The sequence below is a fragment of the Pseudacidovorax sp. DMC4 genome (assembly GCF_056314265.1).
Genome location: NZ_JBQUYR010000006.1, coordinates 338,448 through 389,225, shown reverse-complemented (window position 1 = coordinate 389,225; position 50,778 = coordinate 338,448). Strand labels below are relative to the sequence as shown.

Annotated in this window: 49 protein-coding genes (1 of these 49 cut by a window edge); 22 read left to right on the top strand and 27 right to left on the bottom strand. The window is 69.3% G+C overall.

The window, feature by feature from the left end; translation table 11 throughout:
* Window positions 1-278 precede the first annotated feature (278 nt).
* Together ACT54X_RS13995 and ACT54X_RS13990 are read right to left on the bottom strand one after the other, a co-directional pair.
* Window positions 279-1,796, bottom strand: coding sequence for a tripartite tricarboxylate transporter permease (locus ACT54X_RS13995; protein WP_076507225.1), 1,518 nt, complete (start codon window positions 1,794-1,796; stop codon window positions 279-281).
* A gap of 19 nt (window positions 1,797-1,815) precedes the next feature.
* Window positions 1,816-2,304, bottom strand: coding sequence for a tripartite tricarboxylate transporter TctB family protein (locus ACT54X_RS13990; protein ID WP_294367641.1), 489 nt, complete (start codon window positions 2,302-2,304; stop codon window positions 1,816-1,818).
* Window positions 2,305-2,539: 235 nt separating this feature from the next.
* Between ACT54X_RS13990 and ACT54X_RS13985 the strand changes: the two genes are divergently transcribed.
* Window positions 2,540-3,529, top strand: coding sequence for a Bug family tripartite tricarboxylate transporter substrate binding protein (locus ACT54X_RS13985; RefSeq protein WP_294367642.1), 990 nt, complete (start codon window positions 2,540-2,542; stop codon window positions 3,527-3,529).
* A gap of 121 nt (window positions 3,530-3,650) precedes the next feature.
* On the opposite strand, the gene ACT54X_RS13980 is transcribed toward ACT54X_RS13985, so the two are convergent.
* Together ACT54X_RS13980 and bamA are read right to left on the bottom strand one after the other, a co-directional pair.
* Window positions 3,651-4,121, bottom strand: a complete 471-nt coding sequence (locus tag ACT54X_RS13980; protein WP_476347098.1) for a hypothetical protein — start codon at window positions 4,119-4,121, stop codon at window positions 3,651-3,653.
* Between the two features lie 13 nt (window positions 4,122-4,134).
* Window positions 4,135-6,549 carry an outer membrane protein assembly factor BamA gene (gene bamA, locus ACT54X_RS13975; RefSeq protein ID WP_476347096.1) on the bottom strand — a complete coding sequence of 805 codons (2,415 nt, stop codon included), beginning with the start codon at window positions 6,547-6,549 and terminating at the stop codon, window positions 4,135-4,137.
* A 257-nt stretch (window positions 6,550-6,806) separates the two neighbouring features.
* On the opposite strand from bamA, the gene ACT54X_RS13970 reads away from it, so the two are divergent.
* Genes ACT54X_RS13970 through ACT54X_RS13960 form a run of 3 tightly spaced genes read left to right on the top strand, consistent with a single transcriptional unit; the run spans window position 6,807 to window position 9,507 of the window.
* On the top strand, window positions 6,807-8,876 hold the full coding sequence (locus ACT54X_RS13970; protein ID WP_476347094.1) for an NAD(+) synthase: 2,070 nt from the start codon (window positions 6,807-6,809) through the stop codon (window positions 8,874-8,876).
* Between the two features lie 51 nt (window positions 8,877-8,927).
* The gene (locus ACT54X_RS13965; RefSeq protein ID WP_476347092.1) at window positions 8,928-9,218 is read left to right on the top strand and encodes a type II toxin-antitoxin system RelE/ParE family toxin; all 291 of its coding nucleotides are present in this window, start codon (window positions 8,928-8,930) and stop codon (window positions 9,216-9,218) included.
* Between the two features lies 1 nt (window position 9,219).
* The gene (locus ACT54X_RS13960) at window positions 9,220-9,507 is read left to right on the top strand and encodes an addiction module antidote protein (protein WP_017759720.1); all 288 of its coding nucleotides are present in this window, start codon (window positions 9,220-9,222) and stop codon (window positions 9,505-9,507) included.
* Between the two features lie 11 nt (window positions 9,508-9,518).
* On the opposite strand, the gene ACT54X_RS13955 is transcribed toward ACT54X_RS13960, so the two are convergent.
* The 3 genes from ACT54X_RS13955 to ACT54X_RS13945 form a co-directional block, all read right to left on the bottom strand.
* On the bottom strand, window positions 9,519-9,755 hold the full coding sequence (locus ACT54X_RS13955) for a DUF3820 family protein (RefSeq protein ID WP_294367650.1): 237 nt from the start codon (window positions 9,753-9,755) through the stop codon (window positions 9,519-9,521).
* Window positions 9,752-10,168 carry a hypothetical protein gene (locus ACT54X_RS13950; protein ID WP_476347090.1) on the bottom strand — a complete coding sequence of 139 codons (417 nt, stop codon included), beginning with the start codon at window positions 10,166-10,168 and terminating at the stop codon, window positions 9,752-9,754. Before ACT54X_RS13950 ends, ACT54X_RS13955 begins: the two co-directional genes overlap by 4 nt.
* A 185-nt stretch (window positions 10,169-10,353) precedes the next feature.
* Entirely contained in the window at window positions 10,354-11,511 is a 1,158-nt protein-coding gene (locus ACT54X_RS13945; RefSeq protein ID WP_476347088.1) for an acyl-CoA dehydrogenase family protein, read from the bottom strand.
* A 173-nt stretch (window positions 11,512-11,684) separates the two neighbouring features.
* On the opposite strand from ACT54X_RS13945, the gene purT reads away from it, so the two are divergent.
* Window positions 11,685-12,905: a formate-dependent phosphoribosylglycinamide formyltransferase gene (gene purT / locus ACT54X_RS13940; RefSeq protein WP_476347086.1), complete on the top strand. Its 1,221-nt coding sequence runs from the start codon at window positions 11,685-11,687 to the stop codon at window positions 12,903-12,905.
* A gap of 105 nt (window positions 12,906-13,010) precedes the next feature.
* On the opposite strand, the gene ACT54X_RS13935 is transcribed toward purT, so the two are convergent.
* Both ACT54X_RS13935 and ACT54X_RS13930 read right to left on the bottom strand, forming a co-directional pair.
* The gene (locus ACT54X_RS13935; protein ID WP_476347084.1) at window positions 13,011-13,766 is read right to left on the bottom strand and encodes a 2-keto-4-pentenoate hydratase; all 756 of its coding nucleotides are present in this window, start codon (window positions 13,764-13,766) and stop codon (window positions 13,011-13,013) included.
* 112 nt (window positions 13,767-13,878) lie between these two features.
* On the bottom strand, window positions 13,879-14,778 hold the full coding sequence (locus tag ACT54X_RS13930) for a helix-turn-helix domain-containing protein (RefSeq protein WP_476347082.1): 900 nt from the start codon (window positions 14,776-14,778) through the stop codon (window positions 13,879-13,881).
* Window positions 14,779-14,876: 98 nt separating this feature from the next.
* On the opposite strand from ACT54X_RS13930, the gene ACT54X_RS13925 reads away from it, so the two are divergent.
* The 3 genes from ACT54X_RS13925 to ACT54X_RS13915 are packed head-to-tail and all read left to right on the top strand — an operon-like array spanning window position 14,877 to window position 17,919.
* A complete protein-coding gene (locus ACT54X_RS13925) occupies window positions 14,877-15,737 on the top strand; it encodes an SDR family NAD(P)-dependent oxidoreductase (protein ID WP_476347080.1) in 861 nt (286 codons plus the stop codon).
* 11 nt (window positions 15,738-15,748) lie between these two features.
* Window positions 15,749-17,494: an FAD-dependent oxidoreductase gene (locus ACT54X_RS13920; RefSeq protein ID WP_476347078.1), complete on the top strand. Its 1,746-nt coding sequence runs from the start codon at window positions 15,749-15,751 to the stop codon at window positions 17,492-17,494.
* Entirely contained in the window at window positions 17,491-17,919 is a 429-nt protein-coding gene (locus ACT54X_RS13915; RefSeq protein WP_476347076.1) for an NIPSNAP family protein, read from the top strand. The genes ACT54X_RS13920 and ACT54X_RS13915 overlap by 4 nt, the downstream gene beginning before the upstream one ends.
* A 4-nt stretch (window positions 17,920-17,923) precedes the next feature.
* Here ACT54X_RS13915 and ACT54X_RS13910 read toward each other — a convergent pair whose 3' ends face one another.
* The 9 genes from ACT54X_RS13910 to ACT54X_RS13870 form a co-directional block, all read right to left on the bottom strand.
* On the bottom strand, window positions 17,924-18,238 hold the full coding sequence (locus ACT54X_RS13910) for a BrnA antitoxin family protein (RefSeq protein ID WP_476347074.1): 315 nt from the start codon (window positions 18,236-18,238) through the stop codon (window positions 17,924-17,926).
* A complete protein-coding gene (locus tag ACT54X_RS13905) occupies window positions 18,216-18,503 on the bottom strand; it encodes a BrnT family toxin (RefSeq protein ID WP_294367666.1) in 288 nt (95 codons plus the stop codon). The genes ACT54X_RS13910 and ACT54X_RS13905 overlap by 23 nt, the downstream gene beginning before the upstream one ends.
* 4 nt (window positions 18,504-18,507) lie before the next feature.
* Window positions 18,508-20,112 carry an acyl CoA:acetate/3-ketoacid CoA transferase gene (locus tag ACT54X_RS13900; protein ID WP_476347072.1) on the bottom strand — a complete coding sequence of 535 codons (1,605 nt, stop codon included), beginning with the start codon at window positions 20,110-20,112 and terminating at the stop codon, window positions 18,508-18,510.
* Window positions 20,113-20,120: 8 nt separating this feature from the next.
* Window positions 20,121-21,281 (bottom strand): acyl-CoA dehydrogenase family protein, encoded by a 1,161-nt coding sequence (locus ACT54X_RS13895; RefSeq protein WP_476347070.1) that lies wholly within the window; start codon window positions 21,279-21,281, stop codon window positions 20,121-20,123.
* A gap of 299 nt (window positions 21,282-21,580) precedes the next feature.
* Window positions 21,581-22,387, bottom strand: coding sequence for a sugar phosphate isomerase/epimerase family protein (locus ACT54X_RS13890; RefSeq protein WP_476347066.1), 807 nt, complete (start codon window positions 22,385-22,387; stop codon window positions 21,581-21,583).
* Between the two features lie 10 nt (window positions 22,388-22,397).
* A complete protein-coding gene (locus ACT54X_RS13885; protein WP_295525179.1) occupies window positions 22,398-23,027 on the bottom strand; it encodes an NIPSNAP family protein in 630 nt (209 codons plus the stop codon).
* Window positions 23,000-24,832: an FAD-dependent oxidoreductase gene (locus tag ACT54X_RS13880; protein WP_476347064.1), complete on the bottom strand. Its 1,833-nt coding sequence runs from the start codon at window positions 24,830-24,832 to the stop codon at window positions 23,000-23,002. Before ACT54X_RS13880 ends, ACT54X_RS13885 begins: the two co-directional genes overlap by 28 nt.
* Before the next feature lie 14 nt (window positions 24,833-24,846).
* On the bottom strand, window positions 24,847-25,668 hold the full coding sequence (locus tag ACT54X_RS13875) for an IclR family transcriptional regulator (RefSeq protein WP_294367677.1): 822 nt from the start codon (window positions 25,666-25,668) through the stop codon (window positions 24,847-24,849).
* A 69-nt stretch (window positions 25,669-25,737) separates the two neighbouring features.
* Complete coding sequence (locus ACT54X_RS13870) at window positions 25,738-26,778, bottom strand: Gfo/Idh/MocA family protein (RefSeq protein WP_476347062.1); 1,041 nt, start codon at window positions 26,776-26,778, stop codon at window positions 25,738-25,740.
* Between the two features lie 141 nt (window positions 26,779-26,919).
* On the opposite strand from ACT54X_RS13870, the gene ACT54X_RS13865 reads away from it, so the two are divergent.
* The 10 genes from ACT54X_RS13865 (at window position 26,920) to ACT54X_RS13820 (ending at window position 38,094) form a co-directional block, all read left to right on the top strand.
* On the top strand, window positions 26,920-27,723 hold the full coding sequence (locus ACT54X_RS13865; protein WP_476347060.1) for a shikimate dehydrogenase family protein: 804 nt from the start codon (window positions 26,920-26,922) through the stop codon (window positions 27,721-27,723).
* Window positions 27,720-29,462, top strand: a complete 1,743-nt coding sequence (locus ACT54X_RS13860) for an FAD-dependent oxidoreductase (RefSeq protein WP_476347058.1) — start codon at window positions 27,720-27,722, stop codon at window positions 29,460-29,462. The genes ACT54X_RS13865 and ACT54X_RS13860 overlap by 4 nt, the downstream gene beginning before the upstream one ends.
* A gap of 214 nt (window positions 29,463-29,676) precedes the next feature.
* Window positions 29,677-30,489 (top strand): SDR family NAD(P)-dependent oxidoreductase, encoded by an 813-nt coding sequence (locus ACT54X_RS13855; RefSeq protein WP_476347056.1) that lies wholly within the window; start codon window positions 29,677-29,679, stop codon window positions 30,487-30,489.
* A 58-nt stretch (window positions 30,490-30,547) separates the two neighbouring features.
* Window positions 30,548-31,399: a branched-chain amino acid ABC transporter permease gene (locus tag ACT54X_RS13850; RefSeq protein ID WP_017759334.1), complete on the top strand. Its 852-nt coding sequence runs from the start codon at window positions 30,548-30,550 to the stop codon at window positions 31,397-31,399.
* Between the two features lie 41 nt (window positions 31,400-31,440).
* The gene (locus ACT54X_RS13845; protein WP_476347053.1) at window positions 31,441-32,478 is read left to right on the top strand and encodes a branched-chain amino acid ABC transporter permease; all 1,038 of its coding nucleotides are present in this window, start codon (window positions 31,441-31,443) and stop codon (window positions 32,476-32,478) included.
* Window positions 32,479-32,506: 28 nt separating this feature from the next.
* Window positions 32,507-33,226 (top strand): ABC transporter ATP-binding protein, encoded by a 720-nt coding sequence (locus tag ACT54X_RS13840; protein ID WP_114801515.1) that lies wholly within the window; start codon window positions 32,507-32,509, stop codon window positions 33,224-33,226.
* The gene (locus ACT54X_RS13835; protein WP_476347051.1) at window positions 33,223-33,960 is read left to right on the top strand and encodes an ABC transporter ATP-binding protein; all 738 of its coding nucleotides are present in this window, start codon (window positions 33,223-33,225) and stop codon (window positions 33,958-33,960) included. The genes ACT54X_RS13840 and ACT54X_RS13835 overlap by 4 nt, the downstream gene beginning before the upstream one ends.
* A gap of 153 nt (window positions 33,961-34,113) precedes the next feature.
* Window positions 34,114-35,325, top strand: a complete 1,212-nt coding sequence (locus tag ACT54X_RS13830; protein WP_476347049.1) for an ABC transporter substrate-binding protein — start codon at window positions 34,114-34,116, stop codon at window positions 35,323-35,325.
* Window positions 35,326-35,336: 11 nt separating this feature from the next.
* A complete protein-coding gene (locus tag ACT54X_RS13825) occupies window positions 35,337-36,194 on the top strand; it encodes an SDR family NAD(P)-dependent oxidoreductase (protein ID WP_476347047.1) in 858 nt (285 codons plus the stop codon).
* 214 nt (window positions 36,195-36,408) lie between these two features.
* The gene (locus ACT54X_RS13820) at window positions 36,409-38,094 is read left to right on the top strand and encodes an AIPR family protein (RefSeq protein WP_476347045.1); all 1,686 of its coding nucleotides are present in this window, start codon (window positions 36,409-36,411) and stop codon (window positions 38,092-38,094) included.
* A gap of 136 nt (window positions 38,095-38,230) precedes the next feature.
* On the opposite strand, the gene htpG is transcribed toward ACT54X_RS13820, so the two are convergent.
* The 4 genes from htpG to ACT54X_RS13800 form a co-directional block, all read right to left on the bottom strand.
* Window positions 38,231-40,225 carry a molecular chaperone HtpG gene (gene htpG, locus ACT54X_RS13815; protein ID WP_476347043.1) on the bottom strand — a complete coding sequence of 665 codons (1,995 nt, stop codon included), beginning with the start codon at window positions 40,223-40,225 and terminating at the stop codon, window positions 38,231-38,233.
* Window positions 40,226-40,386: 161 nt separating this feature from the next.
* Complete coding sequence (locus tag ACT54X_RS13810) at window positions 40,387-40,740, bottom strand: hypothetical protein (protein WP_294367717.1); 354 nt, start codon at window positions 40,738-40,740, stop codon at window positions 40,387-40,389.
* An 81-nt stretch (window positions 40,741-40,821) separates the two neighbouring features.
* Window positions 40,822-42,240, bottom strand: a complete 1,419-nt coding sequence (locus ACT54X_RS13805; RefSeq protein WP_476347041.1) for an ATP-binding protein — start codon at window positions 42,238-42,240, stop codon at window positions 40,822-40,824.
* Window positions 42,227-42,955, bottom strand: coding sequence for a response regulator (locus ACT54X_RS13800; protein ID WP_476347039.1), 729 nt, complete (start codon window positions 42,953-42,955; stop codon window positions 42,227-42,229). Before ACT54X_RS13800 ends, ACT54X_RS13805 begins: the two co-directional genes overlap by 14 nt.
* A 161-nt stretch (window positions 42,956-43,116) precedes the next feature.
* On the opposite strand from ACT54X_RS13800, the gene ACT54X_RS13795 reads away from it, so the two are divergent.
* Window positions 43,117-43,431, top strand: a complete 315-nt coding sequence (locus ACT54X_RS13795) for a helix-turn-helix domain-containing protein (protein WP_476347038.1) — start codon at window positions 43,117-43,119, stop codon at window positions 43,429-43,431.
* On the top strand, window positions 43,424-44,686 hold the full coding sequence (locus tag ACT54X_RS13790; protein ID WP_476347036.1) for a type II toxin-antitoxin system HipA family toxin: 1,263 nt from the start codon (window positions 43,424-43,426) through the stop codon (window positions 44,684-44,686). Before ACT54X_RS13795 ends, ACT54X_RS13790 begins: the two co-directional genes overlap by 8 nt.
* Window positions 44,687-44,759: 73 nt before the next feature.
* Here ACT54X_RS13790 and ACT54X_RS13785 read toward each other — a convergent pair whose 3' ends face one another.
* The 3 genes from ACT54X_RS13785 to ACT54X_RS13775 are packed head-to-tail and all read right to left on the bottom strand — an operon-like array spanning window position 44,760 to window position 46,804.
* Entirely contained in the window at window positions 44,760-45,539 is a 780-nt protein-coding gene (locus ACT54X_RS13785) for a pseudouridine synthase (protein ID WP_294367724.1), read from the bottom strand.
* A gap of 49 nt (window positions 45,540-45,588) precedes the next feature.
* A complete protein-coding gene (locus tag ACT54X_RS13780) occupies window positions 45,589-46,188 on the bottom strand; it encodes a chromate transporter (RefSeq protein ID WP_294367725.1) in 600 nt (199 codons plus the stop codon).
* 13 nt (window positions 46,189-46,201) lie between these two features.
* Entirely contained in the window at window positions 46,202-46,804 is a 603-nt protein-coding gene (locus ACT54X_RS13775; RefSeq protein WP_294367726.1) for a chromate transporter, read from the bottom strand.
* Window positions 46,805-46,988: 184 nt separating this feature from the next.
* On the opposite strand from ACT54X_RS13775, the gene ACT54X_RS13770 reads away from it, so the two are divergent.
* Both ACT54X_RS13770 and ACT54X_RS13765 read left to right on the top strand, forming a co-directional pair.
* Window positions 46,989-48,224 (top strand): branched-chain amino acid ABC transporter substrate-binding protein, encoded by a 1,236-nt coding sequence (locus ACT54X_RS13770; protein WP_294367727.1) that lies wholly within the window; start codon window positions 46,989-46,991, stop codon window positions 48,222-48,224.
* A gap of 4 nt (window positions 48,225-48,228) precedes the next feature.
* Complete coding sequence (locus tag ACT54X_RS13765) at window positions 48,229-49,878, top strand: long-chain-fatty-acid--CoA ligase (protein ID WP_476347032.1); 1,650 nt, start codon at window positions 48,229-48,231, stop codon at window positions 49,876-49,878.
* A gap of 56 nt (window positions 49,879-49,934) precedes the next feature.
* Here the strand turns inward: ACT54X_RS13765 and ACT54X_RS13760 are convergent, their stop codons facing one another.
* Window positions 49,935-50,513: a hypothetical protein gene (locus tag ACT54X_RS13760; protein WP_476347031.1), complete on the bottom strand. Its 579-nt coding sequence runs from the start codon at window positions 50,511-50,513 to the stop codon at window positions 49,935-49,937.
* On the bottom strand, window positions 50,510-50,778 hold the 3' end of the coding sequence (locus tag ACT54X_RS13755; RefSeq protein ID WP_476347029.1) for an MGDG synthase family glycosyltransferase. Its footprint extends 880 nt past the window's final position; 269 of the gene's 1,149 nt are visible here — the last part of the coding sequence; its start codon lies beyond the right edge, outside the window; it ends in the stop codon at window positions 50,510-50,512. Before ACT54X_RS13755 ends, ACT54X_RS13760 begins: the two co-directional genes overlap by 4 nt.

Below are 50,778 nucleotides of genomic sequence, written 5' to 3'. Positions count from 1 at the left end.
CCCAACCAGCCCAACCAGCCCAACCAGCACAACCAGCCCAACCAGCCCAACCAGCCCAACCAGCCCAACCAGCCCAACCAGCCCAACCAGCCCAACCAGCCCAACCAGCCCAACCAGCCCAACCAGCCCAACCAGCCCAACCAGCCCAACCAGCCCAACCAGCCCAACCAGCCCAACCAGCCCAACCAGCCCAAGGGCCGAAAACGAAAAGGGGCCCATCAAGGGCCCCGGAAGGAAGCTGGCATGGCGACCCATGCCCGCTCCAAAGAAGCAGCGCGTCACTCCTCCACGAAGGCCTCTTCGCGCTTGGACTTCACCGCTGGCAGCAGCACGATGGTCAGCAGTGCCAGGGCGGCGACCAGCAGGCCGGCCGAGATCGGACGCGTCACCAGCACGCTCCAGCTGCCGCGCGACAGCAGCAGCGCACGGCGCAGGTTCTCTTCCATCATCGGCCCCAGGATGAAGCCCAGCAGCAGCGGCGCCGGTTCCACCCGCAGCTTGATGAACACATAGCCGATGAAGCCGAAGATCGCCACCATCCACACGTCGAAGGTGTTGTTGTTGGTCGAGTACACGCCGATGGCGCAGAACAGCACGATGGCCGGGAACAGCAGGCGGTACGGCACCTTCAGCAGCTTGATCCACATGCCGATCAGCGGCAGGTTCAGGATGATCAGCATCAGGTTGCCCAGCCACATCGAGGCGATCAGGCCCCAGAACAGCTCGGGGTTGCTGGTCATCACCTGCGGGCCGGGCTGGATGTTGTGGATGGTCATCGCGCCCACCATCAGCGCCATCACCGGGTTGGGCGGAATGCCCAGCGTCAGCAGCGGGATGAAGGAGGTCTGTGCACCGGCGTTGTTGGCCGACTCGGGGCCCGCCACGCCGCGGATGTTGCCGCGGCCGAAGGCCACTTCGCCGGGCGACATCTTCAGCTTCTTCTCCAGCGCATAGGAGGCGAAGGACGCCAGCAGCGCACCGCCGCCCGGCAGGATGCCCAGGGCCGAGCCCAGCGTCGTGCCGCGCAGCACGGCCGGGGCCATGCGTTTGAAGTCGTCGCCGGTGGGCCACAGGCCGGTCACCTTGCTGGTGAAGACCTCGCGCTCCTCTTCGCCCTGCGACAGGTTGCCGATGATCTCGCCGTAGCCGAACACGCCCATCGACACCACGATGAAGCCGATGCCGTCCGTCAGCTCGGGAATGTCGAAGCTGAAGCGCGCCACGCCGGAGTTCACGTCCGTGCCCACCAGGCCCAGCAGCAGGCCCAGCACCACCATGGCGATGGCCTTGAGCAGCGAGCCCGAGGCCAGCACCACGGCACCGATCAGGCCCAGCACCATCAGGCTGAAGTACTCGGCCGGGCCGAACTTGAAGGCCAGCTCGGTCAGCGGCGGCGCAAAGGCGGCCAGGATGATCGTGCCCACGCAACCGGCGAAGAACGAGCCCAGGCCGGCCGCCGCCAGCGCGGGGCCCGCCCGGCCCTGCCGCGCCATCTGGTAGCCGTCGATACAGGTGACCACCGACGACGATTCGCCCGGCAGGTTCACCAGGATGGCGGTGGTCGAGCCGCCGTACTGCGCGCCGTAGTAGATGCCCGCCAGCATGATCAGCGCCGACACCGGTGGCAGCGCATAGGTGGCCGGCAGCAGCATGGCGATGGTCGCGACCGGGCCGATGCCCGGCAGCACGCCGATCAGCGTGCCCAGGATGCAGCCGATCAGGCAGTACAGAAGGTTGGTCCAGGTGACGGCGACGCCGAAGCCCGTGGCCAGGTTGGAGATCAGGTTGAAGTCCATGGTTGTCGTTCTTTCCCGATCAGCCCGAAATGAAGGTGGGCCACACCTGGATCTGCAGTTTGAGGGCCACGATGAAGGCCAGGTAGCTGCCCACGGCCAGCACCACCGCCAGGATCAGCGAGTCGCGCAGATTGAACTGGTTGCCCGCCATGCTGGCGATGATGGTCAGCGCGAAGATGGCGATGATCAGCCCCATGGCCGGCAGCCCGATGCTGGGCAGGCCGCCCAGCAGCACGCCGAAGGCGAGGTTGGCGCCGAGCACGAAAGCCAGTGGCTTCCAGGCCCAGCGGCCGATCTTGCCGCCGTCGGTGGTCTCGACCACCATGGCCTGCAGCGAGATCACCGCACCGATGAGCGCGAGCAGCACCCCCAGCATGAGCGGAAAATAACCCGGGCCCATGCGGGCCCCGTCACCGATGGTGTAGTTGGTGGAGCCGACCGCGAACGTTGCGCCCACGGCCATGAACATCACACCGGAAAAAAAGTCAGCCTGGCTTTTGATGGCCATTTCGTTGCTTCTCCACGAGTCCTTGTTGAAACGGGGGCGAGGGTCGTCGCCCGAGGCTGACCATGGGCTGACTTGATGTGTAGGGATAAGCGCGTAAGCAGTCTCCACATCGAGGGGAATCGAACGGAAGACGAGGCATTGTTGAGATTGATTCTTTCGCTATGAAAGTCGTAGCGTTTTTTCGTGCGCCGAGCCGTCAGGTCGGCGCTTTTTTCCTGACTGGAGACAGACTGAGATGACTGCCACCCGCCGCGACTTCGTCGCTTCCTCCCTTGCCGCAGCCGGCTTTGCGCTGGCCGGCGCCCCGGCCTTCGCCCAGTCCGACTGGCCGGCCAAGCCGATCCGGCTGATCGTGCCCTTCCCGCCCGGCGGCGGCACCGACATCCTGTCGCGCCTCGTCGCCAACAAGCTCACCGAGGTCAGCAAGTGGACGGTGGTGCCCGACAACCGCGGCGGCGCGGGCGGCACCATCGGCATCGCCGAGGCGGCGCGGGCCCAGCCCACGGGCTACGACCTGGTGATGGGGCAGAAGGACAACATGGTCGTCGCGCCCTGGCTCTACAAGAACCTGAGCTACGACCCGGTGAAGGACCTCACGGCCGTGGCCCATGTGGCCTACACGCCGGTGGTGATCGTGGTGCGCAGCGAATCGCGCTTCAAGACGCTCAAGGATGTGGTCGAGGCCGCCCGCGCCCAGCCCGATGCCGTCACCTTCGGCTCGCCCGGCAATGGCACCACCATCCACCTGGCCGGCGAGATCTTCAAGACCGCCGCCAAGATCCAGATCCGCCACGTGCCCTACAAGGGCAGCAACGCCGCCATGATGGACGTGCTGGCCGGCAACGTGGACCTGCTGGTCTCGTCGCTGCCTTCGGCCATCGCGCAGATCAAGGCCGGCAAGCTGCGCCCGCTGGCCGTGACCTCGGCCAAGCGCAGCACCTCGCTGCCCGACATCCCGACCGTGGCCGAACTCGGCTATGGCAAGGACTTCGACGTCAGCACCTGGTATGGCATCTTTGCGCCGGCCGGCACGCCCAGGCCGGTGGTCGACAAGGTCAATGCCGAGGTCAACAAGCTGCTGGCCCGTCCCGACGTGCAGGCGGCCATCCACGAGCAGGGCGCCGAGTACCAGGCCATGTCCACCACCGAGTTCGCCACGCTGGTGAAGGACGACGTGGCCAAGTGGAAGGGCATCGTCCAGGCCTCGGGCGCGCGCATCGAGTAAGCCCGGCGGGCCGGGACGGACGCCCGCGCTCCGGCCGCCAGTCGGCCAGGCAGAAGCAAAAGGGGCCGCACTCGTGCGGCCCCTTCTCTTTCGTCGGCCGGGCCGGCGAAGGGCTCGGCCTTCAGCGGCCGGGGCCGTGCATGAAGAAGGGGCCGCGCGGGCCGGGATGGGGGCCGTGCCAGCCGCCGCCGAGCACCAGCCCGACGCTCAGGGCGGTCAGGCCCACCCACCATGGGTCCACGGCATAGCCGCTGGCCACCACGACCGGTGCCGGCGCGGCGACCAGGACCGGGGCTCCGCTCACCACCACGCCCGGCTCCACTGGGACCGTGGATGGGACAGCGTCGGCCGTGGCCGCAGGCGCTGCCATCACCGGCACGCCGGTCGGCGGCTGGGCCATCCAGGTGCTGTAGTCGTGGCCGCCCAGGCGGTAGCTCACGCTGTAGCCCCCTTCGGCCAGGGCCACGCAGGCAGTCACCTGTGCCTGTGGCGGCAGGGCTTGCGCTTGCGCCTGGGTGCTTGCCGCCATGAGCGCGGCCAGGGTGGCGCCTGCGGCCAGGCGCCGCAAAGCAAGAAGTCGTGAACGGGTCATCGGATTGCTCCTTTCAGAACGATGTGCCGATCTGGAACTGGAAGCGCTGGGTGCGATCGGCCGTGATGCCTGCGGCGGTGTCTTCCTTCTGGTAGAGCACGGGCACCGCATAGGCCAGGCTCAGCGGCCCCAGCGGCGAGAGCCAGCTCACGCCCAGGCCGACCGAGGCGCGCAGCTTCTGCTGCGCCTTCCACTGCGCATCCGTCAGCGACGAGGTGCGGTCGGCGAACACGTTGCCCGCGTCGAAGAAGCCGAACAGCCGCAGGGTGCGGTCGTTGCCCGCACCCGGGAAGGGCGTGCTCAGCTCCGCATTGACGATGGCCTTGCGCAGGCCACCCAGCGCGCCCGCCGTCACGCTGTCGCGCGGGCCGAGCGAGTTGCTCTCGAAGCCGCGCACCGAGCCCAGGCCGCCGGCATAGAAGTTCTTGAACACCGGGTAGGTGTCGCCACCCAGCGCGCGCGCCCAGCCCAGCTCGCCGTTGAGGGCGAAGGTGTACTGCTTGCTGATGGGGAGGTAGCGCTGGTACTGGTAGCTGGTCTTGAGGTAGCGGGCGCCCGAGGCCAGGCCCCATTCGGCGTTGGCGTTCTGCAGGGTGCCGCGCGTGGGCACCAGGGCGCTGTCGCGCGTGTCGCGCGACCAGCCGATGGTCAGCGGCACGCCGGTGATGGCGTCGCGCGCGCACACCACGCTGGGCGCGGTGCCTGAGCATTCGAAGTAGTCCAGGTAGGCCTGCGGCGTCGCCGTGTAGACGTAGCTGCCGTCGACCAGCGTATAGGCACCGTTGGTGCCGGGCTTGAAGGAGTAGCGCTCCAGGCCCAGGCCGAAGTACACCCGGTTGAGTTCGTCGAAGGGCACACCGAACTTCAGCGACACGCCCTGCGTGGTGAGCTTGTAGTTGCCGTCCGCAGCGTACGACGGGCGCGTAGTGTTCTGGTAGACGCTGATGATGCGCGAGATGCCGTCGGCGGTGAAGTAAGGGTCGATGGCCGAGACCGACACCGAGGTGCTGTACGAGCCGATGCTGGCGTTCAGCCCCAGGTAGTTGCCCGAGCCGAAGACGTTCTCCTGCGTGATGCCGAAGGTCAGCGTCACCTTGTCGGTGCTGGAGTAGCCTGCGCCCAGGTTCAGCGAGCCGGTGGGCTTTTCCTTCACGTCCACCATCAGGTCCACCGTGTCGGGCGAGCCGGGCACCTCCTGCGTCTGGATGTCCACGTCGCTGAAGTAGCCCAGCCGGTCCAGCCGGTCGCGCGAGAGCTTGATCTTGTCGCCCTCGTACCAGGCCGATTCGTACTGCCGCATCTCGCGCCGGATCACCTCGTCGCGGGTGCGCGCGTTGCCGCCCACCAGGATGCGACGCACGAACACACGCTGGCGCGGCAGGCCCTTGAACACCATCGTCACGCGGCCGGTGGTGCGGTCGGCGTCCGGCACGGCCTCCACCTTGGCGAAGGCGAAGCCGAAGCGCGCGTAATGCTCGGTGAAGGCCCGCGTGGTCGCGGTGACGTCGTCGCCGTTGTAGTAGTCGCCCGGCCGCACCGTCACCAGCGACTTGAAGTCGTCCTCGCGGCCGAGGTAGTCGCCCTCCAGCCGGACGCCGGCCACCACGAATCGCTCGCCCTCGGTGATGTTGACCGTCACCGTCACCGACTGGCGGTCCGCCGACAGCCCCACCTGCGTGGAGTCGATGCGGAAGTCCATGTAGCCGCGCGTCAGGTAGTACTGGCGCAGCGTCTCCAGGTCGGCGTCGAGCTTGGCGCGCGAATACTGGTTGGACTTGGTGTACCAGCTCATCCAGTTGCCGGCATCCAGGTCGAACAGGCCCAGCAGCGTCTTCTCGCTGAAGGCCTTGGCGCCCACCACCCGCACCTCGGTGATGCGGGCGGATTCGCCCTCGGTCACCGTGAAGCTGATGTTGACGCGGTTGTTCTCCAGCGGCGTGGCGGTGGTCTGCACGCTGGCGCTGTAGTAGCCCTTGCCGATGTACTGGCGCTTGAGCTCCTGCTCGGCTCGGTCGGTCAGCGCCTTGTCGTAGGGCCGGCCCTCGGCGAGGCCCACCTCGCGCAGCGCCTTGGTCATGGCCTGCTTGTCGAATTCCTTGGCGCCCTCGAAGTCCACGCCCGCGATGGTCGGGCGCTCCTCCACGATCACCACCAGCACGTTGCCGGAGATGTCGAGCCGCACGTCCTTGAACATGCCCAGCTCGTACAGCGCCCGGATGGCCGCCGAGCCAAGGTCGTCGGTGTAGGTGTCGCCCACATGCAGGGGCAGGGCATGGAAGATGGTGCCGGGTTCCACCCGCTGCAGGCCTTCCACCCGCAGGTCGCGGATGGTGAAGGGCTCGGCAGCCCACGCGGCATGGCTGCCGGCGAAGAGGGCGAAGGCGCCGAGGGCGGCGTGCAGCGGTCGGCCGCGGAACAGGAAGCGCATGGATCGGGTCGGGGCGCCGGCGCCGGGAGCGCAGGTCGCCAGAGTGGCTTGGCGCGGATCATGGGCGGCCACTTGGGAGGAATCGTGGATGACGCGCCGCCGCGCTCCCGCCTTTGTCCGACAAGGGCGGCGCGACCGCCGCCACGCTCGGCCGCAGCCGTTGTCGTAGAGTGCTTGGCGATGCGGCCCCTGCGCCGCCCACCGCATGGCTGTGCGCCCCGCCGCGCATGCCGACCGCCCGCCCTGCCGTCCCGACCATGAAGCACGACCTGCCCTTCCTCAACCCCTACCGCCACGGCTTCGCCCGCGTGGCCGTGGCCATGCCGCGCAACCGCGTGGCCGACCCGCTCTCCAACGCTGCCGAGACCATCCGCCTCTACCGGGAGGCCGAGGCCCAGGGCGCGGCGGTGGTCGCCTTTCCGGAGCTGGGCCTGTCGGCCTACACCTGCGACGACCTGTTCCATCAGTCTGCACTGCTCGATGGCTGCGAAGCGGCGCTGGCCCAGGTGGTCGAGGCCTCGCGCGACCTGAATGCCGTGGCCGTGGTCGGCCTGCCGCTGCGGGTGGAGCATCGGCTCTTCAACTGTGCCGCGGTGGTGGCCCGGGGCAAGGTGCTGGCCGTGCTGCCCAAGACCTACCTGCCCAACTACGGCGAGTTCTACGAAGCGCGGCAGTTCAATGCCGCCGGCAGCGCTGTGACCGACCATGTGCAGCTCTTCGGCCACCGCGTGCCCTTCGGCACCGACATCGTGGTGCGGGCGCGCGAGCTGCCGCTGCTGGCATTGCACGTCGAGATCTGCGAGGACCTGTGGACGCCCATTCCGCCGTCGAGCTTCGCGGCGCTGGCAGGCGCGACGGTGCTGGTCAACCTGTCGGCCTCCAACATCATCATCGGCAAGGCGGCTTTCCGGCACCAACTGGTGGGCCAGCAGTCGGCGCGCTGCATCGCGGCCTACCTCTACACCTCGGCCGGCATCGGCGAATCGACCACCGACCTGGCCTGGGATGGCCAGTCGCTGATCTACGAATGCGGCGATCTGGTGGCCGAAGGCGCGCGCTTCGCCAACCAGGCGCAGATCGTGATGGCCGACGTGGACCTGGAGCGCCTGGCCCACGAGCGCATGCGCCTGACCAGCTTCGGCGAGACCGCCCGCCGCCACAAGGCCGAGCTCGCGACTTGGCGCACGGTGGAGTTCGACCTGGCCCCGCCCGCGCAGGTGCCCGGCGGCCTGATGCGCACCGTGGAGCGCTTTCCATACGTGCCGGCCGATGCGCGCTCCCTGGACGAGCGCTGCTATGAGGTCTTCAACATCCAGGTGCAGTCGCTGGTGCAGCGGCTGGAGGCCGCGCGCATCGGCAAGGTGGTGATCGGCATCTCGGGCGGACTCGACTCCACCCATGCGCTGCTGGTGGTGGCGCAGGCCATGGACCGGCTGGGCCGGCCGCGCAGCGACATCCTGGCCTACACCATGCCCGGCTTTGCGACCAGCACGCGCACGCTGCAGCAGGCCCATGCGCTGATGCGCGTGGTGGGCTGCACCGCGCAGGAGATCGACATCCGCCCTAGCTGCCGCCAGATGCTGGCCGACCTGGGCCACCCCTTCGGCCGCGGCGAGCCGGTGTACGACGTCACCTTCGAGAACGTGCAGGCCGGCGAGCGCACCAGCCACCTGTTTCGCCTGGCCAACCATCATGGCGGCATCGTGGCCGGCACGGGCGACCTGAGCGAGCTGGCGCTGGGCTGGTGCACCTATGGCGTGGGCGACCACATGTCGCACTACAACGTCAACGCCAGCGTGCCCAAGACGCTCATCAAGCATCTGGTCAACTGGGTGGCGGGCAAGGGCCTGCTGGGCGCAGAGGGCAGCCAAGTATTGCAGGCCATCCTCTCGACCGAGATCAGCCCCGAGCTGGTGCCGGCGGATGCCGAAAGCCAGGGCGCCGAGCCGGCGCAGAGCACCGAGAGCGTGGTCGGCCCCTACGAGCTGCAGGACTTCCACCTGTACCACACGGTGCGTCACGGCATGCGCCCGTCCAAGGTGGCCTACCTGGCCTGGTGCGCCTGGCACGACCGCGAGAAGGGGCCGTGGCCCGACACGCTGCACGGCGAGCGCAACCAGTACACCCTGGCCGAGATCAAGAAGCACCTGGGCACCTTCCTGTTCCGCTTCTTCCAGATCAGCCAGTTCAAGCGCAGCTGCGTGCCGAACGCCCCCAAGGTGGGCTCCGGCGGCTCGCTCTCGCCCCGCGGCGACTGGCGCGCGCCCAGCGATTCGGAATCGCGGGTGTGGCTGGACGAGCTGAAGACGGTGCCGGACGAGGTGTGAGGGCGCCAGGCTCTCTTTGGTCGACCGTATTCGATTGGATACAATTCCGCGATGCTGGACGTCCAGCTCACCACCACCTTTCAACGCTGGCTTGGCGGCCCCACCGACCTGCGCGCCCGCATTGCCATTGCGCGCCGGCTGGAGCGCTTGGCCGCGGGCAACGCGGGCGACAGCAAGTCCGTCGGCGAGGGTGTGACAGAGATGCGCGTCGACGTCGGGCCCGGCTATCGCGTGTACTACACGCGGCGCGGGCAGCAGATCGTGATCGTGCTCGCGGGCGGCGACAAGTCATCGCAGCAGCGCGACATCCAGCGCGCACAGACCATGGCCAAGGAGTATTGAGATGCCCGACACCCTTCACGCTTTCGACATGTCCGAGATGCTCGACAGCGACGAGGCCATTGCCGAGTACCTGTCGCAGGTGATGGCGGACGGCGATGCCGATGAGCTGGTGGCGGCGCTCGGTCACATCGCACGCGCCCGCGGCATGGCGCAGATCGCGCGCGACGCCGGCCTGGGCCGCGAGTCGCTCTACAAGGCGCTTGCGCCCGGGGCCAAGCCCCGCTTCGACACCGTGCTGCGTGTGGTCAGGGCGCTGGGCGTGCGGCTGGAGGCCCGTCCTGCCGGTTGAGCTGGCGCGGGTCAACCGCCTGGCGTGCGCCGGCCGGGCACCCGCTTGAGCGGCGCCAGCAGCGGCCGCAGGCCGTTGTGGTCGATCTCTAGCATCAGCGCGAGCAGCCGGCCGATCTCGCCCTTGGGGAAGCCTTCGCGCGCGAACCACGCCAGGTAATTGCCGGGCAGGTCGGCGATGAGGGTGCCCTTGTGCTTGCCGAAGGGCATGGGCAGTGTGGCCAGGCGTTCGAGGTCTTCGGGCTTCATTCGGTCTTGGTCCAGTTCAGGCCATCTCTGGAGCGGTAGGTGCCGCCCGTGGCGCAGCAGCCGCCTGCGCCGAAGGCCATGCGGCCCAGTTCGGCCGTCACGCCCTGCGCATCGGCCGTCAACGAATGACGCTGGCAGCTGGTGAGGATGTTGCCGGGGTAGTAGGGCTTCGGCGCCAGCACCTGCTCCCATGCCACCTGGGCACCTTGCATCGACACGATGCGATAGACGGCGCAGTCGTGGATCACGAGGTGGACGGGCCGGCCGTTCAGCACGCCCTCGAATATGTCGTCGGGCCCCGCAGCCTGCAGCGCGAGCGCGGCTTCGGTAGGCTGGGGCGGCGGTTCCTCGCACCCCATGGCCAGGCTGGCCGCCATCAGTGCCGCGAGAGCCGGGCGAATGGAGAAAGGCATCCGGCCATTGTGCGGTCGGAGCGCCGACCGCTCGACCCACCACCGTTCGACCCACAACGGATCGACCCAGAACCGTTCGGGCTGAGCTTGTCGAAGCCGGGCGCGGCGCTTCGACAGGCTCAGCGGGAACGGTCGCGGGAGATCGGCCGCGGGGCGCCATCGTCCCGCTCAGTTCCCAACCACGTTCAGCGCGGCGGGCGCTTCGCGATCCCCAGCGTCTTCGCCAGGATGCCCAGCATCACCTCGTCCGCACCGCCGCCTATGGACGCCAGTCGCCCGTCGCGGTACAGGCGCGACACGCGGTTCTCCAGCGTGAAGCCCATGCCGCCCCAGAACTGCAGGCAGGTGTCGGCCATCTGCCGCGTCAGCCGGCCCGCCTTGAGCTTGGCCATCGAGGCCAGCGTGAGCACGTCCTCGCCCTGCACATGCAGGTCGCAGGCGCGGTAGGTGAGGGCGCGCAGGGCCTCCACCTCGGTCTGCAGCTCGGCCAGCTTGAACTGCACCCACTGCTGGTCGGCCAGCGTGGCGCCGAACATGCGCCGTTCCTGCGCCCACTGCACCGTCTCGGCGATGCACTCTTCCATCGGCAGCAGCGAACTGGCGGCGCCCCACAGCCGCTCCTCCTGGAACTGCTGCATCTGGTAGATGAAGCCCTGCCCCTCCTCGCCGATGCGAAAGCGTTGCGGCACCCGCACCTCGTCGAAGTAGATCAGGCCCGTGTCGCTGCTGTGCATGCCGATCTTGCGGATCTTGCGCGCCTTCTCGATGCCCGGCCGGTCCATCGGCACCATCACCAGCGACTTGTTGCGGTGCACGGGGCCGTCGCTGGTGTTGACCAGCATGCACATCCAGTCGGCCTGCAGGCTGTTGGTGATCCACATCTTCTGGCCGGAGATGACGTAGTCGTCGCCGTCCTTGCGCGCCGTGCTGCGGATGGCGGCCACGTCGCTGCCGGCACCGGGCTCGCTCACGCCGATGCAGCCCACCTGCTCGCCCGCGATGGCCGGCGCCAGGAACTCGCGCTTGAGTTCCTCGCTGCCGAAGCGCGCCAGGGCCGGTGTGCACATGTCGGTCTGCACGCCGATGGCCATGGGAATGCCGCCGCAGCGCACATGGCCCAGCTCTTCGGCCATGGCCATGGCATAGCTGTAGTCGAGCCCGCCGCCGCCGTATTCCTCCGGCTTGTTAAGGCCCAGCAGGCCCAGGGCGCCCAGGCCCTTGAAGATCTCGTGCAACGGGGCGATCTCGGCCTCTTCCCAGGCATCGACCTGCGGATTGATGGATTCGTCGATGTAGCGGCGCAGGGTCTTGCGGATCTCCTGGTGCTCGTGCGTGTATTGCATGGCGCGGGTGTCTCCTGTCGGCCTTCTGGCGCGCGCACGGTGGTGCGCGGCGGGCATACCACTCTAGAAGCGGGCCGCCCGGGAGGCTTGTGCCAAGTGGCTGCCCGGGCCGCGCCGACGGGGCCGTGGCTACCATTGCGGCCTTCTGCGTTTCCGCCCCCGAAAGCACGCCCATGACCCGCCTCGGCACTCCTCTGTCCCCCTCCTCCACCCGTGTGATGCTCCTGGGCTCCGGCGAGCTTGGCAAGGAAGTGCTGATCGCGCTGCAGCGTCTGGGCGTGGAGACCATCGCCGTCGACCGCTACGACAACGCCCCCGGCCAGCAGGTGGCGCACCGCGCCCGCACCATCACGATGAGCGACCCCGACCAGCTCGAAGCACTGCTGTCGGCCGAGCGGCCGCATCTGGTGGTGCCCGAGATCGAGGCCATCGCCACCGCCAAGCTCGAAGAGCTGGAAGAAGCCGGCCTGGTGCGCGTGATTCCCACCGCCCGCGCCGCGCGCCTAACCATGGACCGCGAAGGCATCCGCCGCCTCGCCGCCGAGACGCTGGGCCTGCCCACCAGCCCTTACCGTTTCTGCGACTCGCTGGCCGAGCTGCAGGCCGCCATCGACGGCAAGGACGGCGGCCAGGGCATCGGCTACCCCTGCATCGTCAAGCCCGTCATGAGCAGCTCCGGCAAGGGCCAGAGCAAGATCGACGGCCCCGCCGACGTGCAGAAGGCCTGGGACTACGCCATGGCCGGCGGCCGCGTGAGCAAGGGCCGCGTCATCGTCGAAGGCTTCATCGACTTCGACTACGAGATCACGCTGCTCACGGTGCGCGCCCTGGGCGCCGATGGCCAGGTGCAGACGCAGTTCTGCGCACCCATCGGCCACCTGCAGGTCAGCGGCGACTATGTCGAAAGCTGGCAGCCCCACCCCATGTACCCCGAGGCGCTGCGCAAGGCGCAGGACATCGCCGAGCGCGTGACGGCCGACCTGGGCGGCCAGGGCCTGTTCGGCGTGGAACTGTTCGTCAAGGGCGAGGAGGTGTGGTTCAGCGAAGTGAGCCCGCGCCCGCACGACACCGGCCTGGTCACGCTGGCCACGCAATGGCAGAGCGAATTCGAGCTGCACGCCCGCGCCATCCTGGGCCTGCCGGTGGACACCACGCTCAAGAGCCCCGGCGCCAGCGCCGTCATCTACGGCGGCGTGGATGCCACCGGCATCGTCTTCGACGGCGTGGCCGAGGCCCTGGCCGTGCCCGGCACCGACCTGCGCCTCTTCGGCAAGCCGGAGAGCTTCGTCAAGCGCCGCATGGGCGTGGCGCTGGCCCATGCGGAGGATGTGGACACGGCCCGCGCGCGGGCCAAGGAGGCGGCGGGGAAGGTCAAGCCGCGGGTGGCGGACTGATCCTTCTCGCCGCACCGAACGGGCCGCGTGGCTGGCCGGTTCATCGCCAGGTCGTGACGATGGCGCAGGGGCTGCGCCCGTCCTGGCGCTGACGCTCGGCGCGCCTCAGGCCGAATAGCGCAGCCGCACCTCGCCCAGCCCTTCGATGGCACCGACCACGTCGGTGTCCACGGGCGCTGCCAGCAGCCCCGTGCACGAGCCCGTCGTGACGATCTGCCCGGGCGCCAGCGGCACGCCACGCTCGGTGCAATGCCGGGCCAGCCAGCCCACCAGCCGCCACACGTCCTGCGCCGGATTGCCGCCCGTGGTGCGCGCCGCCTCGGCATCGCCGAACTTGAGCGTGGCCTGCAGGGTGCGCAGGTCCAGGGCCGATGGGGCGAGCGGGGCCGCCTCGCCGACGACCAGCGCGCCGTGGCTCTGAAGGTCGGCCAGCCGCAGCGGCGCGGGTGCCTCGCGGCCGGCGGCCAGGCGGCTTTCCACGCATTCGATCGTGGGCACCACGGCGTCGAAGAAGCTGGCGAGTTCGTTGGGCGTGGGCATGTCCTGCCGCACTTCCAGCAGCTTGCCCACGCGCAGGGCGGCCTCCAGCTCGACCCAGCGCGCCGCGAAACGCGCGGCCGGCAGCACGGCGCCGGAGGCGTGCATGCCGGACGCAGGCAGCGGTGCGCAGTTGGGCTCGGCCTCGGCATTGGGCGCGCCGACCTTCCACCCTCCGATGCTGCTGCCCAGGTGGGCGAGGATGGCGTCCTGCACCGCGTAGGCCTCGGCGGCATGGGTCGGTAGCCAGCACGTGGGTGCAATGCGGCGGGCAGCGGTGAAGGCGGTGGCCAGTTGCTGGCCGAGGTCGGTGATGGCGGTCATGGAAGCAGCGGTGCGATGAATGAACAGGGCAGCCGGCGAGTATGCCGGCCTCTGCAAGCCCAGCCCCGCGGGATGGCCGCGCGGGAAAGCCACGTTGCGGCCGCGTTCGACCTCAGCCGGCTGCGTCCTCGGACCATTCCGCCAGCGCCTGGGCCCGGTACTCGCGCGGCGTCAACCCCTTGTGCTTGCGGAAGAAGCGGCCGAAGTAGGCCTCGTCGCCAAAGCCCAGGCTCACGGCGATCTGCTTGATGCTGTTGGGCGTGTAGATCAGCTCGCGTTGCGCCTCGTGCAGCAGGCGAGCGTTGATCACGTCCAGGCTCGACAGCCCCAGCACCTCTCGGCACAGCCGCGTGAGCTGTCCGGCCGTGATGCCCAGCAGCTCGGCATAGGCGGGCACCGGCAGGTGCTCGCGGTAGCGCGCGTCGACCAGGCGGCGGAAGGTCTCGATCTGCTCGGCGCGGCGCGAGCGCGGGCGTGCCAGGTGTTCCTTCTTCAGCCGGTGCAGTCGCGCCACCTGCACCAGCAGGGCCGTGAGCAGCGACATGCCGGCCGCGGTGTGGCCCGTGTCGGCCAGCCGGTGCTCGGCCTCGATGGCGTGGAAGAGCGGCATCAGCCGCGCCAGCTCGTCGGCCGTCAGCGGCATCAGCTGCGGCGTGCGCAGCGTCTCGCGCAGGGCCGGCATCACCAGGTCGGCCAGCGATTCCAGGGGCCGCTGCGCGGCCGTCACCACCGGGCCGTCGGTGTCTTCGGAGAAGCGGAAGCTGTGCACGGTTTGTGCGGGAACGAGGACCAGGCAGGGCGCCTCGGCCTCCAGCCGCTCGTGGTCCACCAGCACCCGCACGCGGCCCTGCTGCAGCACCAGCAGCTGAAGGAAGGCATCGTGCGTATGGGGCTGGATGTCCCAGTTGTAGGGCTTCGAGCGTTGCGGGATCCACTCGAAGTCGAAGCTCGCGAGCCAACCGGGACTGGCCTGGTCGCCATAGAGCGAGTAGTTGGGAATCGCGCGCGCCATGCGCCGGAATTGTCCGGGTCTTGGCTGGAATCGTCAAAGCGATGGCCGGTGGCGACGCCCAGAATTCCCTCGGCATCACGACAACAGGAGACATCGCCATGACGGCCCTTTCCACGGCCCATCCGTCCACCGCCTCGCCCGCTGCGGCCGGCGCATCCGCCCACTGGCTGGGGCTCGCGCAGCAGGTCTGCGTGGTCAGCGGCGCGGCCAGCGGCATCGGTGCCGCCATCGCCCGTGCGCTGGCCCAGGCCGGTGCGCGCGTGGCCCTGCTGGACCGCGACGCCGAGGGCTGCGCCGCCATGGCGCGGCGGCTGCAGCAGGACTTCGATGCGCAGGCGCTGGCCATCGCCTGCGACATCGCCGACGAGGCTGCCGTCGGTGCCGCGGCGGCGCAGGTGCGCGAGGTGCTCGGCCCCTGCAATGTGCTCGTCAACAACGCCGGCCTGCTGCGTGCCGGCGGCCTGGCCGACGTGGGCCTGGCGCAATGGAACGAGGTGCTGGGCATCAACCTGGGCGGCTACCTGCTGTGCGCGCGGGCCTTCGGCGCGGACATGCGCGCGGCCGGCCGCGGCAGCATCGTGAACGTGGCCTCCATCTCGGGCCGCTTTCCGCAGAGCGGCAGCGGGGCCTACAGCGCCAGCAAGGCTGGCGTGCTGCTGATGTCGCGCCAACTGGCCGTGGAGTGGGGTCCGCACGGGGTGCGCAGCAATGCGGTACTGCCCGGCATGATCCGCACGGCCCTGTCCGCGAAGTTCTACGAAGAGCCCGGCTTCGAGGCCCGACGCGCCGCCATGACGGCCAGCCGCCGCATCGGCGAGCCCGAGGACATCGCCGATGTCGCGCTCTTCCTGGCCAGCCCGCGCTCGGCCTATGTCAACGGCGCGGAGATCCTCGTCGACGGCGGCATGGCCAACATGCTGATGGACATGGTCCCTCGCCCTGGTTTCAACAAGCAATAAGGAGACATTCCATGAGCAAGGATTTCGACCTGCTGGTCGTCGGCTCCGGCGCGGCCGGGCTGACCTGCGCCATCACCGCGAAGAAGCGCGGCCTGACCGTGGCCGTGCTGGAGAAGGAGCCCGTCTTCGGCGGCACCACGGCGCTGTCGGGCGGCGTGCTGTGGATTCCGATGGGCCCGCATGGCCGGCAGCAGAACCCGGCCGACACGCGCGAGGCCGTGCGCACCTACCTCATGCAGGAGAGCGGGCGCTTCTACGACGAGGCCACCGCCCAGGCCTTCATCGAGCACGGCCCGGCCATGGTCGACTTCCTGCAGCGCGAGACGCAGATGCAGTTCGTGCCCACGCTGTACCCCGACTACCACTGCGACGCCCCCGGCGGCGCGCAGGTCGGGCGCTCGATCCTGGCCGCGCCCTACGACATCCGCGGCCTGGGCGAGGACATGGCGCGGCTCAAGCCGCCGCTGGAGACCATCACCTTCATCGGCATGATGTTCAACTCCTCCAACGCGGACCTGAAGCACTTCTTCCGCGCGACGAAGTCGCTGACCTCCGCGCTCTATGTTGCGCGGCGCCTGGCCACGCACATCAAGGAGCTGGCACTCTACCGCCGCGGCGTCCAGGTCACGAGCGGCAACGCGCTGGCCGCACGGCTGGCGCGCTCGGCATTGGATCTGGGCATTCCCATCCTCACCAGCACGCCCGTCCGCGGCCTGCTGGAAGAGGGCGGCCGCATCACCGGCGTTCGCGTGGAGGGCGAGGGTGGCCCGCGCGAGCTGCGCGCCCGCCATGGCGTGGTGCTGGCCTGCGGCGGCTTTCCGCACGACGCGAAGCGCATCGCCCAGGCCTATCCGCATGTGCGTCGTGGGGGCGAACACCTGTCGCCCACGCCCGAGAGCAACACCGGCGATGGCGTCAACCTGGCCGAGGCGGCCGGCGGCGTGGCCGACATCCGCTATGCCGACAGCGCGGCGTGGATGCCCGTCTCGCGCGTGCCGCTGGGCGGTGGCCGCTTCGGTGTCTTCCCGCACCTGCTCGACCGCTACAAGCCCGGCGTGATCGCCGTGCTGAAGAACGGCCGGCGCTTCTGCAATGAATCGGAGTCGTACCACGACGTCGGCGCGGCGCTCACCCGGGCCTGCGAAGGCCAGAAGGAAACGGTCATGTGGCTGGTCTGCGACAAGGCCTGCCTGGCCAAGTACGGCCTGGGCTACGTCAAGCCTGCACCCATGCCCATCGGCCCGCACCTGCGCAGCGGCTACCTGCTGCAGGGCCGCACGCTGGCCGAACTGGCCGTCCAGGCCGGCATCGACCCGCAGGGCCTGGAGGCCACGGTGCGCGCCTACAACCCGCCGGCCGAGCGCGGCGAGGATCCGGCCTTCGGCCGCGGCAAGACCGCCTTCAACCGCTACCTGGCCGACCCGGAACACCGGCCCAACCCCTGCGTCGCGCCGGTGGCCCAGGGCCCCTTCTATGCCGTGCGCGTGGTCATGGGCGACCTCGGCACCTTCGATGGCCTGCAGACCAGTCTGGCGGGCGAGGTGCTGCGCCGCGACGGCCAGCCGATCCCGGGCCTGTACGCCACCGGCAACGACCGTGCCAGCATGATGGGCGGCGCCTACCCGGGGGCCGGCATCACGCACGGGCCCAACATGGTCTTCGCGTACCTCACCGCGCACCACATCGCCGACCAGGCCGAGGCGCCGCATGCGGTGCCGGCCGTGCGCGTGCAAGCGCACGAAGAGGTGGTGGCATGAGTGCCCGGCCGACCGCTTCTAAGGGCACGCGCGCTGCGCGAAAGGCGACGGCAGGGGGCTCCACGCCCGGCCCACTGGCGATCGTGGCGCCGCCCGGCAAGCCGCTGGTGGACCACCGCATCTACACCATCGCGCTGCGCAAGATGCCCGAATTCCTGCAGGTCTTCAACCAGCTGGCCATGCCGGTGCTGATGCAGACCCTCGGCCATCCTCTGGGCTTCTGGACCAGCCTGGTCGGTCCGCAGAACCAGTTCGTGCATTTCTGGGCCTACGACGACCTGGCCGACTACGAACGCCGCAGCGCCGCACGGGACGCGCATCCCGACTTCGCGCGCTACCTTGCCGCCTCGGGCCACCTGATCACGGCGCAGGAGACGCGGCTGATCCGGGCGGTGGCGATGCCGGGGTGGGTGGCCGGGGCGTAGGGCCTCATCCGGCCCGGTGCGTTTCGAGCCACTCCTTCAGCGCGTCGTTCATCCGGGTCTGCCAACCGGGGCCACTCGCACGGAAGGCTGCGAGCACCTCATGGTCGATGCGGATGGCCACCTGCTCCTTGGTGGCGGAGCCGGCCGGACGCCCGCGCCGGCGCGCTGCTGCCTGCATGCCCGCCTTCATCTCCTCGCGCGAGAGCGGGCGGTCTACTTCATCCTCGCCGTCCCAGACGAGGTGCCGGTCCTTCGGCAAGGCCCGCACAGCGGCAGCGACTTGCGCGCGGGACATCTCATTCACTTTCGAGCCACTCATCGTAGACCTCGCATTCTTCGCGGCTGGCGGGGCGGAAGCTGATGATCCTGGCCGCGCCGTCGCGGTCGGTGTGAACGACGGTCAGTACCGCCAGGACCTCTAGCACATACGAGAAAGACATGACCCGCAACTCGCCGCCGCGTTGGACGTCGACGTCGAGCCGGTAGCGCGAGTCGAGCACCCGATGGGCGTCGGCGAAGTCCAACCCGTGCTTGCGCAGATTGGCTGCACGCTTGGCTTCGTCCCAGATCAGTCGCCTCCCCATCGAATTATTGTAGATGCGATAAATGGCCGGTGGGCGCCGTGAAGTGACCCCCATCCATCACCCCGATCTCCGCCGCGAGCCGGGGCATGAATTCCATCTGGTCCAGCACGTCGCGCTGCAGATCCACGCCGGGTGCGATCTCGAACAGCTCCACGCCCTCGGGCGTCAGGCGGAAGCTGGCGCGCTCAGTGAGGTAGAGCACCTGCTGGCCGCGCACCACGCCCTGCGGGCCGCTGAAGGTGATCTGGTCCACCCGCTTGACGAGCTTCCTCACCGCGCCCTGCTGCAGCACCCGCAGCCGGCCGTCACCAGTGGCCAGCTTCACGCCCTTGGCCGCCAGCGTGCCGCAGAACACCACCTTGCGTGCGTTCTGCGCGATGTCGATGAAGCCGCCCGGCCCCACGGTCACGCCGCCCAGGCGCGACACGTTCACGCAGCCTTCCTCGTCGAATTCGCCGAAGCCCAGGAAGGCCACGTCCAGGCCGCCGCCGCCATAGAAGTCGAACTGCGTGGCCGCGTCCAGCATGGCCGTGGCATTGCGCGCATAGCCGAAGAGCACGCCGTCCATCAGCGTGCCGCCGTAGGTGCCGTGCTCGATGGTCTGGTAGATGCGATGCTGCTCGTTGCGCGCCGCGATCAGCTTGGCCACGGCGTCGGGCACGCCCACGCCGTAGTTGATGACGGGCCGTGCCTTGCCGGTGTTGAACAGCTCCACGGCGGCGCGGCGCGCCACCGCCTGGCGCTCGCCGAAAGCCTCCTGCGCCGCGGCCAGCTCCCGCGCATGGTCGGCGGCCTCGCTTTCGGCGCGGGCGGCGCCGGTGAGCTCGCCGCTGAAGGCCGGGTCGAAGGGAATGGCGTAGCTGGTGCGCTGCGCCGGGTCGACCACGATGGCATCGACCCAGGCCGAGGGAATGCGCACCTCCCGTGCCTTGAGCGCGCCGCGTGGCAGCCGCTCGGCCACCTGCACGATCACCCGGCCGCCGCTGTTGCGCGCAGCCAGCGCCAGCGAGGGTGCATCCAGGTTGGCGGCCTCGTGCTCGAAGCTGATGTTGCCGTCCTCGTCGGCCGCGCTGGCGCGCACCAGGGCCACATGGATGGGGAAGGGCTTGTAGCGCAGCCATTCGCGGCCATCGAGGGTCAGCACCTCGGCCAGGTCGTCCTGGGCCGCCTCGTTCATGCGACCGCCGCCGTGGCGCGGGTCGCAGACGGTGCCCAGGCCCACGTGGCTGATCAGGCCAGGGCGGCCGGCGCCGATCTCACGCATCAACTGGCTGCTCACGCCGCCGGGCAGGATGTAGGCCTCGATGCGGTTCTCCAGCGCCAGCTGCTGCATGGCCGGCGACCACACCCAGTGGCCGCCGATCACGCGCCGCACCAGTCCTTCGTGCGCGAAGCAGTTCATGCCCTTGGTCTTCTTGTCGCCGATGCCCAGTGCATGCACCACTGTCAGGTTGCGCGGCGCCTGCGTGGCCAGGAAGCGGGCCTGCACGGCCTCGAACAGGTGCGTGGCCTCCATCAGCCCGCCGCCGCCACCCATCAGGCCCACGGTGTCGCCATCGCGGATCAGGGCCACCGCCTCGGCGGCCGTCATGAATTTGCCGTCTGCCATCGCGGGCCTCAACGGTGGATGTCGAACAGGGCCGCGCCCTTGCGCAATGCCGACTTGGCGATCACGCCACGGTGGATCTCGCTGGTGCCGTCGAAGATGCGGTAGATGCGCGCATCGCGGTAGTAGCGCTCGATGGGCAGCTCCTTGCAGAAGCCCATGCCGCCGAAGACCTGCACCGCGCGGTCCACCACGCGGCCCAGCGTCTCGGCCGCATGCACCTTGACCATGGCGATCTGCTCGCGCGCATCGAAGCCCTGGTCGAGCATCCAGGCCGCCTGGTAGACCATCCAGCGCGCGGCATTGATCTCGATGACGCTGTCGGCCAGCATCTGCTGCACCATCTGGAAGTCGCCGATGCGGGTGTCGAACTGCCGGCGCTCGCCGGCGTACTGCAGCATCAGCTCGCACACATGGCTGGCCTTGCCCACGGCGCGCGCACCCACCTGGGCCAGGCGCACCACGTTGAGGGCGCCCATCGCCAGCTTGAAACCCTGGCCCTGCTCGCCCAGCAGGGCGGCGGCGTCCAGCGCCACGTTGTCGAAGAACAGCTCCACATGCGGCGTGCCGCGCAGGCCCATCATCTGCTGGTCCTTGCCGACGGTGAAGCCGGGCAGGCCCTTGTCGACCATGAACATGCTGATCTCCTTCTCGCCGGTGCGGGCCGAGACGAGGAAGAAGTCGCTCCATTCGCCGTCGCTGATGAAGTGCTTGCCGCCGTTGAGCACCCAGCCGCTGTCGGTCTTCTTCGCATGGGTCTTGATGCCTGCGGCGTCGGAGCCGGCGCCCGGCTCGGTGATGGCGATGGCACAGGTGCGCGTGCCTTCCACCGACGGCTTGAGCCAGCGCTCGACCTGGTTGCCGCGGCAGTGCAGCAGCGGCTCGTAGACGTTGCCGAAGGCGCGGCGGATCAGCTGGTCGCTGGTGTGGCCGAACTGCTCCTCGCAGAGCACGCGGTCCAGGTTGGAGAGCCCGCCGCCGCCCAGTTCGGCCGGCATGTTGAGGGCATACAGGCCCAGCGCGCGGGCCTTGTCGTGAATGGCCTGCGCCTGCGCGCGCGGCAGGGCGCCGTGGTCCTCGAGGGTCTGCTCCAGGGGATGCAGTTCCTCGGCGATGAATCGACGGACGGTGTCGATCATCATCTTCTGTTCGTCGTTGAGGGCGAAGTCCATGGTGTCTGGCGATGAATGAATGGGCAAAGGAAGGGCGATGGCCGCTGAAGGAGGCCATGCGCGATGTGTCGGGTTTGCGCCTCTCCCCTCTGGGGAGAGGTGGGGTGAGGGGCCTGGGCGGTGGATGGGCTGCGGGGCAGATAAAGGCCGCGGCCCTCACCCCAACCCTCTCCCAAAGGGAGAGGGAGTCAGGCCACGCTCAAGGCTAGGCACTGCTGAACCAGCGGGCGCCGAAGAAGAAGGGCAGGCGCGAAATGCGGTTGGCGGGGATCAGCATGGCGAGATGTGCAGCGCTGCGGTCAACCCACGAACGGCATCGACGCCCGCAGGCACTGCGCCGCCCACTCGGCCGGCGGCTCCTGCGCCTCGCGCGCATGGTTCGTCACCTCCACGCTCACGGGCAGGTCGGCCGGCAGGGCGGCGAAGAGACCATGCAGTTCGATGCTGCCTTCGCCGGGCAGCAGCCGGGCGCAGCGTGCGGTGTGGATCATCTCGTCGGTGCTGAAGTGCGTGCCGGCCTCGGCATCGCAGATCTGCGCGTAGTGCAGCAGCGCGCGCGGAATGGCGCGGATGTCCGCCAGCGTGCTGCTGCTGCGGCCGAAGTGCAGGGCGTCGACCAGGATGCCCGCATTGCCCGGCGATCCGGCGTTGCGCACCACGCGCAGCGCGGCGGCGGCATCGCGCACGCCGGTCCACGGCATGAACTCCAGGTCGGCCGTCATGCCGAAGGGCTTCATCACCTCGCACAGGCGGGCGTAGTTCTGCGTCAGCCGGGCCTCGTCGCCGTCGTCGCCGGCCACCAGGATGGCGCGGGCGCCCAGCGCGGCGCCGATGTCGTAGAGCGGGTCCCAGCGGTGCGGGTCGAAGTCGGCGTCGATGCGGATGATCTCCAGGTCGAACACGCCCACGCCGGTGTCGCGCAGGGCGGCCTGCGTCTCGCGCAGCGCAGCCGGCTGGTCGATCAGCTGCTGTTGCGGCGCGCCCGGTGCGTTGGGCCAGAGGCGCAGGCCGACGAAGCCGTAGCCGGTCTGCGCAGCCAGGCGCACCGCCTCGGCGGGGGTGCAGCGGTGGCTGCTCAGGTAGGCAAGGGACAGTGGGCGGGCCATGGTCGCTGCGTCACTTCATCGGCGAGACGGCCGTGGGCATCGCGATGGTCGAGACCATCTCGGTCGTCAGGTGGGCCGGCCCGCCCTTGGGCGGCCAGATGCCCTGGGCCACGGCATCGGCGCGGGCGCGGCTGCGCGCGTCCAGCGTCGGGTAGGCCCAGATGTTGGTGAAGCGCGCGGCGCCGTCCAGAGCCACCATGGCCACCACGCAGGGCGAGAGCTTCTCGCGCGGCGGCAGGTATTCCTGCCAGAGATCGATGGTGGGCTGCGTGCCGCCGGGCTTGATGCCGTAGGTGCGGATCTCGTAGACGGGGCCCTGGATGCCCGACTCGGCACTGGGCCGCGCGGGCTTCATCCAGTCGAAGCCGCGGTAGCTGTGCTGCTCCAGCCGCTGGTAGATCTCGCCGCAGCCGAAGGGGCTGGCGCTGGCCTGCGTGCGGGCGCGCTCGGCCTCCAGCGCGCCCAGGCTGTCGAAGCCGCGCAGCACCAGCATCTGGTTGAGCACGCCGATGTCGGTGAACCAGCAGCCCAGCAGTTGGCCCTGCGCCTCGGGCGCGGTGGCGAAGGCCTGGACGGCGGTGGCGGCCGTGCCGGCGGTGCCCATGGGCAGGGTCAGCGTGGCGAGTTCGTAGTAGTGCATGCGATGGATTCCTCGTGAAGGGAGTGGGGCGCCGTGGCGGCCGAACGCGCAGGCGCCGACGGTGGCTCCAGCGGCACGCCGGCCGCGTGGTGGCCGGCGATGAAGCCGAAGGTCATGGCCGGACCCAGCGTGATGCCGCCGCTGGGGTAGTGGCCGCCCATCAGGCTGGCCATGTCGTTGCCGGCGGCATAGAGGCCGGGCACGGGCCGGTCGTGGTCATCGAGCACGCGGGCCTGCGTGTCCACACGCAGGCCGGCAAAGGTGCCCAGGCTGCCGGCCACCACGCGCGCCGCATAGAAGGGGCCGCGCTGCAGCGGGGCCATGCAGGCATTGGGCTGGCCGGGGCGGGCCTCGCCCTGGATGCGGTTGTAGGCCGTCTCGCCCTTGCCGAAGTCGAGGTCGCGGCCGGTGGCGGCCATGGCGTTGTAGCGGGCGACGGTGTCGGCAAGCCCGGCCGCGTCGATGCCGCAGGCGGTGGCCAGCTCAGCCAGCGTGCGGCCGCGGCGCAGGTAGCCGCGCTTGCGCCAGCCGTAGGTGGGCATCGGCCAGGGCTTGGCGGCGCCCAGGCCGAAGCGGCGGAAGAAGTCGCGGTCGCACACCAGCCAGGCCTGCACCGGCTCGCCGGGCGGCGTGGCTGCCAGCAGGCCGTGCATGAAGTCGTGGTACGAGTCGGCCTCGTTGACGAAGCGCCGGCCGTCGGCGCGCACGGCGATCAGGCCGGGCTTGGCACGTTCGATCAGGTGCGGGAAGTGGCCGGTGCTGCCGTCGGCGCGCGGCACCAGCGAGACGGGCGCCAGCGCCGCGGCCTGCACCAGCCCGGTGGCCATGCGGCCGCCCGCGGTTTCGCCCAGCCGCAGTCCATCGCCCGTATTGCCCGGGCTGGCGGCGGAGTGATGGTCGAGGCCCTCGGGGCCGGCATGCGGCAGCAGGCGGGCCTTGCGCGCCGCGTCGTGCGGGAATCCACCGCAGGCCAGCACCACGCCGCGTGCGGCCTCGATGGCGAGCGGGCCCCGGGGCGACATCACCTCGGCCCCGGCCACACGGCCGTCCTTGTCCAGCAGCCGGCGCGCGGGATGGGCGGTGAGGATCTGCACGCCAGCCTCCAACGCCGAGGCGGCCAGCGCCGCAACCAGCGCATTGCCGTTGACCAGGCACCGCCCACGGCCATGCAGCAGCCGGTCGCGCGCATGGGCCAATACGCGCCGCGTCACGTACAGGAAGGACGCGGGCGAGGTCGTCGCGTCCAGAAAGTGCCGCAGCTCCCGGCCCGAGGCGATGCCCATGCCCCACAGCGTGGTCTCGGGCAGCGGCGGCTTCAGGTCGCGCAGCCGCGCGCCAAGGCGCCGGCCGTCGAAGGGTGCGGCGCAGACCGATCGGCCGCCCGTGCCCGCATGCGGGCTGCGGCCATGGAAGTCGGGAATCGCATTGCCGTCGATGAACTGCAGGGCGGTGCGGCGGCGGAAGAACTCCACCATGCGCGGCGCCTGCGTGAGGAAGGTGCGGGCGCGGGCCTCGTCGAACTGCGCACCCAGCTCGTGGCGCAGGTAGGCCAGTGGTTCCTCCAGCGGCTCGTCGATGCCCGCCGCACGCGCCAGCGGATTGCGCGGCACCCACATCCAGCCGCCGCTCCAGGCCGTGGTGCCGCCGAACTGCGGCTCCTTCTCGACCACCACCACCTTCAGCCCCAGCTGCGCCGCCGTCACCGCGGTGGCCAGGCCGCCCGCGCCCGAGCCGATGACCAGCAGGTCGCAGGGCAGCGTGCGTGGAGAGGTGGCGGCGGGGGCGTCGGTCGGGCGGGCAGGCATGAAGAAGGGCGCCGTCAGGCGGCGTAGATGGGCACGCGTCCGGGAGGCGCTGCCGGTGCCGTCTTCTGGAAGAAGGGCGAGGTGCCGCTGGCGGCCGCCATCTGCGCGGCCGTTTCCAGCAGTTCGGGCGCGAGGGCGCGCATGCGCTCCTCGGTGAAGCGCACGGTGGGCCCGGCGACGGTGATGGCGCCGATGGGCGGGCGGCCGGCGGGCTGCACCACGGCGCCGATGGTGCTCAGGCCCGGCGTGTAGGTGTCGATGGTGAGGGCGTAGCCGCGCTCGCGCGTGGCGTGCACCATGGCCATCATTTCCTGCACCGTGCGCGGCGCATTGGGGCCGTACTCTTCGGGCTGGCCCAGGCCCTGCCGGGTGGCCAGGGCGATGGCCTCGTCGTCGCTCAGGGCCGCCATCCAGGCCAGGCCGGAGGACGAGCACGACAGTCGCGCATCGCTGCCCATGTCGGGGTCGTAGCGCAGGCCTTGGCGGGCACCCTGGGCGCGGGCCACCCAGGTCAGGCGCTCGCCGTCGATCACCGACAGCCGGGCCAGCTCGCCCGACAGCTGCGCCAGCCGGTCCAGCAGCGGCTGAGAGAAATCGACGATGCCGCTGTGGCTGAGGAATGAGAGGCCCAGCGACGACAGCTTGGTGGTCAGCATGTACGAGCCGAGCTCGCGCGTCTGGCGCACGTAGCCGGTACGCGTCAGGTCGGCCAGCAGCCGGTGGGCGGCGCTGCGCGGCATGTTCAGCGTGTCGGCGATGGCGGCCAGCTCCAGCCCCTCGCCATGGCGCGCCAGCAGTTCGAGGATGCCCAGGGTTCTGTCGAGTACGCCGCTCATCGGAGATGTCCTTCTCGTGGTCTTGGAATGAGGCGGGCAGCGTACAGGATGAGGATGCGCACGGCGGGCTCAGCCCAGCGCAACGGTGCAGCCGCGCTCGGCGGCATCGGAGATGGCCAGCGTGGCCGCCAGGGTGCGCAGGCCGTCGGCGGCGCTGCACAGCGGCACCGTGGCGCGGCCTTCGACCAGGTCGACGAAATGCTCGAGCTGGCGGGTGTAGGGGTCGGCGGCATGCACGGCGGTCTGGCTGCGCGTCATCTCGGCATGCCAGCTGCGATCACCCGCGTAATGCCACAGCGACAGATCAGGCAGCGACAGCGAGCCGTGCGTGCCGGCGATGAAGTGCGAGTTGACGGCCTGTCGCGGGTACTGCGGCTGCTCGCCGGCGCAGAAGTCCCAGCACCAGGGCGCGGTGGTGGTGTCCGACACCATCACCGCGCCCAGCGCGCCGCTGGCGAACTGCAGGCTGGCCACGGCCGTGTCCTCCACCTCGAAGCCGCGCGTGGCATTGCTGGCGAAGGCCTGCACGGCGCGCACCTCGCCGAGCAGGAAGCACAGCATGTCGATGTCGTGGATCAGGTTGATCAGCACCGGGCCGCCGCCGGCCTGGCGCCGCCAGGCCGCTTCGAAGTACGCGTCGGGCTTGAGGAAGGTGGCCATGGCCTGCGCGGCCACCACGCGGCCCAGCCGGCCCTCCTGCAGCAGCTGGCGGGCACGTTGCAGGATGGGGTTGTGCCGCCGGTGGTGGCCCACCAGCACCGGCACGCCGCGCGCGGCCTGGGCCTCGGCCAGGTGGCGGGCGTCTTCCACCGTGCCGGCCACCGGCTTCTCGACCAGCACCGGCACGCCCGCGGCCAGGAAGTCCAGCGCCACCGGCACGTGCGTGGCGTTGGGCGTGGCCACGATGGCGCCCGCGGGCCGGTGGGCGGCCAGCAGCTCGGCATGGCTGGCGAAGCAGGGCACGCCCGCCGCTTCGGCCAGCGCCCGTCCGGCCTCGGTGGGATCGGCAATGGCGCACAGCCGCGCCCGGCTGCTTTGCTGCAGGCGGTCGATGTGCGTGCGGCCGATGACGCCGGCGCCGATGAGCGCGATGGGGGCATTCTGGGGCATGGGCGGGATGTCTCCTTGGCCGCGACTGTAGGCTGGATTGAAATGAAATTCAATAGTTGAACGTCGTTCCAGTCTTCGATAGGATCGCCGCCAACGCCGCCGCAGGGTTGCGGCCGCGCATGCACATCCAGGAGACAGTCAATGTCCGAGCCCCAGCTCAGCGGCGCCACGCGCGTCCACTTCATCGTGGGAGATCCCATCGCGCAGGTGAAATCGCCCGCGGGCGTCACGCAGGCCTTTGCCGAGCGCGGCATGGACGCCATGGTCATGCCCGCGCATGTGGCGCCGACCGATCTGGCCACCTGGCTGGTCGGCGTGTCGGCGGCCAGGAACGTGGACGGCGTCATCGTCACCGTGCCCCACAAGTTCGCCTGCGCCGCGTTGTGCACCACGCTGTCGGAACGCGCGGCCTTCCTGGGCGCCACCAACACGATGCGCCGCACTGCCGACGGCCGCTGGCATGGCGACATGTTCGACGGCCTGGCCATGGTGGCCGCCCTGCGCGACCGCGGCGGCGAGCCCGAGGGCCGCCGCGCGCTGCTGGTGGGCGCGGGCGGCGCCGGCTCGGCCATCGCCCATGCGCTGGTGATGGCCGGCGTTGCGTCGCTGGACATCCACGACGGCGACATCGCCCGCCGTGACGCGCTGGTGGCACGGCTGGCGGGGTTGGGCCGCTGCCCTGTCGGCGTCGGCTCGGCCGATCCGGCCGGCTACCAGCTGGTGGTCAACGCCTCGCCCGCCGGCATGCGCGACGACGACCCGCTGCCCGTGGACGTGCAGCGGCTGGCGCCCGACGCCTTCGTGGGTTGCGTGATCACGCAGCCGGCCGTCACGCCCCTGATCGCCGCCGCCCGCGCACGCGGCCTGGGCACCGCCACCGGCACCGACATGTTTGCCCGCGTGCGCGACCTGATGGTCGACTTCCTCGCGGAGCCCCAGTCGTGAAGCGGCTGCAGACGCTGGCCGATCTGCCCGAAGGCGCGGCCTTCGACCTGGTGGTCATCGGCGCGGGTGGCGCCGGCATGGCCGCGGCCCTGTTCGCGGCCCTGGACGGTCAGCAGGTGCTGCTGGTGGAGCGCACCGCGCATGTGGGCGGCACCACCGCGCTGTCGGCCGGCACTTGCTGGGTGCCAGGCACGCGCGAAGGCGCCGCGGTCAACCCGGCCGACACGCTGGCCGAGGCCGCGCGCTATCTCGACAACGCCATCGGCGAGCACTCGCCGCGCGCCTTGCGCCAGGCCTTCCTGGAGCACGGCGCCGAAGCCATCGCCCAACTGGCGGCACGCACCGAGGTCAAGCTGCGCGCCTACCCCCGGCACCCCGACTACATCTCCGACCTCGAAGGCTCGACCGTCGCCGGCCGTGCGCTGGAGCCGCTGCCCTTCGACGGCCGGCTGCTGGGTGAGTGGTTCGCGCTGCTGCGCCCGCCCATCCCCGAGTTCACGGTGCTGGGCGGCATGATGGTCGACCGCACCGACATCAACCACCTGCTGGGCATGACGAAGTCGCTGGCCTCGCTGCGGCATTCGGTGCGCCTCCTGGCGCGCCATGGCCGCGACCGCCTGCGCCATGCGCGCGGCACGCGGCTGGTGATGGGCAATGCGCTGGTGGGGCGGCTGCTGTATTCGCTCTCGCGCCTGCCCAACGTCACGCTCGCCATGGAGACCGCGCTGATGCGGCTGCAGCGCAGCGACACCGGCGTCGACGGCGTGGTGCTGGCCCAGCGCGGCCAGCGCCGCAGCGTGGCCGCACGCGCGGGCGTGGTGCTGGCCAGCGGCGGCTTCAACCGCCACCCCGAGCGACGGCAGGCCCTGCTGCCCGGCGCCGACATCGGCTGGTGCCCCGGCGCGCCCGGCCACACCGGCGAGGCCCACACGCTGGCCGAGGCCGTGGGCGCGCGCTACGGCAGCGGTGCGATGAGCGCGGCCTTCTGGGCCCCTGTCTCGCGCCGCATGCGCAGCGATGGCAGCACCGCCCTGTTCCCGCATTTCGTCATGGACCGCGCCAAGCCGGGCGTGCTCACGGTCAATGCCGCGGGCGAGCGCTTCGTCAACGAAAGCACCTCGTACCACCTCTTCGGCCTGGCCATGCAGCAGCCCGGTGCCGACGGGCAGCCCTCCATCCCCGCCTTCCTCATCTGCGATGCCGCGGCCCTGCGCAAGTACGGCCTGGGCATGGTGCGCCCGGGTGGCAAGGGCCTCGCGCCCTTCCTGGCCGACGGCTACCTCACGCAGGCCGACACGCTGGCCGGCCTGGCCCAGGCCCTGGGCATCGCTGCGCAGCGTCTGCAGGCCACGGTCGAGCGCTTCAACACCCTGGCGCGCAGCGGCGTGGACACCGACTTCCACCGCGGCGAGACCGCCTACCAGCGCAACCTGGGCGACCCGGCATGGCCTGGACCCAACCCCTGCCTGGGTCCGCTGGAGGAAGGGCCCTTCTATGCCGTGCGCCTCTATCCGGGCGACATCGGTGCGGCCCAGGGCTTTGCCACCGACGCCGACGCGCGCGTGCTCGACGCGCAGGGCCAGCCCATCGCGGGCCTCTATGCGGTGGGCAACGACATGCACTCGATCATGGGTGGCGTCTACACGGCCCCCGGCATCACGCTTGGCCCCGGCATCGTCTTCGCGCACCTGGCGGCGCGGCATGCGGGCTCGCGCCTGCGCGAGGCCGTCGCCACCTAGCCGCCACGCGCCACACGTGCATGACAGACCGGGCAAACCCCAGTCCCTCATGCACGAAAAGTCCGGCGAATGGCCGGAAATGTCGAAGCAGCCCCAGGGCAGGGATCGAAGAATCCACCCCCACACGCAGCCATGACCGGCGGCCTCGAAAGTCCGGTTGGCGCGGGCCACGCCCGCAGCCTTGCCACCAGAGCAACGACGACAGGAGACAGACATGCCGACCCTCGGCCAACCCCATTCAACAGCCGCCACGGCGCTGATCACCGGCGCCGCGGACGGCATCGGCTGGGCCACCGCGCAGTGCCTTGCGCAGCGGGGCTGGCGCGTGGCCCTGCTGGACCTGCGCGCCGAGGCCGCGCAGGCCCGCGCCGCCGAGCTGGGCCCGCAGCACCTGGGCCTGGGCTGCGACGTGAGCGATGCCGGTTCCGTCCAGGTGGCGGTGGCCGCCGCGCAGGCCGCGCTCGGCCGCATCGACGCCCTGGTCAACAACGCCGGCATCGGCGAGCAGGCCGCACCCACGCTGGCGCAGACGGCCGAGGGCTTCGACCGCGTGCTGGCTGTGCACCTGCGCGGCACCTTCCTCATGACGCAGGCGGTGCTGGGCTTCATGCGCGAGCAGCTGCGCGATGCCCGCGGCAACCGCGGCGCCATCGTCAACATCGGCTCCATCGCCAGCTTCGGCGGCATTCCGGGTCGCAACGCCTACAGCGCCGCCAAGGCCGGCGTGCTGGGCATGACGCGCGCACTGGCCTGCGAGTGGGCCCGCGAGGGCATCCGCGTGAATGCGGTGGCGCCCGGCTATGTGCGCACCACGCTGGTGGCGGCCCTGGCCGAGCGCGGCGATGTGGATGCCCGCGCCGTCGCCGAGCGCACGCCGCTGGGCCGCATGGCCGAGCCCGAAGAGATCGCCGAAGCCATCGCCTTTCTGGCCTCGCCTGCCGCCAGCTATGTGACCGGCGCCACGCTCAGCGCCGACGGCGGCTGGAGCGTGCTGGGCGCGCCCGCCCAGGCCCTGGCGCCGCTGTGAGCGGGCCGCACCCGGCCGCCACCTTTCCCACCGCACACGCATCACGGAGACGACCTTCATGCTGACCATCAACCTCTTCAACGGGCTGGTCTACGGCGCCCTGCTGATCATCATGTGCTCGGGCCTGGCGCTCATCTACGGCCTGCGCCGGGTGGTGAACTTCGCGCACGGCTCGCTGTACATGCTGGGCGCGTACATCGGCTACTCGGTGGCGCTGCGCTACAACTTCTGGGCCGCGCTGGTGGCGGCGCCGGCCATCATGGCGCTGCTGGGCGTGCTGCTCGACCGCTACGGCTTCCGCCTGCTGCAGGACCGCGATCCGCTCACCGTGGTGCTGGTCACCTTCGGCCTGCTGCTGGTGATCGAGGACTTCGTGCAGACCACCTGGGGCAAGAGCAACCTGTCGGTGGAGGCACCTGCCGTGCTGGCCACCTCCATCGACTTCTTCGGCACGCCGCTGCCGGCCTACCGCGTGGCGGTGATCGGCGTCGGCGCGCTGGTGGCGCTGGGCCTCACGGGCTGGCTGCGCTTCTCGAAGGCGGGCCTGTTCGTGCGGGCCGCCAGCACCGACCCCACCACCACCGCCATGCAGGGCGTCAACACCGATGCGCTGTCGGCCGGCGTGGTGGGCCTGGGCACCGCCCTCGCGGGCCTGGCCGGCGTGGTGGCGGCGCCCTTCCTGTCGCTGTCGCCATCGATGAGCAGCGACGTGATCATCGATTCCTTCGTGGTGGTGGTCGTGGGCGGCCTGGGCTCGCTGGCCGGTGCCTTCGTCGCCGCCATGGTGCTGGGCATGGTGCAGTCGCTGGGCGCGGTGTACCTGCCCGACCTCTCGGCCATCCTGCCCTTCGTGATCATGGTCGCGGTGCTGATCTGGCGACCCGCCGGCTTTGCCGGTAGCCGGACGTGAACGCCACGCAGAAGACATCGGGGAACCAGAGGAGCGCATTCATGACAAGCAATGTTCGTATCGGCCTGGCCGGCGCCGCGGCGCTGGCGTTGGGGGGCGCGGTGGCGCTGGGCGTGGGCTCGGGCACGCTGCTGTCGCTGTTCACGCAGGCGGTGATCTATGGTGTCTTCGCCTCGGGCGTGGGCCTGCTGCTGCGGCAGAACGGCATGGTCAGCTTCGGCCATGCGGTGTTCTTCGGGCTGTCGGGCTACACCGTGGGCATCGTGATGGAGCTGGGCTGGATGCCGGCCGAGCTGGCCATCGTGGCCACGCTGGCGGCGCTGATGCTCTTCGCGCTGCTGGTGGGCCTGGTGATCGTGCGCGTACCCGGCGTGGCCTTCAGCATGATGACGCTGGCCATCGGACAGATGTTCTTCCTCACCGCCTCGCGCTCGCGCGGGCTCACCGGCGGCGCCGACGGCATGAACATCAACTGGCCCTCCACGCTCTTCGGCGTGCCGCAGTCGCAGCTGCTGCAGCCGGCCGTGCTCTTCATGGTGTGCTGGACGGTGCTGGTGCTCACGCTGCTGGTCCTGGCGCTGCTGCTGCGCGGACGCTTCGGCAGCGTGACCGAGGCGGTGCGCGACAACGAGGAACGTGCCCGCTTCATCGGCCTGCGCACGCTGCTGCCGCGCGCCGCCATCTATGCGCTGTCGGCCGGCGTGGTGGCCGTGGCGGGGCTGCTGTCGGCGCTCAACACCGGCTTCGTCTCGCCCGAGGCGCTGCACTGGAGCGTCTCCGGCGTGGCGCTGATGATGGTCGTGGTCGGTGGCTACAAGGCCCTGTGGGGCCCGCCGCTCGGCGCCATCGTGTACTTCATGTTCAAGGACGTGCTGGGCGACTGGGCCACGCACTGGATGGCCATCTTCGGCGTGGCGCTGATCACCGTCATCGTGTTCTCGCCCACCGGCATCGCCGGAGCGCTGCAGAAGCTGTGGAACCCCAGGCGGCGCGCCGCGGCAGCGCCCGCCACCGCGAGTGCCGGCCACACGGCCGCACCCGCCACGCCCGTGGTGCGCCCCGCCACCTCGGCCCGCTGAGCCGCATCGCAACCAGGAGACAACAGGCATGAGCGACTACGTGCTGCAGGCCCGCGACGTGGCCATCCACTACGGCGGCGTGAAGGCGGTGGACGGCGTGGAGCTGACGCTGGAACGCGGCCAGATCCGCGGCCTGATCGGCCCCAACGGCGCCGGCAAGTCCACCGTCATCGACGCCATCACCGGCCGCCGCCGGCTCACCCGCGGGCAGGTCTTCCTGCGCGGCGAGGACGTGAGCGCCCTCGGCCCCGTGCAGCGGCGCCAGCGCGGCCTCTCGCGCAGCTTCCAGCGCACCAGCGTCTTCGGCCAGATGCGCGTGCGCCGGCAGGTGGCGCTAGCCTCGCACTGCATGAACCCGAAGGACAGCGAGGCCGACGCGCAGGCCGTGCTCGAAGAGCTGAACCTGGCCCACCGCGCCGACGACGTCGCCGAAGACCTGGGCTACGGCGAGCAACGCCGTCTCGACCTGGCCCTGGCCCTCGTCGGCCGGCCCACCGTGCTGCTGCTGGACGAGCCCATGGCGGGCCTGTCGGTGCAGGAATCGCACGACCTGGCGCGCCACCTCAAGGCGCTGACCTCGCGCTGGAACGTGTCGGTGCTGCTGGTGGAGCACGACATGGACGTGGTGTTCGGCATCAGCGACGCCGTCACCGTCTTCGAACTCGGCCGCGTGATCGCCAGCGGCGAACCTGCCGAGGTGCGCGCCAACCCGCGTGTGCGCGAGGCCTATCTGGGGAGCGCCGCATGAGCCCGACCAAACACCGCAACGCCATGAACGACGGCATCCTGCTCGAACTCGACCGCGTCGACGCCTTCTATGGCGCGGCCCACATCCTGCACGGCCTGTCGCTGCAGGTGCGCGCGGGCGAGCGCGTGGCCCTGGTGGGACGCAACGGCGTGGGCAAGACCACGGTGGTCAACACCATCCTGGGCCTGGCCAGCCTGCGCGGCGGCCAGGTGCGCGTGGGCAGCCAGATCCTGCTGCGCCCGCGGCCCTACAACGCGGCACAGAACGGCGTGGTGGTAGTGCCACAGGGCCGGCGCATCGTGGCCAACCTCACCGTCGAAGAGAACCTGCTGCTGGGCGCCGCCACCGGCCGCCCCGGCCACTGGACGGTGCCGCGCATCTACGAGCTCTTTCCCATCCTGCAGGAGCGCGCCCACACGCCGGGCACCGCGCTCTCGGGCGGCCAGCAGCAGATGCTGGCCGTGGGCCGCGCCCTCATGGCCAACCCCTCGCTCATCCTGCTGGACGAGCCCACCGAAGGGCTGGCGCCCGTCATCGTCGACCAGCTCGCGGTCATCTTCAACCAGGTGGCGGCGCAGGGTACGGCGCTGCTGCTCATCGAGCAGAACATGAGCCTGGTGGTGCGCGTGGCCGAGCGCTACTACGCCATGGCCAAGGGCGCCGTCATCGCGCAGGGCGCGGTGCACGACAGCCGCGAAAGCCTGCAGGACCTGGAGGCGCACGTCATGGTCTAGCGCCATTGACTGCCCCTGAGAACGCCGCTCATACGCCACTCACACGCCGCGCGCGCATCGCCCGCACGCGCAGGCCGCACGCAGCAACCCCGCAAGCACGGCTGCCGGACCGCCTTCCGGCGCACATCTTCATCCACCCGAGGAGACACAACCATGCACAGCTCGAACCCATCCATCTCGCGCCGCGCCGCCACCGCCGTGGCCGCCGCCCTGGTCGCCACCGGCGCCGCCATGCCCCTGGCCGCGTGGGCCCAGGGCAAGGAGCCGGTCAAGGTCGGCCTGGTGTCCTCCAAGTCCGGCGTGTTCGCGCAGCAGGGCGAGGAGGTGATGCGCGCCGTCAAGTTCGCGGCCGACGAGGCCAATGCCAAAGGCGGTGTGGACGGCCGCAAGGTCGAGGTGGCCGAGGCCGACGACGAGGGCACGCCCGACGCCGGCCGCCGCGTGGCCGAGAAGCTGGCACGCGAGGGCAACAACCTGCTCATCGGCTCGATTCCCTCATCCATCTCGCTGGCCATCGCGCAGAACCTGGACCGCTGGGACGCCGCCTACTTCGTCGTGGCCAGCAAGTCCGACAAGCTCACCGGCGACACCTGCAAGCCGCGCAGCTTCCGCACCAACCACTCGGACGCGATGGACATCGCCATGATCAACGAGTGGGCCAAGGACCTGAAGGAAAGCACCTTCGCCGTGCTGGCCGCCGACTATGTGTGGGGCCGCGACTCGGGCGAATCGTTCAAGAAGGCCGTGGAGGCCAACGGCAAGAAGGTGCCGCTGTCGCTGTATGTGCCGCTGGGCACCAAGGACTTCTCGCCCTACATCGCCCAGCTCAAGAGCAGCGGCGTGGAAGCCATCTGGGTGGCCGAGACCGGCCGCGACGCCATCGCCTTCGTCAAGCAGGCCGAGGAGTTCGGGCTCATCCCCAAGACCAAGCTCATCGGCCATGCGCTGATCCAGAACTTCATGATCAACGCCACCGGCAAGGCACTGGAAGGCACGCCCGGCAACACGGCCTACACGGCCACCATCGACAACCCGCGCAACAAGGCCTTCGTGACCGCGTGGAAGGCCAAGTTCAACCGCGTGCCCACCGACAACGAAGGCCAGGCCTACAACGGCATGCAGGTGATGTTCGACGGCGTGAAGAAGGCCGGCAGCGTCAAGCCCGCGGACGTGTCGAAGGCGCTGCGCGGCGCGCAGCTCGACACCATCTACGGCAGCGTGACCATGCGCGCCGCGGACAACCAGCTGCTGTTGCCCAACTACGTGGCCCGCGCCAAGACGGTGGACGGCGCCATCGTGCCGGTGATCGAACACGTCTTCCCGCCGTCGATCGTTCCCGCACCGTCGCCCGCCTGCAAGATGTGAGCGCGCGGCCCATGCCCGCTCCGACCCCTGCCGACGACCACTCGCCCGACCATGCGGCGCCCACTTGGCCTACACATGTGCTGGTCACCGGCGCGGCCGGCGGCATCGGCCGCGGCATCTGCCTGGCGCTGGCCCGGCAGGCCCGGCAGGCCCGGCGCGCCGGCAGCGCGCTGCACATCAGCGCGGCGGCCAGCCAGCCCGGCGACAAGCTGGAGCGGCTGCTGGATGAGCTGCGCGCCGAGGGCATCACCGCCGGCGGCGTCACCGGCGACCTGACCCAGCCCGACGCCTGCCGCGCCCTCGTGGCCCAGGCGCAGGACGCGGCCGGCGACCTGGGCGCGCTGGTCTGCAACGCCGGTGCCTCCGGCCCGGGCCGGCTGACCGACCTGACCGTCGAGCAGTGGGACCACACCTTCCACCTCAACACCCGCAGCGCCTGGCTGCTGGCCCAGGCCGCGCGGCCGCAACTGGCGCGCACCCGCGGCAGCATCACCGCCATTGCCTCCATGTCGGGGCTGATGCCGCACCCGGGCTATGGCGCCTATTCCCCGGCCAAGGCCGCCCTCGTCATGCTGTGCCGCCAACTGGCGCAGGAATGGGCGGCAGACGGCATCCGCGTGAACGCCGTCTGCCCCGGCATGATCCGCACCCCGCTGACCGAGGCCGTCTACCAGGACGACGCCACCCACCAGGCCCGCCGCGCCCTGGTGCCCCTGGGCCGCATCGGCACGGCCGACGACGTGGGCGAGGTGGTGGCCTTCCTCACCAGCCCCGGCGCTGCGTATGTGACCGGGCAGGCGCTGACGGTGGATGGGGGCGTGGCGGAGCACATGCTGGGGATGATTCCGGGGAGGCCGGGGAAGATTTAAGGAATCCAGCGATGCTTTGAGGTGCAAAAATATTTAATAACTGGCAAAACTAGCTGTTTGCCGAAAATTTATTAAACAACCAGGCAAGCATCTCGATATCCGGGTATGTACCTAAGCCGTATGGAGTAATTGTCAACTGATAATGAAATTAATATGGTCAAAGTTAACTTTCAATAATTTGGTTGGCGCTAGCCAATTTTCGGAGAAGAGCAGCATGCAGAAAGAGTTAAAAGACATACTCGACTCTATCGATGAACTTGCTCATCGGGGCTCTTTAACGAGGAGTCGCGCATTCGCAGCTTGGTTTGCGATTACATTTTTTGACGTCGAGGAGGATGATGCCCTCGAATCGGCTGCTGCAGATGGTGGGAATGATCAGGGAATCGATATTGTCTTCGCAGACTCTAGCAGCGAAGAAATAGTGGTCCTTCAAGCTCATTGTCCTGAAAATTTTAATAAGACGACTCCGAAAGCAAAATGGGATGCCGTGGTGTCGGGAATTCCGTATTTGAAGAATCCCAAACTTCTTTCTAAGGCGGGCCGACCTGATCTCGCGGAACAAATCCTGTCTATACAAAAGCTCAACCCGACGTATTCCTATACGGTGGGTCTAATTACGCTCGGAAAAAAATCTGATCAAATTGATAGATCTGTGGCGGCTCATTCAGGCGATGCCGCATTCAAAGGAATAAATTTTTTTCATTATGCCCAAGATGGCATTATTAGTAAGTATCAAAGCCTAATTGATGCAGAAGCGGGGATACCGGAAGATGACCTTCAGTTCTCCGGTAGCTATTTTGAGGATTCTGGTGAATATGGGCGTGCGTGGGTCGGCTCCGTGAACGCAGGCGAATTGAAGAGATTGTATAACGCGCACCAAGATAAGCTCTTCGCTGGCAATATTAGACTGTTTTTGGGTACCAGAAAAGGCGGGATCAACGAGCAAATAATAAAAACCGCGCGGACCTCGCCGGGGAATTTTTGGGCTTTGAATAACGGCATTACTATTGTTGCCGACAGCGCAGCACCGCTGGCAAAGAGCAGGGCTTCAGGACTTAAACTGAAAAGATTCAGCATTGTGAATGGTTGCCAGACTACCTCCAGTTTGGTAAGAGCAGACGCAAAAGATTCAGCGAAAGTTCTTGCTCGTGTTATCGCTGCCAAAGTAGGATTAAAGAATGAAATTGTTAGATACAACAATTCTCAAAATGCAGTAAAAATTTGGACTGTCAGAGCGGCTGATGAAATCCAAGAACAACTACGCAAAGAATTTCAGAAGTTTGACATTACTTATGCGCCAAAACAGGCTGGGTCAAGACGCAAACGAGATATTTTGAACATCGAGTTAGATAAGGTGACTCAGTATCTGGCCTCCTCGGAAAATGCATACTTAATTCAGGCGATAGACAATAAGAGCGAGTTATTCGACGAGCCATACCAGAAATTATTCAAGAAAAATATCAATGCCACCTCCGTTTACTTGGCTTGGCTTGTGGGCCGATTTTCGGACGAAGAGCGTCAGGAACACCTGAGCGGGCTTGGGAATGATCAAAATGCTCCCCTTTTAGGGGTAACCAGCACTTATTGGATCACCTACTGCACATACAAAATGCTCGCACGATTTTCTGATCTCGCATCTGCGCAAATTTCACTGAAACGGATGAGATCCTCGGAATTCGAAAACGCACTTAGGAAATATGTAAAAAAAGCGGTCGAGATGTTTTATGATGCCGGAGTAGATAGCTATGATCGGGACCAATACGGCTCATTCAAGAGCACGCTGAGATCATCAAAGTTTTTAGCTAAAATAGAGAGCAAAATTAACAGTCGAATTGTAAAGCTGGGAGATAGGGCTCTTCCGGATTTGTCCGCCGTAGCCAAATCCATAAAGGCCAGCTAAGGTTGAGCTTCTCCGATTTTGTTGGATAAATCACTCTTGGCAGAAATAAAAAAGCCTTGCGATTTACCAGCAAGGCTTTTTTGTAAAGAGCAGATTATTGAATAGGGGCTAGTTCTCCTCTTGAGGGCAAGCTAGCTCAAACCAACAACGCATTCACCCGCCGCACATAAGCCGCCGGATCCTCCGGCAACCCCCCCTCGGCCAGCAGCGCCTGGTCGAACAGGATGTTCGCCAGGTCATCGAAGTGCGCCTCGTCGCGCTCCAGCTTCTTGACCAGCGGGTGCTCGGCGTTCACTTCCAGCACGGGCTTGACCTCGGGGGCCTTCTGGCCGGCCTGCTTGAGCATGCGGGCCAGTTGCGTGCTCATGCCGTGCTCCTGCACGACCAGGCAGGCGGGCGAGTCGACCAGGCGGGTGGTCACGCGCACGTCCTCGGCCTTGTCCTTGAGCGAGGCCTTCAGCTTTTCCAGCACCGGCTTGAAGGCTTCGGCGGCTTCTTCGGCGGCCTTCTTCTCGGTCTCGTCCTGCAGCTTGCCCAGGTCCACCGCGCCCTTGGCCACGCTCTGCAGCGGCGTGCCGTCGAACTCGGTCAGGTACGACAGCGCCCACTCGTCCACGCGGTCGGTCATCAGCAGCACCTCGATGCCCTTCTTCTTGAAGACTTCGAGCTGCGGGCTGTTCTTGGCGGCGGCCAGGGTGTCGGCGGTGATGTAGTAGATGGCCTCCTGGCCGTCCTTCATGCGCGCCTTGTAGTCGGCCAGCGAGACGGTGGCGGCGTCGCTGGTGGTCGACGCAAAGCGCAGCAGCTTGGCGATGCGGTCGCGGTTGGCAAAGTCCTCGCCCAGGCCTTCCTTGAGCACCGAGCCGAACTCGGCATAGAACTTGGTGTACTTGCCGGCGTCTTCGTTCGCCTTGGCGGCGTCAGCGTCGGCCTGCTCGCCTTCCTTCTTGTCGACCACGTCGGTCACGCCGTCGGCGGCCGGCGATTCGGTAGCGGGCGTTGCGGCGGCGGCCTTCTTGGCCAGGTCCTCCAGCATCGACAGCACGCGCTTGGTGCTGCCTTCGCGGATGGCCTTCACGTCGCGGCTTTCCTGCAGCAGCTCGCGGCTGACGTTCAGCGGCAGGTCGGCCGAGTCGATCACACCCTTCACGAAGCGCAGGTACGAGGGCAGCAGCGCCTCCGCCTCGTCCATGATGAACACGCGCTTCACGTACAGCTTGAGGCCGCCCTTGTGGTCGCGGTTCCACAGGTCCATGGGCGCCTTGGCCGGGATGTACAGCAGCTGCGTGTACTCGGTGCTGCCTTCCACGCGGTTGTGGCTCCAGGCCAGCGGCGCCTCGTAGTCGTGGCTGATGCTCTTGTAGAACTCGACGTACTGCTCTTCCGTCACGTCCTTCTTGGCGCGGGTCCACAGGGCGCTCGCCTTGTTGACGGGCTCCCACTCGCCGGTGGCGACCATCTCGCCGCCCTTGTCGTCCTCGCCTTCCTTCCACTCTTCCTTCTCCATCAGGATGGGCAGGGAGATGTGGTCCGAATACTTGCCGATGACCTGCTTGAGCTTCCAGCCGTTGAGGAACTCGTCGGCGTCCTCGCGCAGGTGCAGGATCACGCTGGTGCCGCGCTTCTCGCGGGTGATGGTCTCGACCTCGAAGTCGCCGGTGCCGGTGCTGCTCCAGCGCACGCCCTGGTCGGCCGGCAGCCCGGCGCGGCGCGACTCGACCACGATGCGGTCGGCCACGATGAAGCCCGAATAGAAGCCCACGCCGAACTGGCCGATGAGCTGCGCGTCGGCCTTCTGGTCGCCCGACAGGCGGCTCATGAACTCGCGCGTGCCGCTCTTGGCGATGGTGCCCAGGTGGTCGATGGCCTCCTGCTGCGACAGGCCGATGCCGTTGTCGGTGATGGTCAGGGTGCGGGCCTTCTTGTCGAAGGCGACGCGCACTTCGAGGTTGGGCGCGTCTTCGTACAGGGCCGCGTTGTCCAGCGCCTCGAAGCGCAGCTTGTCGCAGGCGTCGGAGGCGTTGGAGATCAGCTCCCGAAGAAAGATCTCCTTGTTGGAGTAGAGCGAGTGGGTGACCAGGTGCAGGAGCTGGGCCACTTCGGCCTGGAAGGAATGGGTGTTCTTGCTCATGTCGTGCTGCTAAGTGGTTGAAATGCCGCCCAAAAACGGAAACGCCCCCAAAGCTTGGGGGCGGTGGGCTGATTATCAACCCCCCTGTCGCGGCCCGAATCGGCCGGACGGGGCAGGCGGTCCGACCGGCGCCAGGGCACCGGCGGAGCGCGCAGCGGCGCTCAGTTGAGCGGCAGCGAGGTCGACTGGCCGATGGCCTCGGTGCCGGCCGGGTGCGCGGCGGCGATGGCGTCGGCCTGGGCGCGGCTGCCGTCGCCCGGTTGCAGCAGGGCGGGCATCACGGTCGATTGGCCGACGGCCTCGGTGCCCACGGGATGGGCGGCGGCCATGGCACCGGTGTTGACTTCGTCGCGCGACATCGTCGAGTTGAGCGGGGCCATGCCGGTGGACTGGCCAATGGCCTCGCTGCCGCCGCCGTTCCAGGCGGATTGGGCCCAGGCGCCCACGGTGCCGGTGGCCAGAACAGTGCCCAGTGCCAGGCCGGCGGCCAGGCGGAAGGTTGCAGGTGCGCGCATGTCGATCTCCTCGTTCACAACAACAGGGTGGGTCGCGCGCCGGCTGCGCCATGCTGGCCGGCGGACCCGCCTGGGGCCACTCTAGGTGGCGTTTCTGAGTTGCAAATGAGACGGCGACGGCATGTCGCCCAGGTGCACGCGGGCGCGCAGGCCGCTGCGGCGTTCGGTGCTGCGGCGGTTCTGCAGCTCGATGCGCAGGCCGTGCCGGCGCGCCACGTTGGCGGCGATGGCCAGGCCCAGCCCGCTGCCGCCGGCCGCCGCACCGGGCGCGCGGTAGAAGCGGTCGAACACGCGGGGCAGCACGTCGTCGGCGATGCCCGGGCCTTCGTCCACCACGTCGACGACCGGCTCGCCGGTGGGCAGGGCATGCAGCACGAGGTCCACGCAGCCGCCCGGCAGGCTGTGGCGCACGGCATTGTCGAGCAGGTTGTCGAACAGGCTGCGCAGCTCCACCGGCGAGCCTGGCCGCTGCAGCGATTGCAGCTCGGGCGCGGTGCGAAAGCCCAGGTCCACATGGCGCTGCTCGGCCATCTCGGAGAACTGGGCGACGGCGTCGCGCAGCAGCGGCACCAGGGGCACGGCCTCGGGTTGCAGCGGCTCGGCCGCCTCCTGCCGCGACAGGCGCAGCAGCTGGGCCTGCAGCCGCTGGGCGCGGGAGACGCCGGCCTCCAGCTGCGCAAAGCTCTGCCGGGCCGGGCCGTCGGGAATGTGCGGCCGCAGGTTGTCCAGCTGCAGGCCGATGGCGGTGAAGGGCGTGCGCAGCTCGTGCGCCGCATCGGCCACGAATCGCTGCTGCGCCTGCAGCGCCGCCCGCAGCCGGCCGAGCACGGCGTTGAAGGCCTGCACCAGCGGCCGGATCTCGGCCGGCACCCGCTCGGGCGGCATGCCGCGCGGGCTGCGCTCGTCCTGCGCGGCCACCTCGCGCGCCACGGCCCGCAGTGCCCGCGAGCCGCGCCACACCACCAGCCATTGCAGCAGCAGCGTGGCGGGCAGCAGCGCCAGGATCGGCAGGCCTTCGGCCAGCGCCCGCTTGAGCGAGCGTTGCTGGCGGAAGGCGCGGCTTTGCAGCACCTGCACCCGCAGCCGGTCGACACCGTCGGCCGGTGCGGTGTAGACGCGCCATCGCTGCTCGGGCAGCGGGCCGGTGCGCAGCTCCACGAAGCCCGGCTGGGTCTGCAGCGGCACGGCCAGTTCGGCGGAGGCGGCTTCCTGCTGCCGGCCATCGGGCGTCCACAGCTGCACGACGAGGGCGCCGCGGCGCGCAATGGCCTCGGCGTCGACGGTGGGCAGCTCGCGCACATGCCGGCGGCCGGCGTAGGACTCGGCCAGCGAGCGCATCTGGTCGTCGCGCAGGCCTTCGATGATGCGGCCGTAGACCGCGTAGGCGCCCCAGGTCGTCAGCAGGCCGGCCACCAGGTGCAGCATCACCAGCCAGCCCAGCAGCCGCCGGCCGAGCGAGGACGCGGGCCGGGCGCGCGTCGCGCTTTCAGTCGCGACCATGGCCAGGGGACGGGGGCGCGGCATCGGCCGGGGCGGCGCCCGGTGCTGCTGCCGCCGCGGCGCTCACGCGCCAGCCCAGGCCGCGCATGTTGCGGATCACGTCCGCGCCCAGGCGGCGGCGCAGGCCGTAGATGAGCACGTCCAGCGCGTTGCTGCTGACCTCGTCGTCCCAGCCGTAGAGGCGCTGCTCCAGCTGGGCCCGCGAGAGCACGGCGCCGGGGCGCTCCAGCAGGGCGTGCATCAGCGCGAACTCGCGCGCGCTCAAGGGTTCGTGCCGGCCGTCCGGCAGATGCAGCTCGCGCGTGGCCAGGTCAAGCTGCAGTTGCGGCGTGCCGATGCGGGGCTGCGCGGCGCCGCCGTGGCGTCGGACCACGGCGCGCATGCGGGCGAGCAGCTCGCGCAGGGCGAAGGGCTTGGGCAGGTAGTCGTCGGCGCCGAGGTCCAGGCCGGCCACGCGGTCGTCCAGGCCGTCGCGGGCGGTGAGCACCACCACCGGCGTGCGGTCGCCGCGAGCGCGGGCACGGCGCAGCAGGGCGGTGCCTTCCTGCCCGGGCAGGCCCAGGTCGAGCAGCACGCAGGCATAGGCGCCATCGGCCAGGGCACGCTCGCCGCTGAGCCCGTCGGCCGCCCAGTCCAGCGACCAGCCCTCGCGCGCCAGGCCCTGGCGCAGGCTGGCCGCGATCATCTCGTCGTCTTCCACCAGCAGGGCGCGCATGGGGTGTCTCCGCCGTTGTCGTCGGGCGCGGATGCTGGGTGGGGCGACTTAAGGCAGGCTGATCAGCGGGTGCCCTGCCTGGCGGCCTGCCGATCGGGGCATGGAGATAAATACTGCAGAATGTGGCTTAAACCAGAAATCACCACTTAGCAACCAATTAAATGGAATTAGCGCTGAGCTCCTCCGCCGAGATTGCGAGCACCCTGTGCGCGCGGTTGCGCACCGAACGGCTGGCCCAGGGTATGACCCAGGCCGAGGTCGCGGCACGCGCCGGGGTGGCGGTCAACACCGTCTCCAACCTGGAGGCGGGGCGGAGTACCGCCTTCGAGAACGTGGTGCGGGTCGCGGTGGTGCTGGGCCGACGCGACGAGCTGGGCGCACTCTTCCTGCCGCGGCTGGAGAGCCTGCACGACATTGCCCGCTACGAGAGCAGCGCCAAGCGCCAGCGGGCGCGCAGGAAGGCAGGCGATGCCTGAGCGGATCGACGTCTGGTACGAGGGCTGGGGCGCACGCTGGCACTGGGGCTCGCTGGTGTCGTCCACGGCCATCACAGGTCGGCCGCTGATCGCCTTCGAGTACAGCGACGAGGCGCTGCGCCGCGGGCTGGAGTTGTCGGCCCACATGCTGCCTCTCAAGGGGCCGCGGCTGCGCCACGGTTTTCCGGCGCATCAGATGGGCCTGCCCGGCCCGGTGTACGACGCTTTGCCCGATGGCTGGGGTCTGCTGCTGATGGACCGGCTGTTCAAGCGCCGCGGCCTCAACCCGGCGCGCATCGGCCCGCTGGAGCGGTTGGCGTACGTCGGCCGCAGCGCCATGGGTGCGCTTTCCTTCGAGCCGCCCGCGGCAGAGGGCGAGGCCCCGCCGGGGAAGGTCATGCTCGCCCAACTCGCGGCCGAGGTGCAGGAGGTGCAGCGTGGCGAGGGCGGCGCCTTCCTGCAGCGCCTGCTGCAGATGGGCGGCTCGCCGCAGGGCGCGCGACCCAAGGTGCTGCTCTACCGCGAGCCCGCCACAGGCATCTTCAGCACGGCCGACGGGCCAGGACTGGAGCCCTGGCTCATCAAGTTTCCCGCGCAGCACGAGCCGGCCGAGGTCTGCGCCGTCGAGGCGGCCTATGCCCAGGCCCTGCGCGACTGCGGTATCGACACGCCAGCCACCGAGCACTTCGCACTGCCGGACGGCCAGGCCGCCTTCGGAAGCCGGCGCTTCGACCGCGAGGCCGGCCAGCGTGTGCCCATCCAGAGCCTGGCCGCCTTCACCGGTGCCGACTTCCGCACGCCCGGCGCGCTCGATGCCGCGACCTTCCTGCGCGCCACGCTGCTGTGCACCAACGACGTCCGCGAGCGCATGCGGGCCTACGAGCGCGTGGTCTTCAACGTCGCCTTCCACAACCGGGACGACCATCCGAAGAACTTCGCCTACCGCCTGTCGGCGCGCGGGCACTGGCAACTGGCGCCGGCCTTCGACGTCACCTTCTGCGAGGGCCCAGGCGGCTACCACCAGATGGACGTGATGGGCGAGGCGCTGGACGTCGCCCGTGCGGCGCTGTTGCGGCTGGGCGAGCAGGAGGCAGAGCTGTCGCGCACGCAGGCCAGCGAAACGATCGAGCGCATCGCTGCTGTGGCCAGCGGCTTCGCCCAGTCGGCGCGGCAGCGGTTCACGGGCCTGATCGCGCCGGACACACTGGCGCTGATCCAGCGCCGCATCGACGACAACCTGCGGCGGCTGGGCTAGCCACAGCCGCCGCACACACGACGGTTGCGGCGTGCGTGGCGCGGCGCACTGCGGGCTGGGTTCTGCTCGCCGCTCAGAACCGCTCGTCCGCCCCCAGGTAGCGCCACTGCCCCTGCGGCAGCTGCCCCAGCACCACGTTGCCGATGCGGATGCGCTTGAGGCCCACCACGCGCAGGCCCACGGCCTCGCACATGCGGCGGATCTGGCGCTTCTTGCCTTCCTTGAGCACGAAGCGCAGCTGTTCGGGGTTCTGCCAGTCCACGCGCGCCGGCCTGAGCGGCTGGCCATCGAGCGACAGGCCGTGGCGCAGGCGCGTGATCTGCTCGCGCGGAAAGACGGACTGCACGTCGATCGTGCGCTCCTGGCCGCCCATGGGCCAGCTCACGCGTACGAGGTATTCCTTCTCGATGTCCGAGTCCTCGCCGATCAGCTGGCGGGCCACGCGGCCGTCCTGCGTCAGCACCAGCAGGCCGACGGAGTCGATGTCGAGCCGGCCGGCGGGCGCCAGGCCGCGCAACTGGTCGGGCGCAAAGCGCTGGCGGCTGCCGTCGCCGCGCCAGTGGTTGCGTGGCTGCACCAGCGTGACGGCGGGCTGGTGGCCGTCCTCGGCCTGGCCGCTCACGTAACCGACCGGCTTGTGCAGCAGGATGGTGACGCGCTGCTCCTGCTGGCCCTGGGCGCGCTTGTCGACCTCGATGCGGTCGGCCGGCCCCACCTTGACGCCCATGGCGGCGACCTGGCCGTTGACCTTGACCCAGCCGCGCTCGATCCACGCATCGGCCTCGCGCCGCGAGCACAGGCCCAGGTCGGCCATGCGCTTGTTGAGTCGGATCGGGTCGGGCGTGTCGGTCATCGGGAGGGCGGACGAGGGCAGGGATGGCGGGCGGGCCGCCATTCTCCCCTCACACGAAGCCCAGCACCCCCAGCACGGCGCCGACGCCCAGCAGCCACAGCAGGTGCACCCGCGTGCGCCACACGATCAGCCCGGCCACGGCGGCCAGCAGCCAGACGGGCCAGCGCGCATGGCCCGCGACCTCGTTGCTGCGCGCCAGCACCCAGCCGGTGGCCACCAGCAGCCCGACGGCCACCGGCGCCAGGCCTTGCTTGAAGGCCCGCACGCCACGGTGCGTGCGATTGCGGTGCGCCCAGCGCGTCGCCAGCAGGGTCAGCACGCTGCTGGGCAGCAGGATGCCCGTCATGGTGGTGGCCACGCCCAGCAGGCCGAGCAGCCAGGCATGCAGGCCGGCCCCGATGCCGCCGCCGGCGTTCAGGCCCACGTTCCAGCCCATCAGCGCCACGAACAGGATGTTGGGCCCCGGGGCGGCCTGGGCGATGGCCACCGAGGCGTTGAACTGCATCGGGTCCAGCCAGCCCTTCTGCGCCACCAGGTAGCGCTGCATGTCGGGCAGGGTGGTGATGGCGCCGCTCACGGCCATCATCGACAGCAGCATGTACTGGCCGAGCAGGTTCAGCCAGTCGTGCCAGTGCAGGGTGATGCTCATGCGCCGCTGCCTTTCAGGGCTTGAGCCGCGTGAAGGTCCAGACGCAGGCGGCCCCGCCGACGAGCAGCAGCACCCAGCCCAGCGGCACGCGCGCCAGCGCGATCAGCACGAACACCAGCGCCGCGATGCCCGCGCCGGCCGCGAAGCCCAGCGGATGCGCACGCAGCGAAGGAATCAGCTTGACGCCCGTGGCGGCGATGACGCCCCCGGCCACGCTGCTCATGCCGCGCAGCGCACCGGCCACGCGCGGGTCGTTGGCATAGTGGGCATGCAGAACGGCCAGCACGAGGATTACCGCCAGCGGCAGCACCAGCATGCCGGCCAGCCCGGCCAGTGCGCCGCGCAGGCCGAAGTGCCGGTCGCCCAGCATCAGCGCCAGGTTGATCACATTGGGACCGGGCAGCACCTGGGCGACGGCCCAGTCCTCGATGAACTGCTCCTTGGTGAGCCAGCGCTTGCGCTCCACCAGTTCGCGCTGCACCACGGCCAGCACGCCGCCGAAGCCCTGCAGCGCGAGGATGGTGAAGGAGAGGAAGAGGTCGGCGAGGGATTCGGGTCGTGCGGGCGCCTGGTGCGGGGCGGCGTCGGCATCGGCCACGGAGGGCGGCACTGGCATGGCGGCGGATTATGCGGGCGGGCCTGCGGCGCCCGGGGCGCGGGGTCAGCGGCAACTCAGTTCAGTCGCCCAGGCGACCTGCCTGCTGCCGGTCAGTCGCTCAATTGACTGAGGCGCGGCGCGGCCTGCTCCGACACTGCGTGCGGTCCGGTCTCGCCGGGCCGAAATCCAAGGAGACAAGTGCATGTTCAAGACCACGGCAGCGGGCCTCGCGCTCGCCTGCGCCCTCGGCGCCCACGCGCAGCAGCAGACCCTCAAGATCGCCCTCATCGACCCGCTGAGCGGCCCGATGGCCGACGTCGGCAAGATCTTCGAGAACCATCTGCGCTTCGCGGCCGACACCATCAACGCCGCCGGCGGCATCGATGGCGTCAAGCTGGAGGTGCTGGCCTTCGACAACAAGCTGTCCACGCAGGAAAGCCAGGCCGCGCTGCAGGCCGCGGTGGGCGCGGGGGTCAAGGCCGTGTTCATCGGGGGCGGCTCGGCCACCGTCTCTGCCGTCATCACGGCCGCCAACCGCAACAACGAGCGCAACCCGGACAAGTCGGTGCTGGTGTTCAACTTCGGCGGCATCGATCCTGACCTGGTCGGCAAGAACTGCTCCTTCTGGCACTTCATGACCGAGGCGCAGGTGACGATGCGGATGAAGGCCTATGCCGACTTCGTCAAGAAGACGCCGGAGATCAAGAAGGTCTACTTCCTCAACCCCGACTACAGCTTCGGCCGGCAGTGGACGGCCTTCGGCAAGACCCTGCTGGCCGAGGCACGGCCCGACATCCAGATCGTGGGCGAGGACTTCTTCCCCACGGGCACGGTGAAGGACTTCGCGCCCTACATCGCCAAGATGCGTGCCGCAGGCGCCGACACCGTGGTGTCGGGCAACTGGGGCAACGACATGGCGCTGATGATCCGCGCCGCCGGCGACTCGGGCTACAAGCTGCGCATCCTGACGCACAGCAGCGCCAACAAGTCGACCATGATCGCGCTGGACGCGGCACCGACGGTGCGGCTCAACATGATCGGCGAGTGGTTCCCCGGCGCCGACAACCCAACGGCCGCCAAGCTCGAGAGCGCGTTCGAGGCCAAGTACAAAGAGGCCTTCTATCTGGTGCGCCTGTCCACCGCGACCGAACTGCTGGCCCAGGGCGTGCGCAAGGCCCGTTCCACCGATCCGAAGCAGATCGCGTCGGCGCTCGAAGGCATCTCTTACAAGTCCATCCTCGGCGACGTCAGCGTGCGCAAGGAAGACCATCAGTTCATGGCGCCGCAGTACGTCTATGCCAATCACCCCGTCGATGGCAAGACGGTGAAGAAGGGTTTCGACGGGACGAAGCAGGGCTTCGTCGCTGAATCGCTCACGCCGGTGAGCGCGCTTGCCGTGCCCAACCAGTGCGACATGAAGCGACCGGCGGGGCTCTGACGCCATGACGTCCAGACCCTGGCTGGGAAGCTATCCCGAAGGCGCGAGCTGGAGCGCACCCCTGCGTCTGACGGCGCTCACGGCGCTGCTGGGCGACGCGGAGCGCCGCTGGCCGCAGCGTGTCGCCGTGCGCCAAGGCGACACGGCGCTCGACTACGCCGCGCTGGCGCAGCATGTGCGGCGCGTGGCCGGCGGGCTGCGCGAACTCGGCGTGCGGCCAGGCGTGCATGTCGGCCTGTACCTGCCCAACGTGCCGCAGTACATCGTGGCCTTCTTCGCGGTGCTGCAGGCCGGCGGCACGGTGGTGAACTACTCGCCGCTCGATGCCGGCCAGACGCTGCGGCACAAGGTGGAGGACAGCCGCACCCAGCTGATGATCACCTTCGACGCGCCGGAGCTGCTGCAGAAGATGGCGCCCGTCGCTCAAGACGGGCTGCTGCAGACGCTGGTCGTGGCGCGCGCGGACGACTTCGCGCACGCCGCAGCGCCGACGCCATTGCAACCCGGCCCGCGCGTCGCCTTCGCGGCCTTGCTGGCCGCCGAGGCCCTGGCCGCGCCCCATGTGCCGGCGGACCTTGCGCAGGCCATCGCCGTGCTGCAGTACACCGGCGGCACCACGGGGCAGCCCAAGGGCGCCATGCTGAGCCACGCCAACCTGAGCGCCGCGGTGTCGCAGGTGTGGCACACGCTCGTGGGCTCCGGCACGCTGGCGGAGGGCGAGGAGCGCTTTCTGGCCGTGCTGCCGCTGTTCCACATCTACGCGCTGGTGGTCAACCTGCTGTTCGGGCTGTCCATCGGTGCCGAGCTGTCGCTGCACCAGCGCTTCGACCTGGAGGCGACGCTGCGCGAGTTCGTCGAGCGCAAGACCACGGTCTTCCTCGGCGTGCCGACCATGTATGTGGCCTTCGTGGGCCATCCCGACATCGGCCGGCTCGACCTGTCCTCGCTCAAGTTCTGCAACTCGGGGGGCGCGCCGATCGCGGCCGAGGTCTACCAGGCCTTCGTGCGCATGGCCCAGTGCCGGCTGCAGGAGGGCTGGGGCATGACCGAGACCTGCACCATGGCCACCGCCTCGCCCGGCTTCAGCCACTACCGGCCCGGCTCGTGCGGCATTCCCGTGCCCGGGGTGGACGTCAAGGTGATCGACCTGCAGGATCAGCACGACCTGCCCGAGGGCGAGCACGGCGAGTTGTGCATCCGCGGCCCCAACGTGATGGCCGGCTACTGGAACCGGCCGGACGCCACCGCCGAGGCCTTCACGCCCGACGGCTATCTGCGCACGGGCGACATCGGCTACATGACGCCCGATGGCTTCGTCTACATCGTGGACCGCACCAAGGACATGCTGATCTGCGGTGGCTTCAACGTCTACCCGCGCAACATCGAGGAGGCGATCTACCGGCATCCATCGGTGGAGGAGGTGATCGTGATCGGCGTTCCCGATGCCTACCGCGGCCAGTCGCCCAAGGCCTTCATCAAGTTCAGGCCGGGCGCGCCGCGGCCCACGCTCGAAGCCCTGAAGACCTTCCTGGCCGACTACCTCGGCAAGCACGAGATGCTGCAGGCCATGGAAGCCCGTGACGAGCTGCCCAAGACGGCGGTGGGCAAGCTGTCGAAGAAGGATCTGCAGCCCGAAGTGGCTGCACGCGCCTGAGCGCGCCGCGCAGCGGACGCGTCAGGCCCGGCCAGGGGCGGGCGGGGCGTGGCGTCTCAACGTCCGCGCCTGGCCAGCCTCAGGTGCAGCACCCCCATGCCCACCGCCAGCGCCGCTCCCCACCAGTAGTCCACCGGCAAGCCCAGCAGCCAGTGCGGATGCCAGTGCGCATGCACCGGGTCGAGCCGGGCCCAGCCATACGCCGGGTTGACCACGAACCACAGGCAGTCCTCGCTGACCCAGAAGGTGGCCAGGCCGCCCAGGGCCAGCACGAAGTCGCTCCAGCGCCAGCGGCCGTTGAAGGCCAACGGCATGAAGAAGACCAGCAGCATGAAGCTGAACACCCAGGCGTGGTAGCCGGTCATGGCACGTCCGCCCCAGAAGATGTCGAGCAGCCAGTGGTGCTCGATGCGCCACGTGGGCAGCGAGGTGGCCCAGCCCGCGCCGCCTTCGATCTGGATCTCGGCATTGGCGAAGAAGAAGCCCATCAGCAGCGCCCAGGCGTAGTAGCCGAGCACGCGGCGCAGGCTGCTGGCGTGCCCTTCGGCCAGGGGTGTGGCGATGGTCCAGGTCAGCGGTGCCGTGGAAGCGCGGCCCTCGGTGCGCGCACTGCGCGGAGGTCGGATGGCGCTCATCGGCCGGCTCCTTCGATCACTTGCGTCAACACGGCGCGCGCGGCGCCCGGCTTGCCCAGCGCGCGGCTGCGCTCGGCCATGGCCCGCAGTCGCGGCACGTCGGCCATCAGGCGGGCGATCTTGTAGTCCAGGCCGATGGCGTCGTCGGTGAGCCAGGCGGCGCCTTCCTCCAGCAGGTGGATGGCGTTGTGCTCCTCCTGTCCCGGGATGGGCGAGGTCAGCAGCATCGGTCGGCCCAGCGCCATGCATTCGGAGATGGTCAGCC

Coding starts and splice junctions, on each gene's coding strand:
- ACT54X_RS13995 (WP_076507225.1), bottom strand. CDS start 1,796: ATGGACTTCAACCTGATCTCCAACCTGGCCACGGGCTTCGGCGTCGCC.
- ACT54X_RS13990 (WP_294367641.1), bottom strand. CDS start 2,304: ATGGCCATCAAAAGCCAGGCTGACTTTTTTTCCGGTGTGATGTTCATG.
- ACT54X_RS13985 (WP_294367642.1), top strand. CDS start 2,540: ATGACTGCCACCCGCCGCGACTTCGTCGCTTCCTCCCTTGCCGCAGCC.
- ACT54X_RS13980 (WP_476347098.1), bottom strand. CDS start 4,121: ATGACCCGTTCACGACTTCTTGCTTTGCGGCGCCTGGCCGCAGGCGCC.
- bamA (WP_476347096.1), bottom strand. CDS start 6,549: ATGCGCTTCCTGTTCCGCGGCCGACCGCTGCACGCCGCCCTCGGCGCC.
- ACT54X_RS13970 (WP_476347094.1), top strand. CDS start 6,807: ATGAAGCACGACCTGCCCTTCCTCAACCCCTACCGCCACGGCTTCGCC.
- ACT54X_RS13965 (WP_476347092.1), top strand. CDS start 8,928: ATGCTGGACGTCCAGCTCACCACCACCTTTCAACGCTGGCTTGGCGGC.
- ACT54X_RS13960 (WP_017759720.1), top strand. CDS start 9,220: ATGCCCGACACCCTTCACGCTTTCGACATGTCCGAGATGCTCGACAGC.
- ACT54X_RS13955 (WP_294367650.1), bottom strand. CDS start 9,755: ATGAAGCCCGAAGACCTCGAACGCCTGGCCACACTGCCCATGCCCTTC.
- ACT54X_RS13950 (WP_476347090.1), bottom strand. CDS start 10,168: ATGCCTTTCTCCATTCGCCCGGCTCTCGCGGCACTGATGGCGGCCAGC.
- ACT54X_RS13945 (WP_476347088.1), bottom strand. CDS start 11,511: ATGCAATACACGCACGAGCACCAGGAGATCCGCAAGACCCTGCGCCGC.
- purT (WP_476347086.1), top strand. CDS start 11,685: ATGACCCGCCTCGGCACTCCTCTGTCCCCCTCCTCCACCCGTGTGATG.
- ACT54X_RS13935 (WP_476347084.1), bottom strand. CDS start 13,766: ATGACCGCCATCACCGACCTCGGCCAGCAACTGGCCACCGCCTTCACC.
- ACT54X_RS13930 (WP_476347082.1), bottom strand. CDS start 14,778: ATGGCGCGCGCGATTCCCAACTACTCGCTCTATGGCGACCAGGCCAGT.
- ACT54X_RS13925 (WP_476347080.1), top strand. CDS start 14,877: ATGACGGCCCTTTCCACGGCCCATCCGTCCACCGCCTCGCCCGCTGCG.
- ACT54X_RS13920 (WP_476347078.1), top strand. CDS start 15,749: ATGAGCAAGGATTTCGACCTGCTGGTCGTCGGCTCCGGCGCGGCCGGG.
- ACT54X_RS13915 (WP_476347076.1), top strand. CDS start 17,491: ATGAGTGCCCGGCCGACCGCTTCTAAGGGCACGCGCGCTGCGCGAAAG.
- ACT54X_RS13910 (WP_476347074.1), bottom strand. CDS start 18,238: ATGAGTGGCTCGAAAGTGAATGAGATGTCCCGCGCGCAAGTCGCTGCC.
- ACT54X_RS13905 (WP_294367666.1), bottom strand. CDS start 18,503: ATGGGGAGGCGACTGATCTGGGACGAAGCCAAGCGTGCAGCCAATCTG.
- ACT54X_RS13900 (WP_476347072.1), bottom strand. CDS start 20,112: ATGGCAGACGGCAAATTCATGACGGCCGCCGAGGCGGTGGCCCTGATC.
- ACT54X_RS13895 (WP_476347070.1), bottom strand. CDS start 21,281: ATGGACTTCGCCCTCAACGACGAACAGAAGATGATGATCGACACCGTC.
- ACT54X_RS13890 (WP_476347066.1), bottom strand. CDS start 22,387: ATGGCCCGCCCACTGTCCCTTGCCTACCTGAGCAGCCACCGCTGCACC.
- ACT54X_RS13885 (WP_295525179.1), bottom strand. CDS start 23,027: ATGCACTACTACGAACTCGCCACGCTGACCCTGCCCATGGGCACCGCC.
- ACT54X_RS13880 (WP_476347064.1), bottom strand. CDS start 24,832: ATGCCTGCCCGCCCGACCGACGCCCCCGCCGCCACCTCTCCACGCACG.
- ACT54X_RS13875 (WP_294367677.1), bottom strand. CDS start 25,668: ATGAGCGGCGTACTCGACAGAACCCTGGGCATCCTCGAACTGCTGGCG.
- ACT54X_RS13870 (WP_476347062.1), bottom strand. CDS start 26,778: ATGCCCCAGAATGCCCCCATCGCGCTCATCGGCGCCGGCGTCATCGGC.
- ACT54X_RS13865 (WP_476347060.1), top strand. CDS start 26,920: ATGTCCGAGCCCCAGCTCAGCGGCGCCACGCGCGTCCACTTCATCGTG.
- ACT54X_RS13855 (WP_476347056.1), top strand. CDS start 29,677: ATGCCGACCCTCGGCCAACCCCATTCAACAGCCGCCACGGCGCTGATC.
- ACT54X_RS13850 (WP_017759334.1), top strand. CDS start 30,548: ATGCTGACCATCAACCTCTTCAACGGGCTGGTCTACGGCGCCCTGCTG.
- ACT54X_RS13845 (WP_476347053.1), top strand. CDS start 31,441: ATGACAAGCAATGTTCGTATCGGCCTGGCCGGCGCCGCGGCGCTGGCG.
- ACT54X_RS13840 (WP_114801515.1), top strand. CDS start 32,507: ATGAGCGACTACGTGCTGCAGGCCCGCGACGTGGCCATCCACTACGGC.
- ACT54X_RS13835 (WP_476347051.1), top strand. CDS start 33,223: ATGAGCCCGACCAAACACCGCAACGCCATGAACGACGGCATCCTGCTC.
- ACT54X_RS13830 (WP_476347049.1), top strand. CDS start 34,114: ATGCACAGCTCGAACCCATCCATCTCGCGCCGCGCCGCCACCGCCGTG.
- ACT54X_RS13825 (WP_476347047.1), top strand. CDS start 35,337: ATGCCCGCTCCGACCCCTGCCGACGACCACTCGCCCGACCATGCGGCG.
- ACT54X_RS13820 (WP_476347045.1), top strand. CDS start 36,409: ATGCAGAAAGAGTTAAAAGACATACTCGACTCTATCGATGAACTTGCT.
- htpG (WP_476347043.1), bottom strand. CDS start 40,225: ATGAGCAAGAACACCCATTCCTTCCAGGCCGAAGTGGCCCAGCTCCTG.
- ACT54X_RS13810 (WP_294367717.1), bottom strand. CDS start 40,740: ATGCGCGCACCTGCAACCTTCCGCCTGGCCGCCGGCCTGGCACTGGGC.
- ACT54X_RS13805 (WP_476347041.1), bottom strand. CDS start 42,240: ATGGTCGCGACTGAAAGCGCGACGCGCGCCCGGCCCGCGTCCTCGCTC.
- ACT54X_RS13800 (WP_476347039.1), bottom strand. CDS start 42,955: ATGCGCGCCCTGCTGGTGGAAGACGACGAGATGATCGCGGCCAGCCTG.
- ACT54X_RS13795 (WP_476347038.1), top strand. CDS start 43,117: ATGGAATTAGCGCTGAGCTCCTCCGCCGAGATTGCGAGCACCCTGTGC.
- ACT54X_RS13790 (WP_476347036.1), top strand. CDS start 43,424: ATGCCTGAGCGGATCGACGTCTGGTACGAGGGCTGGGGCGCACGCTGG.
- ACT54X_RS13785 (WP_294367724.1), bottom strand. CDS start 45,539: ATGACCGACACGCCCGACCCGATCCGACTCAACAAGCGCATGGCCGAC.
- ACT54X_RS13780 (WP_294367725.1), bottom strand. CDS start 46,188: ATGAGCATCACCCTGCACTGGCACGACTGGCTGAACCTGCTCGGCCAG.
- ACT54X_RS13775 (WP_294367726.1), bottom strand. CDS start 46,804: ATGCCAGTGCCGCCCTCCGTGGCCGATGCCGACGCCGCCCCGCACCAG.
- ACT54X_RS13770 (WP_294367727.1), top strand. CDS start 46,989: ATGTTCAAGACCACGGCAGCGGGCCTCGCGCTCGCCTGCGCCCTCGGC.
- ACT54X_RS13765 (WP_476347032.1), top strand. CDS start 48,229: ATGACGTCCAGACCCTGGCTGGGAAGCTATCCCGAAGGCGCGAGCTGG.
- ACT54X_RS13760 (WP_476347031.1), bottom strand. CDS start 50,513: ATGAGCGCCATCCGACCTCCGCGCAGTGCGCGCACCGAGGGCCGCGCT.